At 51.7% G+C, this 43,462-nt stretch carries 41 protein-coding genes, 1 tRNA gene and 3 pseudogenes; 21 read left to right on the forward strand and 24 right to left on the reverse strand.

The annotated features are described in order from the left end of the window. Positions 1–185 precede the first annotated feature (185 nt). The 7 genes from rlmH to PPL9_RS04700 all read right to left on the reverse strand — a co-directional run bounded on the left by rlmH (position 186) and on the right by PPL9_RS04700 (position 6,389). On the reverse strand, positions 186–668 hold the full coding sequence (gene rlmH, locus PPL9_RS04670) for a 23S rRNA (pseudouridine(1915)-N(3))-methyltransferase RlmH (RefSeq protein WP_057461558.1): 483 nt from the start codon (positions 666–668) through the stop codon (positions 186–188). Positions 669–823: 155 nt separating this feature from the next. Then, positions 824–1,231 carry a ribosome silencing factor gene (gene rsfS / locus PPL9_RS04675; RefSeq protein ID WP_244271711.1) on the reverse strand — a complete coding sequence of 136 codons (408 nt, stop codon included), beginning with the start codon at positions 1,229–1,231 and terminating at the stop codon, positions 824–826. Between the two features lie 150 nt (positions 1,232–1,381). Next, positions 1,382–2,026, reverse strand: coding sequence for a nicotinate-nucleotide adenylyltransferase (locus PPL9_RS04680; protein ID WP_152986598.1), 645 nt, complete (start codon positions 2,024–2,026; stop codon positions 1,382–1,384). 17 nt (positions 2,027–2,043) lie between these two features. After that, positions 2,044–3,339 carry a glutamate-5-semialdehyde dehydrogenase gene (locus tag PPL9_RS04685; protein ID WP_057461559.1) on the reverse strand — a complete coding sequence of 432 codons (1,296 nt, stop codon included), beginning with the start codon at positions 3,337–3,339 and terminating at the stop codon, positions 2,044–2,046. A 52-nt stretch (positions 3,340–3,391) separates the two neighbouring features. Beyond that, the gene (gene proB / locus PPL9_RS04690; protein ID WP_057461560.1) at positions 3,392–4,522 is read right to left on the reverse strand and encodes a glutamate 5-kinase; all 1,131 of its coding nucleotides are present in this window, start codon (positions 4,520–4,522) and stop codon (positions 3,392–3,394) included. Continuing rightward, positions 4,522–5,568 (reverse strand): GTPase ObgE, encoded by a 1,047-nt coding sequence (gene obgE / locus PPL9_RS04695; RefSeq protein WP_057461561.1) that lies wholly within the window; start codon positions 5,566–5,568, stop codon positions 4,522–4,524. The genes proB and obgE overlap by 1 nt, the downstream gene beginning before the upstream one ends. Positions 5,569–5,843: 275 nt before the next feature. Beyond that, on the reverse strand, positions 5,844–6,389 hold the full coding sequence (locus PPL9_RS04700) for a GNAT family protein (RefSeq protein ID WP_057461562.1): 546 nt from the start codon (positions 6,387–6,389) through the stop codon (positions 5,844–5,846). An 867-nt stretch (positions 6,390–7,256) separates the two neighbouring features. Between PPL9_RS04700 and PPL9_RS04705 the strand changes: the two genes are divergently transcribed. The 4 genes from PPL9_RS04705 (at position 7,257) to PPL9_RS04720 (ending at position 9,912) form a co-directional block, all read left to right on the forward strand. Beyond that, positions 7,257–7,463 (forward strand): cold-shock protein, encoded by a 207-nt coding sequence (locus PPL9_RS04705; RefSeq protein WP_057461563.1) that lies wholly within the window; start codon positions 7,257–7,259, stop codon positions 7,461–7,463. Between the two features lie 293 nt (positions 7,464–7,756). After that, entirely contained in the window at positions 7,757–8,389 is a 633-nt protein-coding gene (locus PPL9_RS04710; protein ID WP_057461564.1) for a TetR/AcrR family transcriptional regulator, read from the forward strand. A gap of 100 nt (positions 8,390–8,489) precedes the next feature. Further along, on the forward strand, positions 8,490–9,077 hold the full coding sequence (locus PPL9_RS04715) for an OsmC family protein (RefSeq protein WP_057461565.1): 588 nt from the start codon (positions 8,490–8,492) through the stop codon (positions 9,075–9,077). Between the two features lie 109 nt (positions 9,078–9,186). Next, positions 9,187–9,912 carry a hypothetical protein gene (locus PPL9_RS04720; RefSeq protein WP_057461566.1) on the forward strand — a complete coding sequence of 242 codons (726 nt, stop codon included), beginning with the start codon at positions 9,187–9,189 and terminating at the stop codon, positions 9,910–9,912. A gap of 50 nt (positions 9,913–9,962) precedes the next feature. Here the strand turns inward: PPL9_RS04720 and PPL9_RS04725 are convergent, their stop codons facing one another. Both PPL9_RS04725 and PPL9_RS04730 read right to left on the reverse strand, forming a co-directional pair. After that, positions 9,963–10,514 carry a GNAT family protein gene (locus tag PPL9_RS04725; RefSeq protein ID WP_057461567.1) on the reverse strand — a complete coding sequence of 184 codons (552 nt, stop codon included), beginning with the start codon at positions 10,512–10,514 and terminating at the stop codon, positions 9,963–9,965. A 30-nt stretch (positions 10,515–10,544) separates the two neighbouring features. Beyond that, positions 10,545–11,093, reverse strand: coding sequence for a GNAT family N-acetyltransferase (locus tag PPL9_RS04730; protein ID WP_057461733.1), 549 nt, complete (start codon positions 11,091–11,093; stop codon positions 10,545–10,547). Positions 11,094–11,397: 304 nt separating this feature from the next. On the opposite strand from PPL9_RS04730, the gene PPL9_RS04735 reads away from it, so the two are divergent. After that, positions 11,398–11,934 carry a hypothetical protein gene (locus tag PPL9_RS04735; protein WP_057461568.1) on the forward strand — a complete coding sequence of 179 codons (537 nt, stop codon included), beginning with the start codon at positions 11,398–11,400 and terminating at the stop codon, positions 11,932–11,934. Between the two features lie 26 nt (positions 11,935–11,960). After that, positions 11,961–12,104, forward strand: a complete 144-nt coding sequence (locus PPL9_RS32295) for a hypothetical protein (RefSeq protein WP_161831206.1) — start codon at positions 11,961–11,963, stop codon at positions 12,102–12,104. 80 nt (positions 12,105–12,184) lie between these two features. Here the strand turns inward: PPL9_RS32295 and PPL9_RS04740 are convergent, their stop codons facing one another. The 10 genes from PPL9_RS04740 to rplU all read right to left on the reverse strand — a co-directional run bounded on the left by PPL9_RS04740 (position 12,185) and on the right by rplU (position 18,064). Then, positions 12,185–12,763 (reverse strand): GNAT family N-acetyltransferase, encoded by a 579-nt coding sequence (locus tag PPL9_RS04740; RefSeq protein WP_057461569.1) that lies wholly within the window; start codon positions 12,761–12,763, stop codon positions 12,185–12,187. Further along, the gene (locus PPL9_RS04745; RefSeq protein ID WP_057461570.1) at positions 12,763–13,347 is read right to left on the reverse strand and encodes a GNAT family N-acetyltransferase; all 585 of its coding nucleotides are present in this window, start codon (positions 13,345–13,347) and stop codon (positions 12,763–12,765) included. The genes PPL9_RS04740 and PPL9_RS04745 overlap by 1 nt, the downstream gene beginning before the upstream one ends. A 5-nt stretch (positions 13,348–13,352) precedes the next feature. Beyond that, positions 13,353–13,901 (reverse strand): GNAT family protein, encoded by a 549-nt coding sequence (locus PPL9_RS04750; RefSeq protein ID WP_057461571.1) that lies wholly within the window; start codon positions 13,899–13,901, stop codon positions 13,353–13,355. A gap of 1 nt (position 13,902) precedes the next feature. Next, positions 13,903–14,463 (reverse strand): GNAT family N-acetyltransferase, encoded by a 561-nt coding sequence (locus tag PPL9_RS04755; protein ID WP_057461572.1) that lies wholly within the window; start codon positions 14,461–14,463, stop codon positions 13,903–13,905. Further along, complete coding sequence (locus PPL9_RS04760; RefSeq protein WP_057461573.1) at positions 14,460–15,026, reverse strand: GNAT family N-acetyltransferase; 567 nt, start codon at positions 15,024–15,026, stop codon at positions 14,460–14,462. Before PPL9_RS04760 ends, PPL9_RS04755 begins: the two co-directional genes overlap by 4 nt. After that, on the reverse strand, positions 15,023–15,589 hold the full coding sequence (locus tag PPL9_RS04765; RefSeq protein ID WP_057461574.1) for a GNAT family N-acetyltransferase: 567 nt from the start codon (positions 15,587–15,589) through the stop codon (positions 15,023–15,025). The genes PPL9_RS04760 and PPL9_RS04765 overlap by 4 nt, the downstream gene beginning before the upstream one ends. After that, positions 15,586–16,176, reverse strand: coding sequence for a GNAT family N-acetyltransferase (locus PPL9_RS04770; RefSeq protein ID WP_082596552.1), 591 nt, complete (start codon positions 16,174–16,176; stop codon positions 15,586–15,588). The genes PPL9_RS04765 and PPL9_RS04770 overlap by 4 nt, the downstream gene beginning before the upstream one ends. Positions 16,177–16,410: 234 nt before the next feature. After that, positions 16,411–17,016, reverse strand: a complete 606-nt coding sequence (locus PPL9_RS04775) for a GNAT family N-acetyltransferase (RefSeq protein WP_057461575.1) — start codon at positions 17,014–17,016, stop codon at positions 16,411–16,413. A 156-nt stretch (positions 17,017–17,172) separates the two neighbouring features. Then, on the reverse strand, positions 17,173–17,442 hold the full coding sequence (gene rpmA / locus PPL9_RS04780; protein ID WP_057461576.1) for a 50S ribosomal protein L27: 270 nt from the start codon (positions 17,440–17,442) through the stop codon (positions 17,173–17,175). 46 nt (positions 17,443–17,488) lie between these two features. Beyond that, on the reverse strand, positions 17,489–18,064 hold the full coding sequence (gene rplU / locus PPL9_RS04785; protein ID WP_057461735.1) for a 50S ribosomal protein L21: 576 nt from the start codon (positions 18,062–18,064) through the stop codon (positions 17,489–17,491). A gap of 584 nt (positions 18,065–18,648) precedes the next feature. Here rplU and PPL9_RS04790 point away from each other — a divergent pair. Further along, positions 18,649–20,643 carry a HAMP domain-containing methyl-accepting chemotaxis protein gene (locus tag PPL9_RS04790; RefSeq protein ID WP_208981647.1) on the forward strand — a complete coding sequence of 665 codons (1,995 nt, stop codon included), beginning with the start codon at positions 18,649–18,651 and terminating at the stop codon, positions 20,641–20,643. A 167-nt stretch (positions 20,644–20,810) separates the two neighbouring features. Beyond that, positions 20,811–20,900 (forward strand) — tRNA-Ser (locus PPL9_RS04795). 8 nt (positions 20,901–20,908) lie between these two features. Here PPL9_RS04795 and PPL9_RS04800 read toward each other — a convergent pair. Further along, positions 20,909–21,514, reverse strand: coding sequence for a class I SAM-dependent methyltransferase (locus tag PPL9_RS04800; RefSeq protein WP_208989167.1), 606 nt, complete (start codon positions 21,512–21,514; stop codon positions 20,909–20,911). A gap of 188 nt (positions 21,515–21,702) precedes the next feature. Here PPL9_RS04800 and PPL9_RS04805 point away from each other — a divergent pair, with 188 nt between their 5' ends. After that, the gene (locus tag PPL9_RS04805; protein WP_057461577.1) at positions 21,703–22,899 is read left to right on the forward strand and encodes a Gfo/Idh/MocA family oxidoreductase; all 1,197 of its coding nucleotides are present in this window, start codon (positions 21,703–21,705) and stop codon (positions 22,897–22,899) included. Between the two features lie 43 nt (positions 22,900–22,942). Here PPL9_RS04805 and PPL9_RS04810 read toward each other — a convergent pair whose 3' ends face one another. The 4 genes from PPL9_RS04810 to PPL9_RS04825 all read right to left on the reverse strand — a co-directional run bounded on the left by PPL9_RS04810 (position 22,943) and on the right by PPL9_RS04825 (position 27,067). After that, entirely contained in the window at positions 22,943–24,388 is a 1,446-nt protein-coding gene (locus PPL9_RS04810) for a nucleobase:cation symporter-2 family protein (protein WP_057461578.1), read from the reverse strand. A gap of 30 nt (positions 24,389–24,418) precedes the next feature. Then, positions 24,419–24,922 carry an ureidoglycolate lyase gene (locus PPL9_RS04815; protein ID WP_057461579.1) on the reverse strand — a complete coding sequence of 168 codons (504 nt, stop codon included), beginning with the start codon at positions 24,920–24,922 and terminating at the stop codon, positions 24,419–24,421. 6 nt (positions 24,923–24,928) lie between these two features. Beyond that, entirely contained in the window at positions 24,929–25,762 is an 834-nt protein-coding gene (locus PPL9_RS04820; RefSeq protein WP_208989186.1) for a bifunctional allantoicase/(S)-ureidoglycine aminohydrolase, read from the reverse strand. 363 nt (positions 25,763–26,125) lie between these two features. After that, on the reverse strand, positions 26,126–27,067 hold the full coding sequence (locus tag PPL9_RS04825; RefSeq protein ID WP_057461581.1) for a LysR family transcriptional regulator: 942 nt from the start codon (positions 27,065–27,067) through the stop codon (positions 26,126–26,128). A 235-nt stretch (positions 27,068–27,302) separates the two neighbouring features. On the opposite strand from PPL9_RS04825, the pseudogene PPL9_RS04830 reads away from it, so the two are divergent. From PPL9_RS04830 to PPL9_RS31115, 12 genes and pseudogenes are all read left to right on the forward strand, one after another. After that, positions 27,303–28,544 (forward strand): annotated as a pseudogene (locus PPL9_RS04830) (nitrate/nitrite transporter); the annotation flags it as partial. Between the two features lie 200 nt (positions 28,545–28,744). Then, positions 28,745–30,097 (forward strand): annotated as a pseudogene (locus PPL9_RS04835) (NarK family nitrate/nitrite MFS transporter); the annotation flags it as partial. 25 nt (positions 30,098–30,122) lie between these two features. Beyond that, positions 30,123–33,872 carry a nitrate reductase subunit alpha gene (locus PPL9_RS04840; protein ID WP_057461584.1) on the forward strand — a complete coding sequence of 1,250 codons (3,750 nt, stop codon included), beginning with the start codon at positions 30,123–30,125 and terminating at the stop codon, positions 33,870–33,872. Then, positions 33,869–35,410 carry a nitrate reductase subunit beta gene (narH, locus tag PPL9_RS04845; RefSeq protein WP_057461585.1) on the forward strand — a complete coding sequence of 514 codons (1,542 nt, stop codon included), beginning with the start codon at positions 33,869–33,871 and terminating at the stop codon, positions 35,408–35,410. The genes PPL9_RS04840 and narH overlap by 4 nt, the downstream gene beginning before the upstream one ends. Then, a complete protein-coding gene (gene narJ / locus PPL9_RS04850) occupies positions 35,407–36,129 on the forward strand; it encodes a nitrate reductase molybdenum cofactor assembly chaperone (RefSeq protein WP_057461586.1) in 723 nt (240 codons plus the stop codon). Before narH ends, narJ begins: the two co-directional genes overlap by 4 nt. A 2-nt stretch (positions 36,130–36,131) precedes the next feature. Then, a complete protein-coding gene (gene narI / locus PPL9_RS04855; protein ID WP_057461587.1) occupies positions 36,132–36,845 on the forward strand; it encodes a respiratory nitrate reductase subunit gamma in 714 nt (237 codons plus the stop codon). Positions 36,846–36,851: 6 nt separating this feature from the next. Continuing rightward, positions 36,852–37,739, forward strand: coding sequence for a peptidylprolyl isomerase (locus PPL9_RS04860; protein WP_057461589.1), 888 nt, complete (start codon positions 36,852–36,854; stop codon positions 37,737–37,739). 163 nt (positions 37,740–37,902) lie between these two features. Continuing rightward, a complete protein-coding gene (locus tag PPL9_RS04865; RefSeq protein WP_082596554.1) occupies positions 37,903–38,895 on the forward strand; it encodes a Gfo/Idh/MocA family oxidoreductase in 993 nt (330 codons plus the stop codon). A gap of 610 nt (positions 38,896–39,505) precedes the next feature. Further along, the gene (locus PPL9_RS04870) at positions 39,506–40,516 is read left to right on the forward strand and encodes a BMP family protein (protein ID WP_057461591.1); all 1,011 of its coding nucleotides are present in this window, start codon (positions 39,506–39,508) and stop codon (positions 40,514–40,516) included. Positions 40,517–40,596: 80 nt separating this feature from the next. Then, a complete protein-coding gene (locus PPL9_RS04875; RefSeq protein ID WP_057461593.1) occupies positions 40,597–42,144 on the forward strand; it encodes an ABC transporter ATP-binding protein in 1,548 nt (515 codons plus the stop codon). Next, the gene (locus tag PPL9_RS04880) at positions 42,141–43,232 is read left to right on the forward strand and encodes an ABC transporter permease (RefSeq protein ID WP_057461594.1); all 1,092 of its coding nucleotides are present in this window, start codon (positions 42,141–42,143) and stop codon (positions 43,230–43,232) included. The genes PPL9_RS04875 and PPL9_RS04880 overlap by 4 nt, the downstream gene beginning before the upstream one ends. A gap of 3 nt (positions 43,233–43,235) precedes the next feature. Beyond that, positions 43,236–43,462: pseudogene (locus PPL9_RS31115) on the forward strand (ABC transporter permease); the annotation flags it as partial.

Raw genomic sequence — 43,462 nt, forward strand, 5'->3', positions numbered from 1 at the left:
GGTCAAAACCGCGCAAACAGGCCGGACACATGACTGCTTCTGACAAAGGTACCGATCATCTCAAAAATGTCTTGCAAAGCAGGAGCCATCCACACAAGTCATTCGGGCGGGTGAAACCGGAATGGGCAAATACAAAACAGCCTTAGTAGAAGGTCTTGGAAAAAGAGAGGCAACCTCCGCACCATTCACGCCCGGTGATACGGATGCCCTGTCAGTATCGTGATGGCGCGGTAGATTTGCTCGCCGCACAGGATCCGGACGAGTTGGTGAGGCCATGTCATGGAGCCCAGAGCGAGCTTCAGGTCTGCGCGTTGCAGCAGTGCCTGGCCGTGGCCGTCGGCTCCGCCAATGGCGAGCACCATATCCGAAATACCCTGATCGGCCCAACCGCCAACCTTTTTGGCAAAGGCTTCGCTGGAAAGTGCCTTGCCGTGCTCATCCAGTGCAATCAGGATCGCACCGGAAGGAAGCGCATTGAGCAACAGTTGCGCTTCTTCGTCTTTTCGATCACTCGTACGGGCAGCCCGACTTTCTGAAAATTCCACCACGGACACAGAAGTAATGCCAACGGAACGGCCAGCTTTGCGGGCTCGGTCCAGATAGCGTTCAAGCATGTCCTTTTCCGCGCCAGCTTTCATTTTGCCGACGCAGGCAATCGTGACTTTCATAAAGTCTCCGGGATTAGATCGTAGTGACCCGTAAAAAGATCTCATGCAGATGGAGCAGCACCTGCATCAGCGGCATTTGCCCAGACTCCCTCATTCCCCCAAAGGGGCAGAGAATTGACTGGTGTAATAGTCAGTGCTTCAAAGAAGCACTGATACTATCCGATGAACTGCGTCGGTGCAGAGCTATCCGCAGACCACATTTTTTCTACATTGTAGAAACTGCGGACTTCTGGGCGGAAAATGTGAATGATTGCATCACCGATATCGATGAGCACCCAGTCACAATGCGGCATGCCCTCAACGCGAGCGTTACCGTAGCCAGCATCTTTCAGATCACGGAGCAGGTAGTCGGCAACAGCACCCACATGGCGATGAGAGCGGCCAGAAGCCACAACCATGTGATCAGCCAAAGCAGATTTGCCTGTAAGATCTAGAGATACGATATCCTCAGCCTTGGAATTTTCCAGGCTGTTGAGGATCAGTGCAAGCACGTCCCCCTCATTGGTGGGATCATGCGGTTGAAGAGGAGCGATGGTGTCCGTCCCTTCATGTTGAGTTGTCATGGTCAGCTTAAGAGCCCTCGCCATGGTTAGAGAAAGCAGTACTCTGCCGGTCGAAAAGCCTGAAATGCACAAACTCAAGCCTTCCGTCAAGAAGAATACTCAGGTCCCTATGGCATTTTCAAGACACTACTTGCCGTAAAAAGCGTAAAGTTACCCTGGGGTGTGTCCTCTATTCCTCAGGAGGGTGGAAGAGGTTTCATCCAGCGGACCACGTAAAATGGTCCAGCACGGGGCTTTGCACTCAGGCAGGTGGTCTGCACTTTTTTCTTTTAATTGAGCAAAGGCATACCTTTGGCAAACTTGAGCGGAAAGAGACGAAAGGGTCGCTTTAGGCCGGTCAACAATTGCCACAGGCACCCCTTCTATAATGCTCTGCCAGTTTTGCCAATGGTGAAAATTGGAGAGATTGTCTGCACCCATAACCCAGACAAAATTCAGATGCGGTCTGCGCAGCTTTAATTGCTCCACCGTACTTGCCGTGTAAGAGGTGCCAAGCACCTTCTCATAGGCCGTCACCTTCATGCGCGGGTGCCGTGCCAAAGCCTGCGCGGCGGCAACACGTTCTTCCAGGGGTGCGAGGTTTCGGTGAGACTTCAGTGGGTTTCCGGGCGTGACCAGCCACCAGATCTGATGCAGGTTCAAGCGCCGCAACGCCGTCTCCGCCACCATAAGATGGCCGGGATGTGGGGGATTAAACGACCCGCCAAACAAACCAATGCGATTGCCCGGTGCAGCATAGGGAAGGCGCATCCAGTCTGGTTGCACAATCCCAAGCTTGCCGTGGCTATCGCCCATTGTGGGGTCGGGGTTCGTCATGGACGTGTTTGGCCGTTCCCGCGAACCACGTATTTGAAGCTGGTCAGCTGTTCCACACCAACTGGTCCGCGTGCATGCATGCGGCCAGTTGCGATGCCAATTTCGGCACCCATGCCAAACTCACCACCATCAGCAAACTGTGTGGATGCATTGTGAAGAACGATAGCCGAGTCCACTTCTGCAAGGAATTTGCGGGCCGCAATCTGGTCTTCTGTGATGATGCAGTCTGTGTGATTGGAACCGTAGATCCCAATATGCTCAATCGCATCTTCCAGACCGCCAACAATCTTCACAGAGATGATCGCATCTAGATATTCAGTCGACCAGTCGTCGTCAGTCGCCTCAGAAGCGGTTGGGCAAAGCATCATAACGTCTTCATCACCGCGTATCTGGCAGCCCTTCTGTTGAAGAGCAGCAAGAATTGGCGGCAAAATGGTTGCTGCCACAGCTTCATCAACCAGTAGCGTCTCGGCAGCACCACAAATGCCCGTTCGGCGCATCTTGGAGTTGACGGTGATTTCAATCGCCTTATCCAGATCGGCCTTTTTGTCGATGAAGATATGAACCAGACCCTCCAGATGCGCAAACACAGGCACACGGGCCTCATCCTGAACACGGGCAACAAGGCTCTTGCCACCACGCGGAATGATCACATCAAGATTACCATCCAAACCCTTCAGCATTTCGCCAACAGCAGCGCGGTCTTTCACCGGTACAATCTGAATGGCATCTACTGGCAGTCCGGCGTCTGCAAGGCCAGCCTGCAAAGCTTTATAGATAGCAAGGTTGGAATTGATGGTGTCTGATCCGCCGCGCAGCACAACAGCATTACCAGCCTTCAGGCACAATGCTCCGGCATCCGCAGTCACGTTCGGGCGGCTCTCGTAGATTACGCCAATTACACCAAGAGGCGTGCGGACGCGCGAGATGTCCAAACCGTTCGGACGTTTCCAATCTGCAATCGTAGAACCGACAGGGTCGTCCAGCTTGGCAATGTCTTCCAGTGCGCAGGCAATGGCTTCAATGCGCTCTTCGTTCAATGTGCCGCGATCAATAAAGGATGCCAGCTGACCATTGGCCTGCATGCTCTCCAGATCAATCGCATTCGCTTTGAGGATCTCAGGGGTTGCAGAGCGAACGGCAGCTGCCATCGCTTCTAGGCCTTTGTTCTTCTGGCTTGTGGGGGCAATGGCTAGAGTACGTGCAGCAGCGCGTGCTTGTCTGCCAAGAGTTGCCATCAGGTCGCGAACATCGGTGTTGTCCGCATTTGCCACTTCAGAAGTATTTAGCATCTGCAAAACCCTTAAGTCATCACTGGTTGAACTTGGTCAACCTAAACAGTTTCTATGAATTGTCCAAATCAGATGTAGAGAGCACAAGGTCGTCCGTATGGACCATCTCTGCCCGTCCCGGATAGCCAACAATGGCTTCAATTTCTTTGCTGTTGCGCCCGATGATGAGAGAGGCCTCACCGTAATCATAGGCCACAAGACCGCGACCCACATCGTGCCCGTCCGCATCTATAATACGCACAGCATCACCACGTGTGAATGTGCCATCCACTTTGGTCACCCCTGCTGGCAGCAGGCTCTTGCCCGCCTTCACAGCTTTTAGCGCACCTGCATCCAGCTGAATGGTGCCATGCGGCTTCAGGTGACCGCTGATCCACGTTTTGCGGGCGCGGGCGGGTGAGGATGGAGCAGGGAACCATGTTGCCCGTGCACCATTTTCAATTGCGTTAAGCGGGTTCATGGTCTTGCCACTGGCAATGATCATGGACGTACCAGCGCTCTGCGCAATCTTGGCCGCATCAATCTTGGTCTTCATGCCACCGGAGGAGAAGGCCGTTCCCGGCGCACCGGCCATGGCCTCAATCTCCTGTGTCACCTGAGGAACCTCAGGCAGGAAAATGGCATCAGGATCTGTCTGCGGAGCGGCGGTGTAAAGCCCGTCCACATCAGACAGCAGCACAAGAAGATCCGCACTCGCCATGGTCGCCACGCGGGCGCCCAGACGGTCGTTATCGCCATAGCGGATCTCGGAGGTCGCAACGCTGTCATTCTCGTTGATGATCGGCACAGCGCCCATCTTCAGCAGAGTGCCAATCGTCTCGCGCGCATTGAGGTAACGGCGGCGCTCTTCCGTGTCGCCGAGCGTCAGCAGAATCTGGCCAGCCGTTAAACCACGCGCACCGAGAATTTCAGAATACGCCCGAGCAAGTGCAATCTGGCCCACAGAAGCGGCGGCTTGCGCCTGCTCCAGTTTGAGCGGACCAGCTGGCAGACCAAGCACACCACGACCAAGAGCAATGGAACCGGAAGAGACCACCAGCACTTCTTTCCCAGCTTCGGAAAGAGCCTGAAGGTCATCTGCCAGCGATTCCAGCCACTCACGCTTCAACCGGCCTTTTTCTACCAGAAGGGCAGAGCCGATTTTGACGGTGATGCGCTTATAGTCGCTCAGACTTCGAGCCATTACGGGCGCCACTCCTCAATTCCATCAGAAGGAATGGCATTGGCCTCGTCTTGCTTATCCTTGTCAATTGCACGAATGATCATGCGCTGAGCAGTGTCGATGTTTTCACCACTGGCAGACGAGATGATCAAAGGCTTCTGACCGCAGGCTTCTTCAAGAGACTTAAAGCGCTCTTCGCGCAACTCTTCTGTCAGTGCATCTGCTTTGGAAAGACAAACAATCTCAGCCTTCTCATCCAAACCATGGCCATAAGCTTCCAGCTCACCGCGAATGGTGCGGTAAGAATCTGCCGGATCTTCTTCGCCAGAGCCATCCACCAGATGCAACAGAACGCGCGTCCGCTCCACGTGGCCAAGGAAACGGTCGCCAAGACCATGACCTTCGTGTGCACCACGAATGAGGCCCGGAATGTCAGCGAGCACAAAGCCGCGATTGTCTAGTTCACACACACCCAGGTTCGGGTGCAGCGTGGTGAACGGATAATCCGCAATCTTTGGGCGTGCTGCTGATACAGCGGAGAGGAAGGTGGATTTGCCAGCGTTTGGCAGACCCACAAGTCCAGCATCCGCAATCAGCTTTAGCCGCAGCCAGATCCACTTTTCTTCACCTTCAAGACCAGGGTTCGCATGGCGCGGTGCCTGGTTGGTAGAGGATTTGAAGTGCGCGTTACCGAAACCGCCATTACCACCTTTCAGAAGCAACAAGCGCTGACCAATCTCGGTCATGTCCGCCTGAACGGTCTCGTTGTCTTCTTCAAGAATCTGAGTGCCTACAGGAACACGAAGCACAACATCGTCGCCCTTGGCGCCGGTTCTGTTGCGGCCCATGCCATGCATGCCGATTTTTGCTTTGTAGTGCTGGGCGTAGCGATAGTCGATCAGTGTGTTGAGGCCATCAACGCACTCAACCCATACATCGCCACCACGGCCACCATCACCGCCGTCGGGTCCACCTTCGGCAACATATTTCTCACGGCGGAAGCTGACGCTGCCCGCGCCACCATCACCAGACTTTACAAAGATCTTTGCCTGATCGAGGAATTTCATTTTATTCTCTTTCGTCCACCTGTGACGTTCTTTGGAGGACGTCATAAAGCCCTATTGCGCTCCCGCCAAGGGCGGAACGGCAAATCTGGCTAATTTTATTGCTTAAGCGTGTTCCCGAAAAGTGTCTAGCGCTTTCCGGAAAAGAATAAGCAACCTGATTTATGGTTTACTGCCTGAACAGCCAAAAGGCTCACGAACATCAATTCGCAAGCCTTTCAAAATTCAGATGCGCAAGAACAAATCTCTAAAGACAAGTTGCTTTAGAGACTGGACCGTCAGGCTGCAATCGCCTGCATTGATGTCCATCTGTCCCGGGTCAGCGTAACTGTAGTGTAATCCATTTCGAGATCGCCACGTGCGCGGTTCTTCTCTTTAGTCTCGCCAGTTACCTCAAACCCGTTCTTCTGAAGCACATTCAGAGACTTAGGATTGATGGTGAACAGGCCAGTGTTCATCGCAGCCGCATTCAGCCGGTTGAACACATAATCGCATACCAGGTTGGTTGCTTCACTGGCATAACCTTTACCCCATTGAGATTTAGCCAGCCAGTAACCGAGGTGCGGTGTTGTCGAGACATTGCGGATGCCGATGACGCCGACAAGGCCTTCGCCATTGTCGATCACCCAGTTGATCTCTTCGCTGTGAGATGTCGTGCGGCAATGGTCAAACCACCAGTCACCATCATCCTTTGTATAAGGATGCGGTACGACAGTCAGCATCTTGCTCACATCGAAATCATTCAAAGACGCATTATGAATATCAAAATCACTCTCGCGAAAATCGCGTAGGATCAAGCGCTCGGATTGTAACTCCGGGAACATGACAATCTCTTCTTATTCTTCTTGGAACGCTTGGCTTGTTGTCGCTGGCGCTCATTTTCTTAAGTACACGAAGATAGCGTCAAACCCGTCGAGCCATGTGCTCGCAACGCGCCGGTGCTATCCAACCCTTGCTTTTGGTTCCTGAAATCTCAAGTGAATCCCTGCCACGAGTGCTGGGTACGATCACAAAGGGACGAGGGAGCAAAAGGCTGTTGCCGCAACCTTGCTCAAAGACCCTATCCTGCCATCTGCTGAAAGTCGCGGAACGCATAAACAGGCGCGCCAGCCAGATCAGAGGAGCAGGACCCATCTTCAATTGCCCGATAAACACACATAAACACACACAGATCGGAGAATCAAAGGTGATCAATGCCTGCATCTTTATTCACAGGGGAACAAAGTAAGCAGACAACAGCATCTTGGAGGTTTCAAAATCCGAGAGGAACTTAAAAGCTTGGGGGCGGTCACTATCTCGGACCACTTCCTATTGCAAGCGCTTAGAGCATGTTCATGGAATTTTTTTCACATAGTGAGGAATATTTGCGCGAATATCGGCAAAACCTGCAATGCAACCACAAGGTGACCTAACATCGGGTTTTCCCTCAACTTTTATGCGTTTTGTGAAAACATCAGGGAATAAGTTAGGATTTGACTCAGTAAAAACACAGAGAATTTAAAAAAATTGGTTCTACAGGCATCAAATGGAAAGCTGGATCTTTACTTATCAGTCAATATGTGGAATGCCGTCTCTACGTTAAGACTATCGACACCCTGTCTCCTTTTTAGGCGTCAGTGCACTCGATTTCGCCCTGACGCAACCAAAGCCATCTGCATGTCGCAGCGGCACACTAACTAGGAGATATCACGATGGCTAAAGGCACCGTGAAATGGTTCAACAGCACTAAAGGTTTCGGTTTTATTGCACCTGAAGATGGAAGCAAAGACGTATTTGTTCACATCTCTGCAGTAGAGCGCTCCGGTCTGTCTACTCTGGCTGATGGCCAGGACGTAACTTACGAACTGGAAGCTGGTCGTGATGGCCGTCAGAGCGCTGTAAACCTCGAAACCGTATAATTCGAGCTGTTCAGTGAAAAAGAGCGCAGCAATGCGCTCTTTTTTTTGTCTGGATTTTGGCCCAGACATCAGTAAACCTACAATGAGACAGCCATCAGGCTTCCATTCAGCCAAAACGCCCCTCTACAGAATACTATCCTCCCCAAATCCGGCTCCCAACATCATGCTTCGCCGTGATGTCAGCTGAACGCCCCCACATTCCATTCCCTTGCAATCTTGTTTCTCCTCACCAAACTCACTAGAGCTTAGTGTAAGATACGGTATCGTACCCACCTGAGAGACGGAAAACCTGCATGGAATCAGAGAAAAAGGTATCGCGCGGCGAAAAGCGGAAAAATGAGCTTTTAGAAATTGCAGCTGACGCGATCATCGAACTTGGCTATGCCAACACCTCGATGGATGAGATCGTCAGACGCGCCCGCGCCTCCAAAACCACAGTCTACAGACACTTCAAAAACAAAGAAGCAATGTTGGCAGAGATTGTCAGCAACCTGTCTGAAGGGCCTGTCCTCTCCATTAAACCTCTCGACTCAAACGAAGATGGTGGCTCCCGTCAGGAGCTTGAAGAGATTCTTTTTGTCTTTGGCAAGGCTGTCTTGACCCTCATCTATGATGACAGAACTCTGGGCCTTTGGCGCATGTTGATAGGTGAGGGCAGTCGCGCTCCACATATTACCAAATCATTTTTCCAGCTTGGTCCCAAACGGGCAACCTCCAGCATTGCACAGCAGCTCCAGCTGGCGAGCAGTCTGGGCATCGTCGCTATCGAACACCCTGAAAACGCAGCGGCCATCTTCATGGGTATGTTGCGCGAGGACACTCACCTCGCTCTTCTGCTGGGCGTTCAATCCGCGCCGACTCTACAGGAAATCTCAGATCATGTTCGCCAATGTGTGCATGATTTCATGAAAGCATATGGCGCCTGATCTCAACTAGCGCCGACCAGCTGAAAACAGTCATGCTTGACGAAAGTGATTTTTATCTGTTAAGTGTACGGTACAGTATCGTACACTTACGGAGGTAGAGATGCTTGATAATAACACTGTGACACATCCCATCGTGACCCGGGCAGCGGCCATGCCAACGCCCCAGCACATCAGCTTAAACAAAATCAAAAAGTCGAAAGACGGCATGGAGCTTGAGGTCGATTTCCTCGCAGAGCTCACAGGCGACGGCTTGGTCAAGACCGGCGTGGTCCAGCCCAACGTCCCCGGCTTTGGCGCTTTTGAAGTTCTCTGCGACGAAGGCTCATCCATTGGCGGCTCAGACACGGCTCCCGCACCATTGTCTTACCTGGCCGCGGGTATCGGCTTCTGCCTGCTCACGCATGTGCATGGGTTGGCTCAGTCCCGGAAGCTGAACATCTCCTCCATCAAGCTGGAGCAGAAAATGAAGTTCCAGTCCAGAATTCCGGGAATGACCGCTGAAGAAGGCTCGGACATGCTTGGTGTTTCAAAAGGCGTCGAGACAGTCATCATCATCGAATCGCAAGAAGACCCATCTCTGATTGCCTCTTTGGTGGAGGCGAGTGAGAAAGCCTGCATGGCGCTTCAAACCGTCGTAAATGCAGTCCCGGCATCGACCACCATTATCAACAACGGCCAGAAACTCTGAGTCAGAATTGATGTGTAGGGCAGCCTCTCAGGCAAAATCGTTTGAGATGTTGCCCTCCTCTCCATTTCTCCTTCTCAACAATGTCTCCGAGAAGGACGGAGGAAATACAATGACATCCTCTTCCCAACACAACTACTTCCCCACCACCTTTCGCAACCAGCTCATGGCAACAATCGTCTGGGCTCAGGTCTTTGTTCTCTATTGCATTGGCCTGTTGGTTTTCACCGAACAGGACACAAGTCAGATTTTCTGGGCAGATCCGTTCATCAAGATCGTGCCGATTTACGTCTCTACCTGGCTCATCATTTTCACCTCACTGCTTTTGGGCTGGTTTTGCTTTAACAAACTCGGCTGGGCAGGCTTGATAAAGCACACGCCCGGTTTGCAGATCGTGAGCGGTGTAAGCACAGCAATCATCATCACATGCATTATCTGGGCGTTTTTCGGGAGTGAACTGCCTGACTTTGTCCCGGCAGAAGAAAGCTCACGTCCAGGCTATCTCTTCGGCATGGTGGCTGGTTACGGCGAAGAGCTCGTCTTCCGCATGTTATTGAGTGCGCTGGTCTTCTTCGGAATGTTCAAACTGCTGGCAGGCGTTGAGTACAGGTATCGTGTGTTCTGGTCTGCTGGCACTGCAATCCTCATCGCAGCACTTGCTTTTGTCTTCCTTCATGAGCTTGGAGAACTGGATAGCATCTTATTGTGGAACCTGATCGCCACACGCATTCTCGTTCCCGGCATTATAATGGGGAGCCTGTTTTTTCTGGTCGGTCCGGGCTTTCTCATCTTCATGCACAGCACCATGCACATCATGATACCGCTGCTATTCGACTAATCCCAAAACTTGTCGCGCGCACCCATCGGCACGCGACAAGCAATTCACCTTCAAACCGTCACCGCCCGCATGGCTTCCCATAAATGCCGGGTGAGCTCCGTCTCAATTAAGGTCACTGCTTCATTTCCACGTGCACGACACTTATCTGGTCGCAAACCGGTGCGTTGAAAACCATTCTTTTCTTGTACGCGTAGAGAGCCATGATTTTCGTCGAAGGCCCCACAAGTGATCCGCTCTGAACCAAGGACTTCAAAGCAGTATTGAATAACCTCTGCCGTCGCTTCACTCATAAAGGCCTTGCCCCAGAATGGTTTGGCCAACCAATAACCAATCAAAGGTACACCTTCCTCTGAGATGTGGATGCTGATAACTCCTACAAAACGGTGCTCGAACTCGATGGCCCAGTTGACCTCCTGTGTCAGCGGAGTATTTGCGCAATTACTCAACCACCACTCACCATCGGCTTTAGTGTAGGGATAAGGCACCACAGACAGCATCCGCGTAACCTCAAAGTTATTGAGGTAGTCACAAATCGGCGTCAGGTCATTTTCTCGAAGTACCCGCAAAGCTAGACGCTTTGTTTTAAGCTCAGGAAATTCCATTTTAACAACACCTTTGCTAGCTAATCATCCTTAAACCGTCACCGCCCGCATGGCTTCCCATAAAGGACGGGTGAGCTCCACGTTGATGAGAGTGACTTCTTCTTCTCCGCGAGCGCGACTTTTTTCTGGCTCCGAGCCGATTGTCTGGAAGCCGTTCTTCGCCAGCACATTCAGGGACCCGTCATTTTCTTCAAAGGCGCCGGAAGTCACTTTGCTCACACCCAGTTCCTCAAAGCAGTAATTGACCACCGCCTCAGTTGCCTCGCTCATATAGCCTCTGCCCCAGAACGGTTGACCCAGCCAATAACCAATGCGCGGGAAGCCATCTTCTGGGATGCGTATTCCAATGACGCCTGAGAACCCATGTTCGGATTCAATAACCCAGTTCGTCTCTTCGCTTAGCGATGTCTCCTTGATGTGGTTCAACCACCATTCCCCATCCGCTTTTGTGTAAGGGTGAGGCACCACAGTCAGCATCTTGCTGACTTCAAAGTTGCTGATGTATTCGCAGATCGATTTCAGATCATCCTGCTGAAACTGGCGGAGTGTCAGGCGGTTTGTTTTGAGTTCAGGAAACATCATTAATCCAACTTGTTGCGTTTTGGAGTGCTTGGTCGCTGTGCCGCAAGCACTCTGTAATTCACTTTTAAAAATGTTGTATTCAGGCGCCTGTGAATTTTAAACCATAGCCTGACATAGTCTCAGTCGCTGCGCCAATTTACTCCAGAATTCACCAGCAAAATAGAAGACTTGATCCAGCAAGAATAAAGAAGATTAATAACTTCTCAACTCAGGTTCAAATCCAGTTAATTGCCTTTAGTGGCTTTTGATATTGTGTAACCTTCGGCTTGGTTGCGGTTTTTTATTCGTGGGGTGGGTGGATATGAAGAGATTGCAAAAAATAGCTCGAGATGACGGGACATGGAACGCATTAAGGAAAAAGTGGAAGTTGCAATATGAGGGCAATGACGAGCAGCAATCCGCCTACGAGAAATTACTTAGCGAAACTCTCCAACCTATAGTTCAAGATGAAAGTGGGAGAGCATATGTTTATGCTGTGGACGACGACAGGTACTCGTTTGTATGTTTCGTGAACCACACGGAGCTGCCCGGACATGTTGGGGAAGTGTTGAGAGTGAGGCATGTAACGATGTGCCCAAGACTCGATTCTGAAGATTATGAACTTAGAGAGTATATTGAAAAACTTTCAGAGCTTATTACTGGTTTGATTACCTTGTCTGAGAAAGAATTACTTACGGGCTGTATTAAACTACATCTGCGTAGCCCTGCTGATTATGTTTATCTTAAGACGTTTGGTAACAAACTAGACCAAGATAAGCGATTTAATGTTTCCTCTCACGGTGCTTGGCTTGTACTCGAAAAGACAGGTCAGGGCGAGAAGGTTGTTCAGACTGCCTAATGCGGATTCTAAAGGAGAGATGGTGGATGGGTGACGGATCAAAAGAGCTTAATGCTGTAATCTCCAAAGCGTTGTATGCTGCTTTGGAAGAAGTTGGTGAAGACGTTTTTTATTCCACTTCGTTTTTTGTATCCAAGCGTAGAATAGCAGAAAGCAAGAAAGCTGCTTAGTTCTAGCTTTGCTAGTAATGGCATAAAATGGCCATTAAAATTAGCCGCCTAAGGGCGGCTTTTTTTTGTAAATCGAATACTCACGAATTCACGTCTGAATTAGTCAGCCGAAGAAAGTCATTTCGGGTTATCTGAAGCTGGGTCTCATCAAGCTCCACATTGCCCCGCGCGCGGCAGGCGTGTTTAGCCTCACCAGTAATCTTGAAACTCATCTTGGTCAGCACCCGCATGGAGGCCGGGTTCTCCTTGAACACTCCGGTCCGCACCACATGCAGCGCACGCGCTTCAAACAGATAATCAAGAACAACACGCAAAGCCTCACTCATCAGCCCTTTGCCCCAATGCTCGCGCCCAAGCCAGTAGCCAACGCTCGCAGCTCCATGCAATTCTTTCGCTTTAAAACCACCACAAAACTGCCCATCAAGCTCAATTGCCCAGGTCACATTCTCAGCTGTGTTGTTGGCAAGCGCCTGCTCAATATAATCCCGCCCATCCACTTCCAAAAACGGATGCGGTTGACTGCTCAGCGACTTGGAGACCTCAAAGTCCCCCAGGTATGAACAGAGCCTCTCCAAATCCTCAGACCGCATCTCGCGCAATACCAGCCGCTCGCTGCGTAGAACGGGGAAGGTTGTGTAAGTGCTGTTTCGTTGTTTCATCACAGCAACTCTTCATCTTCAAAAGGCGAATGTTCGTCACTTGCCGTCCGGAACGGGTCAATGGAAACTTTCAGAAACTCCTCTTCCAGCTCCTCACCACCCCTCGCATTGCTGGTATTGGTGTGCAGCTCTTTGGTAACGAAACCAACTTTCTGCAACACCCGCAAAGAAGCTGGATTGCAACGAAACGCACCAGTTTGCAGTGTTTCGAGGCCTCGTTTTTGGAACAGATAAGTCAGGGTCAAATGCAGCGCCTCACTCATCAGCCCTTTGCCCCAATGGGGTTTACCAAGCCAATATCCGATGCCAGCATAACTGGTCAGGTAGTTCGCTTTGAAGTAACCGCAGAACTGCCCTTCATGCTCAATTGCCCAATGGATCTCTTCTGTCAGATCGCCGCCCATTGTTTGTGCCAAGTACTGCTGCCCGTCTTCAAGGGAGAATGGATGCGGTGGGCTACAGAGCATCTTCGCTACGTCATAATCACTTAGATACTCAGTAAGCCTCTCCAAATCCTCAGACCGCATCTCCCGCAATACTAGGCGCTCGCTGCGTAGAACGGGGAAGGTGCTTTGGGTTGTCATGGCGCTCAACCTTCCGCTTCTGCGAGGTCCACAAAATCGGCTTTGGGCAATGCAAGCCGGAGATGTGGAACCATGATATCACCGCGTCCTTTAGAGGGGATAGTTTCTTCGCCTACTTTGCTGAAGCCCATCTTATCCAACAAGTGAGAGGAGGCGGGATTGTCGGCAAACACACCGGCCCCAAAGTTCGTAATAAAGCGCTGCTCAAATCCGAAACGCAGAACTGTACGCAGAGCTTCGCTCATGTAGCCACGCCCCCAATAAGGCTCACCCATCCAATAACCGGTCCAGCCAGTACCATCCTCAAACTTTGCCCAGATGCAACCGACAAGGCCAGTCCCATCGTCAATGGCCCATAACACAACACTGTCAGGATCATTGGTTTTGCCGCGATGTATGTAGAACCTGCCAGTCTCTTCTGTAAACGGATGCAGCATGCCAGAGAGCATGCTCGCAATCGCGTAAGAGTTCGCCAGCTGGACAAGGCGATCCAGATCACCGTCTTCAAGCATGCGCAATCGAAGACGGTCTGTTTTCAGCTCTGGAAAAGCCATCCTATCTTATCCCCGCCATGGCAAACTGTGGTTGCTCAGCAGGCTGTGCCAGCTTGAGTTCGAAATTCTGGGTCTCAATTTCGTCGGACTCTCTGGAAGCGCAGGAATGCGTGCAGACGGAGGTTGGAACGAAGCCGTTCTTCATAAGAACGCGGAATGACGCAGGATTCTCCAAAAAAACGCACGCATCAACGTTCTCAACGCAACGCTCATTTTGTAGATAGTTTACAACGGCTTGCACGGCTTCACTCATATAACCCCGCCGCCAGTAGTATTTTCCAAGCGCATAGCCCAAAGAAGCAGATTTGCCGATCCGGTGTGCACCAATGGACCCGATGAAGCCCGTACCATTATCAATCGCCCAAACCACATCCGAATTCAGATCATTAGAATGACTACGAGTGATAAACTCATGCGCCCACTCATTAGTGATCGGATGCGGAAAGCTGGCAGTCATCCGCGCCACGTCAAAATCAGAAAATAGGAACCGCAGCCGAGGATAATCATCCGGCTGAAGTGCTCTTAAAATCAAACGGTTGGTTTGTAATTCCGGAAAAATCATTGCGCTGCCTCCTGCGCTCTGGACTGCTGTGCACTGATGAAATCAAGCGGGGATATGAGGAACTCTTCTGTCGGATAATTGCCCGCGAGGCGTGCACGACTTCGTCCCTCATGCTGTCCGGTATGAACAAACCCAAGTTTTCGGATCAGTGCCTGAGATCCCGCATTGTCGCTAAAGGCATCGGCAAAAATGGAAGGCAGCTCACGTTCCAGCAGCAGGTAACGGAGAACCTCACTAACTGCCTCATACATAATGCCTTTCTTCCAATGCTCTTCTGCAAGCCAAAAGGCGAGTTCAGGTTTTCTGGAAAGGTGGCCAGCACCAACGCCACCAACCACTTCCCCCTGCAGCTCAACGGCCCAGTTCACTCCATGGCCAAGGTCTCTGGGCATAAACCTTTGCAGAAAGACCTCAGCATCCGCTTTGGTATAAGGATACGGAGCACTCGCCAGCATTCGCGTAACATTCTGATTTTGCAGCAATTCCACAATGCGAGGCGCATCCGTCTCTCTCCACTCCCGAAGTGTCAGACTGGCCGTTTTCAAACGAGGAAAAGTAGTCATTGTGCTGCCTCCTGCACTCTGAGCTGTTGTGCTGCAATGAAATCAAGCGGGGATATGGCGAACTCTTCTGTAGGATAATTTCCGGCCAGACGCGCCGCGCTGCTGCCCGTCCCTTGCCCAGTATGAACGAAGCCAAGCTTACGCATAAGCGCTTGAGATCCCTTGTTATCGCTGAAAGCATCGGCGACGATTTTGGGGAGCTCGCGTTCAAGAAGAAGATAGCGTAAGGCTTCACTAGTAGCCTCAAACATAATGCCTTTTTGCCAATGCTCCTCGGCCAGCCACCATCCGATGTCGGGTGTTTCATGAAGCGGCGCAGCGCCAACGCCACCAACTACTTCCCCCTGAAGCTCAACAGCCCAGTTTACATACTCGTTCAAATCACCGGGCATTGCCTTTTGCAAAAAGGCCTCTGCATCCGCTTTGGTGAAAGGGTGCGGTTTTGAGGTGAGCATGCGCGTAATGCTATGATTTTGAAAGAGTTTCAGCACGCGCGGCGCATCCGTCTCTCTCCATTCCCGAAGTGTCAGGCTGGCTGTTCTCAAACGAGGAAAAGTGGTCATAGTGCTGCTCCCATCATCACATGCGCATCACCATGCAACGCCTCAAACCGATCCCGCGGCAGATGCATGATGATATTCTCAACGTCTTGTTGCAGAGATTTGGAGTAACGGATGCAAACTCCAACAGGCTCAAAACCCAGCTTTTTCAGTAGTTTCTGAGAAGGGTAGTTCGTCGCAAACACACGGGCTGCGAAGGTGTCACAGGCATCGCGCGCAAAGCCCCAATGCAGCGCAGCAACACATGCTTCAAGCATAAGTCCATGACCCTGAGCTTTCTGGGAAAGCCAGTACCCAATGGTTGGTAGCTCCGGGAACTCATTGAGATCACCGGGTTTTTGAACATCAACACCACCAATAAGTAGGCCGTTATGTTCAATGGCAAACGGAAAAGTGTCAGTGAGAGGATTAGCGTTCAGTGCGAAGTCTGCCACTGCATTCAGCTCACTCCTCTGTGCAGGCCAGCTTGCACCGGTCAGCCAGCGAATGATTTCATAGTCAGAGTGACCAATCTCCCAATAAGGTTCAAGATCCTCAGGTTGGTAACGGCGAAGCCTCAGTCTTTGGGTATCTATAGTTGTAGTCAACATTGTAAAAGGCCTTGTAAATCAAACTCATATTTCTCTAATCGTTCGTTGGAGTAGGTAAGTGAGGGTAAAACGCAGCATGGCCTTGATGACCCGGATTGCAGACAGAGCGACTGCATCAGGATCAGGTAAAAGCCTGCTGGTTTTGTGTGGTTGAGGGTAAGCCGTTACAGCCAAACAACAATCACGCTGCCGAAAGCAGGTTGCTGTCACTGCAACCTGCTGATCTGGCATCACTTAACCAGCAGAGCCCCATCGCGTATTCGCGATCCATTGGCTGCGGGTCAGTGTAAAGCGTGTGGCATCCACCACGGCCATAGCGCCGAGAGAATGCAGCTTTGTCGTTCCGTCCTGCTTAAAGCCGCACTTGGTCAGCACGCGGTGCGAGGCAGGATTGCTCACGCGGCAAGAAGCGGAGAGCTCCTTAACGCCGTTAGCAAACGCGAATTCGATAACAGACTGAACAGCTTCTGTCGCATATCCCTGGTTCCAGAATGGTTCGCCTACCCAATAACCAAGGTGCACAGCACCAAAGTCTTCGGCAAGCGGATTGAACCCGATAGCGCCAATAATACGGCCAGTGTTCTTCATGCGGATCGCGAACGTCGCTTGAGACGGCAACTGCACATCACACCGTTTCACGAGCGCTTTAGCGTCCTCATACGTGAATGGATGTGGCATGTTCGTCAGCTTCTCAGCGATCCGACGGTTGTTGGCTAAAAACAGGATGTCAGCCAAATCATCCTTGCGCGCTCGGTCGATGACGAGACGCGCGGTGTCCTGCGGCGACCCGGCCGCAACGCAACTGCTTTCTTCTGGGATTTCTTCGTATTCAACTACCATGGTTTTAACTCCGGTCTACTGCCCATCCCACTGGGCAAATAAAAAGGGAAGATGGCGTCCCATCTCCCCTTTTTCTGATCTTTCGATCTGAACCGGATTTTTCCAAATCCGTCGGGGTCTGATGAGACGCCGACGATTTGGATTATCACGTCAGCGTTACTCGGCGGCGAGTGCCACCGGCATCACATTAATAAATGTTCGGCCATTGCGTTTTTCTTCGAATGCAACTTTGCCTTCGACAGTCGCAAAGATGGTGTGATCTTTACCAATGCCAACACCTGCGCCTGGGTGCCACTTAGTGCCACGCTGACGTGCAATGATGTTGCCAGGAATCACGGCTTCGCCACCGAACTTCTTGATACCAAGGCGACGACCAGCTGAGTCGCGACCGTTGCGGGATGAACCGCCAGCTTTTTTATGAGCCATAACGAAGTACTCCTCGTTTAATCTCTAGGACAGAAACTTGCGCGAATTACTTCGCTGCGAGTTCCTTAGCCTGTGCAACCCAGTTATCACGTTCGAAGCGGCCTTTAGTGCCAGTTTCTTCTTCAACGCGGGCGATGTCTTCAGCAGAAAGAGCTGCGATCTGTGCGTAGGTAGAGATACCTGCAGCATTCAGCTTTTTCTCAATTGCTGGGCCAAGACCCTGCAATTTTTTCAGATCGTCGGAGCCTTCAGCAGCTGGTGCAGCAGCAGCTTTCTTAGGAGCAGCGGCTTTTTTAGCTGGCTTAGCGCCACTGGTCAGGATGTCGGTGATTTTCACAGTAGTGAAAGCCTGACGGTGACCATTACGACGACGGGAGTTCTGACGACGACGTTTTTTGAAGATGATGATCTTACGATCACGACCCTGCTCAACAACCTCAGCTACAACAGAAGCGCCTTCAACGGTTGGTGCACCAATGGTGGTTTCAGCATCTGAACCAACCATGAGAACTTCGTCAAAAGTTACTGTTTCACCAGCTTCGGCAGAAACTTTTTCGATCTTCAGAAGATCGTCAGCAGCAACAGTGTACTGTTTACCGCCTGTTTTGATGACTGCGAACATGCGCATGTCCTTCTTATCTAAGCGCACCCTTTGGCGTCGCAGCAAACTGCGAACTTTGTCGACCGTTTCCTTTATGCTCTAGGAACGTCCCGTTTCGGGGAGATCGACCGCAAACTCTGGAAAAAACCAGAAGGCGGTTTCGATGTCTTGCCTCGGACAGCGCGAAAACACGGGTTTCCCCGCAATTTATGAGCTGCTGGAATATACGCAGGCATTCTGGAATGTCAACGCAGAATCTCGCCAATTATATTAGAAATACGAGAGGTGAGGTTTATGTCACGAATACTCAACTGTCAAAGAACGCTCCTGTATTGGAGTGATTCGCGCTATGGTTGCGCTGTCAGATTTATACCTACGATCTAATTGTTACGTCCAAATACCTATTACGCTGCGTTTTAAGGTTCATTCTATGATTGTTTTAAGGATCGATAAACCTTCGCCAGCCAACAATAGCGCAAAGAGATTTGTGCATGTTCCATACAAGTGCTTAGGGGAGAAATGAGCGCCAAATATGGAATGTATGTGACAATCTCGCGATCATTATCATCCAATGAATTAAACCGCATACGTGCGGGGGGCATAAAATGCGCATTCCAAAGTTTGCCTGGATATACTCCGTCGTAACTAGAGTTACAGCTCTTGGGTTGTTGCCGATACTTGTGCTGGGTGGGGCGTTGATTTCCCTCTCCCAAATGAACAGCCAGAATGCTGAGTTTCAAAAAAATACGCAGACCTATAACCAGCTGATGCAAAACGCTCAGGCGATTAGTGCAGCAGTAGATCGTATGCGCGCAATTGGTGGGGAGTTTTTGCTTCATCCAAAAGCAGAGGCATCTGACATTGCAGCAGATGCTCGTGAGCGCGTTGTTGTATTGGTAGAAGAAACACGTGAACTGAATGTTTCAGGCATTGAAGACGAACTCTACGATAACCTGGAAGGCTATGCCTACGGGTTTTCAGAGACGTTTGGCGCAGTGGTTGAAGCGACGCTCGAGCGTGGAACCAGCTCAGATGGAGGTCTCATTTCAGTCCTTCAGGGGGCTAGTTCCACAATGCAGCTCGAAATTAATAAGGCACGCCGGAAACTGAACGTCAGCAAAGACACTCATCGTGTCGCTGGTTTGCTAAAAGATCTTCAAGCCATGGAATGGACCATTGGCGTTGACGGGTATGAAATTGAAAAGAGTACCTTCAAAAGCCGCATCGAGCAGTTTGGCATGGTCATTCAAACAGCGAAAATGCCAGAGGAAACATCTCAGGTAGTGAGCGAGCTCTGGGCAACCTACACAGAGACGCTGGAGCAGATTGAAACTCTGAATGCTGACATTCAGGAGGAGATGGTCTTCGCTCTGGAACAACTGGACGAGATGATCCCGGCTGCGCAACAACTCAATGATTTTGGTGCGGCTGGTGAAGCGGAAGCAACTGCGCTTCATAATGAGGCATCAGCTGCAAGCATGCAGCGCTTCTTGTTGCAAGCTGGCGCAATGGGCATTATCGGCCTGATGATTGCTGGCTACATAGCATGGCGCATCTCTCGCCCGCTGGCGAACCTGCATACGGCCATGGGCGTTCTGGCAAAAGGGGACGTCTCAATCAATATCGAAGGCACTAAAGGCCGGGATGAGTTCGCGAAAATGGCGAAGATTCTGGAAGTTTTCCGTGCCAACGCTATTGAGCGAAATCAGCTGAACGATGAGCGCGATGAAGACAATAAGCGTCGTCAGGAACGTGAGCAGAAAGTTGCTCTCCTGGTGCGAGAGTTTGAAAAAGCAGCAACGGCCGCAGGCGATGGCTTTAACTCCGCAATCCAGTCTTTGCATGAAGCCTCCTTTGCTTTGAATGTCACTGTCGAAAGTGTCTCTGATAAAGCTGGCAAAGCAGGTGATGCGGTCAGCCATGCATCAACATCAGTGGCAACTGTGGCATCTGCCAGTGAGGAAATGTCTCTTTCCATTAAGGAAGTAGCGTCTGAAGCGGTGAACTCCAAAGATGTTGCCGATGAAGTCGGTGGGCTTGTCATCAACACGTCCAAGACAATTCAGGAGCTGGCTGAAACTGCATCCCGTATTGGAAAAGTTGTTAGCTTGATCAAGGATATCGCGGACCAGACCAACCTTCTTGCTCTCAACGCCACCATTGAGGCAGCGCGTGCTGGCGAGATGGGCAAAGGCTTTGCAGTTGTGGCCTCTGAGGTGAAACATTTGGCAAACCAGACCACCACGGCAACGGAAGAAATCTCGCAGCAGATCCATGCGATCCAGCAGGTGTCTACTGATGCCGTTGGCTCCATCGAAAAAGTGACTAGTATGATGGAGAAGCTATCCACCAGCTCTTCAGCAGTGGCAGCAGCTGTAGAACAGCAGTCTGTAACTGTTGGCGAAATCGCGCGTTCTGTGACCGATGCTTCTGATCAGTCTCGTATTGGTGAGTCCGAAATGGGGGAAGTTGCCAGCACTATTGAAAACTCCACCAAAACGGCAGAAGACATCAACAACCAGGCCGACAGCATCTCTGAAGAAGCTGATCAGTTTAACCGCTCGATCAAAGCCTTCCTTGAAAACGTTCAAGCCGCATAACTCTCCAGAAATAAACAGTCATTTCAACGCAGTGGGTTCGCTCACTGCGTTTTTTATTGGCAGGTGACGCGTGAGCTGTGAGTTATCTGCGGCATAGCGGTCGCAGGGCTTGCCGAAAGGAAAGCTTCTTTATATGGTCCCGCAATCCTCACCACGAGGATCAATTAGGAGAGTTGCCGGAGTGGTCGAACGGGGCGGTCTCGAAAACCGTTGAGCACGCAAGTGTTCCGAGGGTTCGAATCCCTCACTCTCCGCCATTTGTTCTTTAGCCTACTTTTTCAATGATCATCGTAAGCCACTTCTCGTTAGGGCTGTAGGGCTTGTTGCTCAGCGTAATGCGGGCATCTCGAAGCTGTAGGTTCGGGACCTGATGCAGGATGTTGCTGAAGCGGGCTTCGGTCATCATGGAAAAGCGACGCCCGTCATCGCGGTTTACTTCTCCTTCTCCCAATTTGAAAGAAGCAAACAAGGTGCCGCCATTCTTGAGGGCATTGCAGAGATTGGTGAGTGCGAGAGGTAGTTCAGAATAAGGAACGTGAAGCAAAGAGGCGTAAGCCCAGATAGCATCGTAAACCTGCTCGCTGATAAATTCCTGAAATGTGTTTTGCTGGACAGCTATACCGATCAGTTTACTAGCCGATTTCACCATTTCAGCAGATGCATCGAAGGCGTCTACTTCAAAGCCAAGCTGCTTGAAAGCGTAGGCATCACGCCCGGACCCACATCCCGCATCGAGAACTCGCCCACCTGGCGGTACTCTCATGAGGAACCGTTGGTAGTGCTCCTCCATGTCCAGATGTAGTGTGCGCTCGATAAAGCTCTCTGCATTCTTCTCGTAATAGGCTCGGGTGGTCTCTGATGAGTTCGGCATAAGACCTTCAACTCTCCCTTAAGTCAGCAATAAATCAGCCTGGATTTTGAAACAGTTTCTCTGAAATGACCAACACTTTTGCAAAAGAGCATTTGCAATTACCGATCTCAGACTTAATGATCCTACAGGTTCAGGTGGTGCAGTTGCGCTAACCGATATTTGCGCCTGAGAAATATGGAGAATGCATAATGACCGTCGAAGCTGCTGAGCCACAACAAGTGTTGGATATTCCGAAAAAACTGGGGCGTAGACTGCGTCTGGGAATGATCGGCGGCGGTCAGGGTGCATTCATCGGCGCAGTTCACCGCATCGCATCGCGTTTGGACGATCGCTATGAACTTGTTGCTGGTGCCCTTTCTTCTGATCCAACGCGGGCAAAAGCGTCAGCTGAAGAACTCTATATCTCATCTGATCGTGCCTATACCTCCTTCGAAGAAATGGCAGAAAAAGAACCGCTTCGGGATGATCCGGTTGATGTAGTTGCCATTGTGACGCCTAACCATATGCACTATCCGGCAGCTCGCGCGATGCTCGAGGCCGGTATCCATGTCATCTGCGATAAGCCGATGACAACGACGAGTGAAGAAAGCGAAAAGCTTGTTCAACTGGTTGAGGAAACTGGCAAGCTGTTCCTGTTGACGCATAATTACACCGGCTACCCAATGGTCCGGCAGGCGAAAGCTATGATTGAGGCTGGTGAACTCGGGAAAGTTCGTCTGATTCAAGTGGAGTACCCGCAAGATTGGCTGACTGAGCCGATTGAGCAATCAGGTCAAAAGCAAGCCAGCTGGCGTACTGATCCAAAACGATCCGGAGCAGGCGGCTGTATTGGAGATATCGGCACGCACGCCTACAATCTCGCCTCCTTCGTATCCGGCATGAAAGCAACAGAAGTTTTGGCGGAGCTGACAAGTTTCGTAGAGGGCAGAGCGCTGGATGATGATGTGCAGATGCTGCTGCGCTACGAAAATGGTGCCAAGGGAATGCTGTGGGCGTCTCAGGTTGCTCCGGGTAACGAAAATGGGCTGAGACTGCGTGTTTATGGAGACAAAGGCGGTGTTGAGTGGGTGCAAGCTGACCCGAACCATCTGGTTTACTCACCCTATGGAAAGTCAAGCTATCGCATCACACGCGGTGGCCCTGATGCAATAGAGGCCGCAAATGCAGTCTCACGCATTCCAGGTGGTCATCCGGAAGGGTATCTGGAAGCCTTCGCAACAATCTATAACGAGTTTGCTGATGTTTTGGCTGCGCGCATTTTAGGTCAGTCAGAACCCGAGTGCAGCAAACTGCTTCCGACTGTATCTGATGGGCTGGATGGGCTGAACTTCATTGAAACAGCCGTGAAAAGCTCTCAGAACGGCGGTTCATGGCAGAAACTATAAGAGATGCTCCCCTCGCCATAGCAGAACGGCGAGGGGAGTTTCTTTAGGCTTGGGAGCCTGCTGGTTTGAATGGTGGATCCTCTTGTGAGGCCATGCCGCCTGAAACTTCTTCCGTTGCTTCGGCAGTAAGCTCTTCTGGCAATACAAGATTGAGTACAATCGCGATCAGAGCTGCAGGAAGTAAGCCACTCGTCATCAAAATGCGCAGTGTGTCAGGCAGATACTGAACAGCTTTTGGATCCAGCTGCAAACCAAGACCGATTGATAACGCAATCGCGAAGATCACCATGTTCCGGCGGTTCCAGTTGACGTCGGAAAGCATGGAGACGCCAGCAGCGACCACCATTCCAAACATAACGATCACACCTCCGCCGAGCACTTCGATGGGAATTGTGCGAATGATCGCTCCAACCTTGGGTATCAGTCCGCACACGATGAGGAATAAAGCACCAATGGTCACCACGTGGCGGCTCATCACGCCTATCATGGCAATCAACCCCACATTCTGGCTGAAGGATGTGTTCGGCAAACCACCAAAAACACCGGCTATGGCTGTGCCAAAACCATCAGCGTAGGTTGCCCCCTGGATCTCCTTGTCGGTCGCCTCACGTCCTGCACCGCCTTTGGTAATGCCAGAGACATCGCCAACAGTTTCAACAGCACTCACAAACGCCATGAGACAAAAGCCAACCACAGCAGCAAGGCTGAAATCAAAACCATAGGCGAATGGCATCGGCAGGGCGAAAGATGCAGAGCGGCCAACGCTTGTGGCAATACCGTCCACGGTCACCATGCCGACCATCATCGCGTAAAGGTATCCTGCAAGGATGCCAATCACCACAGCAGATACAGCTAGGATTCCGCGGGCATAGAATTTCAGACCAAGCGTGACGAGAATAACAATGAGCGCAGCAGACCAGTTGAGCATACTTCCATACTCAGGCTTGCTAATGGCAGGCACACCACCCGCAGCATACTGAATGCCCACTTTCACCAGCGCCAGACCGATCATGGTTACGACAAGGCCAGTCACCAGCGGTGGTAAAGCAAAGCGAATGCGACCAATGAACATCCCAAGGATGGCATGGAACAAACCACCAATGAGCACGCCTCCAAACAGAGCAGGCAAAGCTTCAACACCTTTACCTGCAACGAGTGGGATCATGATGGGTATGAAAGCAAAGCTGGTACCTTGCACAATCGGCAAGCGGGCTCCGACTGCTCCCATTCCAATTGTTTGAAAAAGCGTAGCTATTCCGGCAAACAGCATGGACATCTGGATCATGTATGTCATGTCTGGGAAGCCCTGCGCCCCTGCATCAGAGCCAAACCCAAATCCGGCAGCTCCGGCAATAATGATCGCCGGAGTAACGTTTGAGACGAACATGGCAAGCACATGCTGAATGCCAAGTGGTACCGCCTTATGTAAGGCAGGTGTGTAGTTCGGATCACGCAGTTGTTCTGGTGTCCCGATGGAATTGCTGGTCATTTAGTCCCCTCCTACTAATGACGCACAGTGTTATTCCGTTATTAAGTAGGCCTCCTCCAGCCAGTGTTCTTCTAGGTTATTTCCGTCCCCAATCCGGTCGACAACAGCGAACAGTCCTGACCCGTTGATGGGAGTCAGAACGCCGTGCCATGTGTTCCGTTTGATATTGATGGACTGGGTTGAACTCGCCATAAACGCACGAGGTGATGAAGGCCGTCCACCTTCATCTTCGGCGACTATGACAAGATATTCTGATTGGTTCATCGGAATGAAGCATTGCGAGCCCAATGGATGGCGCTCCAACATCGTCAGCGTGTGCGGCAGGCTGCGAAGCTCTGCCTGAAACAGGCTGACACCAGCGCGGCCACCAATAAACTCAACACCAGCCAGATCAGAAAAGCGCTCACATCGGCCTTCGTTGATTAGGATAGGTGATGTCCCGCCGGTCTCAATCAGTTCACCAAACGGCATAAATACCGCAGAGGTGAGCTTCTCAATCCGTATGGTGCGCTCTGTTGTGACCTGATTACCCATATTTGATCACCTTTGAAACGAGCCGAGCTGGGCATGTCGATTGACGTCTTTGTAAAGCAAGTACCGGAAACGGCCTGGACCGCCAGCGTAGCAAGCTTGCGGACAAAAAGCACGCAACCACATAAAGTCACCGGCTTCCACTTCAACCCAGTCATTATTCAGCCGGTAGACTGCTTTCCCTTCCAAAACATACAAGCCATGTTCCATCACGTGGGTCTCAGCAAACGGAATGCAGCCACCGGGCTCAAAGTTCACGATGTTGACGTGCATGTCGTGGCGCATATCGCTGGGGTCTACAAAGCGCGTCGTCGTCCAGGCTCCATTGGTGTCTGGCATGGGAGCAACCACAGCATTCTTTTCATGGGTAAACAGGGCGTCGGGCTTTGCAATGCCTTCGACAGCCTCATAGCGCTTTCGAACCCAATGGAAGGTGGCTGCTAGAGAGCTATTGTTACGTACTTCATATTGGGCTCCGGCAGGCAGATAGGCGTAGCCACCTTCAGTAAGTGTGAAAGCCTCATTGCCCATTGTGATAGTAATCTCACCTTGAACAACGAACATCACGCCCTGTGCTTCAGGGTCTGGCTCAGGTTTAAGGGAGCCTCCATCTGGCTGAACTTCCATGATGTACTGCGAAAACGTCTCAGCAAATCCAGAGAGTGGCCGGGCAATAATCCAGGCACGCGTCATTTCCCAGAAAGGCAGATTTGAGGTCACGATGTCCCGCATCACGCCTTTGGGAATAACGGCATACGCATTAGTAAACACTGCCCGGTCTGTCATGACTTGCGTTTGCGGAGGCAAGCCTCCCGAAGGTGCGTAGAAAGAAGAAGGTGATATGCCCTCAGAAGAGGCATCAAAGATGCGGGGTGGCAGTGTTTGAGTACTCATATGTAAGTTTACTTCCTTGTACGACACTCACGCAATGGCAGTCCGCGTAAGTGCAGCAACCCGAGTTAAGTTGAATTCCTTGCCGGGGAGGTGCACTCGTCGAATTAGGGATCGACGAGGCACTGTTTGAAGCACTGGGCAAATGTGCTGGTATCAACCGTGTCCATTAAGCTCGTCAGCTGGCAGGGCCACCAAACTCCTCCCATCTATCAGTTTAGCCTAATAAATGAGTTGGATTATCAAAATTATTTTGAAAGTATTTCGCGGATAGCCGGAAAAAAATAGATACATAAACGACTTTCCAATCAAAAATTACTTATTCAGAAGATGAGTAGAGTATTGAGAACTCTTGTCTTTTAGATACGTCTTCAATCGCTCACTGATGAAATTAAGAAAGAGCCGGATTTTAGGGTCTTGATAGCGTTTGTGCGGAAATAGACATGCCAAATGCACATCAGCAGGAGGGGTAGCAGTGCAGACGGCGATAAGGTCTCCGCTGAGCAAATGATCGACAACATCAAACAAGGGGGCATTGATGAGGCCGTGATGGCCGAGTGCCCAGTTCACCAACACATCGCCGTCATCAGAGGTGAATGGCCCACCAACTGTGAAGCTTTGTAAGCCCTCAGAAGTTTGAAGCGTCCACCGGCTTTCAGAGGAACCAGGAAACTGAAGCAGTAGGCAATCATGCTTTCCGTTTTGGAGATCTGCCCCTTGCTGTGGTTCACCTCGCTGATCAAGATAGGTAGGGGAGGCGCACAGTACCCGAGGACAGTCCAACAGGTTTTTCAGCCGCATTTCAGAGTTTGGTAACTGTCCCAGAATGAATGCCAGATCCAAACCTTCTCCAGTAATGTTAAGAGGACGGTCCGAGAGCCTGAGGCGAACATGAATTTCAGGATAAGTATCGTGGAATTCAGGAATAAGCGGTGCGATCAAACGCCGCCCTATGCCGAGTGGAGCAGAAACAAAAATTGAGCCGCGTGGAGTGTGTGTCACCTCCTGAACAGCCGCTTCAGCCTCTTCCATTGCTTCCAGCATTTTACGGGCGCCAGGATAAAAAATGCTACCTTGCTCAGTGGGTTGGATGGTGCGGGTGGTGCGGTTAAACAAGCGAATACCCAGGTGCTTCTCAAGCTCTCCGATACGGGAGGAAGCAACTGCAGGAGAAACATGCATGTCCCTTGCCGCAGCAGACATGCTGCCAAGCTCAAACACGCGCACAAACATCCTGACATTGTTGATGTAAGACATTGCTTTAACTTTGAAATCCCCGCCTCTACACGAAACATACCAGCATCAAAGTAGTCTGGATAGGTGTTTTTCATCGCGTCGTGAGTTGGAAATAAAACATAGTTTTACTCCAAGTTGTATTTCAATTTTACTCGTTTAATCCTGTTCTTTCTATGAGTTGCTCTACTTTTGGGTGCTAAAGCTCCTGAGATTCTATGTGGATTGTCTTACCTGCTAGAATTCAGGATCAAATACTATGCATTCACTTGAGGGTGTTACTCGCTCCGATCAATATAGGGCATTGGGTCTCAGTACCTTTGCTTTTACTATCTGTTTTGCAGTTTGGACCATTTTTTCCATCATTGGCGTGCGCATTAAAGGCGAACTGGGGTTGTCCGATACTCAGTTCGGCTTATTGGTTGCCACACCAGTGCTCACCGGTTCTGTGAGCCGCATTTTCCTGGGAGTATGGACAGAGCAGTTCGGTGGACGGATTATGTTCCCGCTGCAGATGCTCATTACAGCAGTCTGTGTCTGGTTGCTCACCTCAGTACAAACCTATGAAGTGTTTCTGTTAGCCGCCTTGGGCCTTGGATTGGCCGGTGGCTCTTTTATTATCGGCGTAGCCTATGTCTCCCAGTGGTTTGAAAAAGAGAAACAAGGCACTGCACTTGGCATTTTTGGTGCCGGTAATGTCGGTGCAGCAGTTACCAACTTCGTAGCACCATTTCTGGTCGTAGCAGTTGGGTGGGAAGGCACAGCCCGCGTTTATGCAATTGTTTTGGCAGTCACAGCCGTTCTGTTTTATCTGTTCAGTAAAGATGACCCGTCTCAGCAGGAGCGCAAGAAAGAAGGCAAGCAAGCTGTATCTACATCAGAGCAACTCGCTCCGTTGAAGAACCTGCAAGTCTGGCGTTTTGCCACCTATTACTTCTTCGTCTTTGGCGCCTTTGTCGCGCTCGCATCATTCCTACCGCGATACTACACCGGGGCTTACGGATTGGAGCTCACGACGGCTGGCGTTTTCGCTGGCCTTTATTCACTGCCCGGATCTGTTTTCAGAGCACTGGGCGGTTGGATGTCAGACAAATGGGGCGCGCGCTTTGTCATGTACCTCACATTTATCGTCTCCCTCTTTTGCCTCTTCCTGCTGAGCTATCCCGAAACCTCATATGTTGTCAGCGGTATTGACGGCCCAATCGAGTTTAACTTCGGTCTTGGTGTTGGTGCCTTCGTCTCTGTGACCGTCGTTCTTGGTTTTGTCATGAGCCTTGGTAAAGCGGCGGTCTACAAGCACATCCCGGTTTACTACCCCTATCATGTTGGTGCTGTCGGAGGCCTCGTAGGCATGATCGGCGGTCTTGGTGGCTTCTTCTTGCCAATCGCCTTTGGAGTTCTGCTCGATTGGACTGGCGTTTGGACGGCACCCTTCATGCTTCTCTTCATCATTGTTGCGGTTTCGACTGTGTGGATGCACGTCGCCATCCGCAGGATGGAGCGCAAGCGTTATCCAGAATTGCAAGATGAAACAGATCTGTCTGATCTCCCGGACGAGCCGGTTGAAGGTCCGGACGGACCTGCAGGCGTAGAAAAGTATCCGTAACCAGCGAAGCCCTTTCTGGACATTCGGTCTGGAGAGGGCATGTAGCCAAAAGGAATGAATGTATGTCTGATAACAACACTCAAAAAGGGCACACACTAATTGAATGGCGACCGGATGATCAGGAATTCTGGGAAACCAAAGGAAAGGCGATCGCCTCTCGGAACCTTTGGATCTCTATTCCGGCACTTTTGCTTGCCTTCTCAGTGTGGCTCGTTTGGAGTGTTGTTGTTGCAAGGCTACCCGCCATCGGTTTTGATTATACGACAGACCAGCTCTTCCTGCTGGCTGCTCTGCCAGGCCTTTCTGGCGCGACACTCAGGATCTTTTATTCCTTTATGGTCCCTATCTTTGGTGGTCGCCTTTGGACAACGCTGACCACAGCATCGCTGCTTCTTCCGGCTCTGGGTATCGGGTACGCAGTTCAGGACCCCACCACGCCTTATAACATCTTCCTTCTGTTAGCCCTGCTTTGCGGTTTCGGGGGCGGTAACTTCGCTTCTTCAATGGCAAATATCGCATTCTTCTATCCAAAGAAGGAAAAAGGGAACGCGCTTGCGCTCAATGCAGGCCTCGGAAACCTTGGCGTTTCCGTCATGCAGTTTGTGGTGCCGCTTGTCATCACAGCTGGTGTCTTCGGTGCGATCGGTGGCGCTCCTCAAATCCTTGAGGATGGCTCCCAACTCTGGATCCAGAATGCTGGCTTTATCTGGGTTCCATTCCTCATCATCGCGACGCTGGCCGCATGGTTTGGCATGAATGATATCGCCGATGCCAAAGCGAGCTTTAAAGAACAATCCATCATTTTCTCAAGAGCGCACAACTGGATCATGTGCATTCTTTATACAGGAACCTTCGGTAGTTTTATCGGTTATTCCGCAGGCTTCCCGCTGCTCATGAAGACACAGTTTCCGGAAGTAAATGCACTCACCTTCGCATTCCTTGGACCTCTCGTTGGTGCACTCTCCCGGGCTGGTACGGGTTGGGTTTCCGACAAGTACGGCGGTGGCCGTGTAACCTTCTGGACCTTCTTGTTTATGGCGGTTGCTGTTGGTGGCGTGCTGTTCTTCCTGTCCATCAAAACAGAGCCGGGAGCTTTCTGGGGCTTCTTTGCCTGCTTCATGGCTCTGTTCTTCCTGACAGGTGTAGGCAACGCCTCTACATTCCAGATGATCCCGACCATCATGCGCCAACAGGTCGGCCTCTTGATGCCTGAGCTGGATGCAACAGCTCACCTGCGCCAGTCAGAACGTGAAAGTGCGGCCATCATCGCCTTCACCTCTGCAATTGCAGCCTACGGTGCCTTCTTCATCCCCAAAGCCTACGGAACATCCATCGCCTACACAGGTGGCCCGGATGCCGCGCTTTGGGCCTTTGGCATCTTCTACGTGATCTGTCTGGTGATCACGTGGTTCTTCTACACCCGCAAGGGTGCCTCCGTTCCGTGCTAAGCAAATAACGTGAAGGGCATTTCAGATGTCTCTACTACTCGATAAACTGAACTTCTTCGCAAAACAGGACACTGGTACCTTTGCAAACGGGCACGGTGTTACAACCAATGAGAATAGAAACTGGGAAGACAGCTATCGAAAGCGATGGCAATACGACAAAATCGTACGCTCGACCCATGGTGTGAACTGCACTGGTTCCTGTTCCTGGAAGATCTACGTTAAAGGCGGGATTGTCACCTGGGAAACCCAGCAGACGGATTATCCGCGTACCCGCCCGGACCTGCCAAACCATGAGCCACGGGGTTGTTCTCGTGGTGCCAGCTACAGTTGGTATATGTACTCCGCAAACCGGGTGAAGCATCCACTCATACGCTCTCGCCTCCTCAAGCTATGGCGTAACGAGCGGACAGTGAAATCGCCGGTCGCTGCGTGGGCAGCCATTCAGGATGATCCCGCAAAGCGCGCAGATTACCTGAAAGTGCGCGGACACGGCGGTTTTGTGCGAGCCACTTGGGAAGAAGTCAACGAAATCATCGCAGCAGCAAATGCTTACACCGCGAAGAAATGGGGACCAGACCGTGTCGTTGGCTTCTCGCCAATTCCGGCTATGTCCATGATTTCTTACGCAGCTGGCACTCGCTACCTGTCCTTGCTCGGCGGCACATGCATGTCGTTCTACGACTGGTACTGCGACCTGCCTCCTGCCTCACCACAAACATGGGGTGAGCAAACCGATGTGCCTGAATCCGCTGATTGGTACAATGCGGGCTTCCTGATGTTGTGGGGCTCCAACGTTCCACAAACGCGTACACCGGATGCGCACTTTTACACCGAGGTCCGCTACAAAGGCACTAAGTCAGTTGTGGTCTGCCCAGATTACTCGGAAGCGGCCAAGTTCTCGGATCTCTGGCTTCATCCAAAGCAGGGCACTGATGCAGCTCTGGCGATGGCCATGGGTCATGTCATCCTTCGTGAATACCATTTGGACAGGCAGGCAAAATACTTCGAGGACTACTGCCGTAAGTACTCCGACATGCCGCTGCTGGTTCGCCTAGTTGAAAAAGACGGCAAGTTTATCCCGGAACGTCTCCTGCGCGCCTCTGAGTTTGCCAACAAGCTGGGTGAAGAAAATAACCCGGAATGGAAAACCGTCGCCTTGGACCGCAAGTCGAAGAAGATTGTGGTTCCGCATGGCTCCATCGGCTTCCGCTGGGGGGAAAAAGGCAAATGGAATCTTGAAGAAAGAGACGGCGCCGGCAAAGACACGGACCTCGCCATGTCTTTCATTGACAAAGCTGATCATGATGAAGTCGCTGACGTGGCTTTCCCATACTTCGGCAATCGTGAGCATGACCACTTTGCGGGAACCAACCATGAAAGCGTGATGGTGCGCAAAGTCCCCGCAAAGAAAGTGAAGCTGGCGGAGGGTGAAGCGCTTGTAGCGTCCGTTTTCGACCTCTTTATTGCCAACTACGGTCTGGATCGCGGATTAGATGATCCAAACTCTGCCAAGTCCTATGATGAGGAACTGCCTTACACGCCTGCATGGGCAGAGAAAATCACTGGCGTTCCCAAAGATCATATCATCACAACGGCCCGCGAGTTCGCGACAAACGCCGAGAAGACCAACGGACGTTCCATGGTCATCCTCGGTGCTGGTCTGAACCACTGGTACCACATGGATATGAACTACCGCGGTATTATCAATCTGCTGGTGATGTGCGGCTGTGTTGGTCAATCCGGTGGTGGTTGGAGCCACTATGTGGGGCAGGAAAAACTTCGCCCGCAAACCGGGTGGACAGCACTTGCATTCGCCTTGGATTGGACACGCCCACCACGGCATATGAACTCAACATCCTTCTTCTATGCGCATACAGATCAATGGCGCTACGAGACGCTCAAGGTGGATGAGATCCTGTCACCAACGGCCCCGGATGGAGATTGGGATGCGTCGCTGATCGATTACAACATCCGCGCAGAGCGCATGGGATGGTTGCCATCAGCACCGCAACTTGAGACCAACTCGCTTCAAGTTGCCAAAGCGATAGAAGAGAGCGGCAAAGAAGCTAAAGACTACATTGCTCAGGAGTTGAAGTCTGGCGGCCTCAAACTGTCTTGTGAGGACCCCGACAGCGAAGCCAATTGGCCGCGCAACCTGTTCGTCTGGCGCTCCAACCTGCTTGGGTCCTCCGGTAAAGGTCATGAATACTTCCTTCGCCATCTACTCGGTACTGAGCATGGTGTACTTGGCAAAGACCTCGGTGAAGAAGGCCGTCAGCGTGCAAAAGAAGCTGTCTGGCATGACAATGCGCCCGAAGGAAAACTCGATCTGCTCGTCACGCTCGACTTCCGTATGTCCACCACCTGCGTGTATTCGGATATCGTTCTGCCGACAGCCACATGGTACGAGAAAAACGACCTCAACACTTCGGATATGCACCCCTTCATTCATCCACTTTCCAGTGCAGCTGATCCCGCGTGGGAAGCCCGCAGTGACTGGGAGATTTTTAAGGGTATTGCCAAGTCCTTCTCTGAAGTCTCACAAGAAGTTCTCGGCAAGGAAAAGGACGTCGTCCTTGTCCCGATCCTGCACGATACAGCTGGTGAAATCGCCCAGCCATTCGACGTAGCGGATTGGAAGAAGGGTGATATTGATCCGCAACCCGGCAAGACTATGCCAAACGTTGTTGTTGTCGAACGAGACTATCCAAACATCTACAAGCGCTTCACGGCTCTTGGCCCACTGATGAGTAAACTCGGCAACGGTGGCAAAGGCATCAGCTGGAACACCGAGCACGAGGTAGACCTCCTCAAAGGCCTAAATGGAGAGGTGCTTGAAGACGGGCCAACCAAAGGCTTGGCCAGGATCGAAACGGATATCGATGCAAGTGAAGTCGTCCTGTCTCTGGCCCCGGAAACCAATGGTGAAGTGGCTGTCAAAGCTTGGGCTGCTCTCTCTGAGTTCACTGGCAGAGACCACACCCATCTGGCACTGCCGAAGGAAGAAGAGAAAATCCGCTTCCGCGATATCGTCGCTCAGCCACGAAAGATCATCTCTTCACCAACGTGGTCTGGCATCGAGTCTGAGCATGTTTGCTACAACGCAGGCTACACCAACGTGCATGAGCTGATCCCGTGGCGAACGATCTCCGGTCGTCAGCAACTCTATCAGGATCACCTCTGGATGCGTGCATTTGGCGAAGGCTTCTGCGTGTACAGGCCGCCGATAGACACCAAAGGCGTCAAACCGGTGATCGATGATAAGTCTCTCGGCAGAAAGCAGTTGGTGCTCAACTTTATCACCCCGCACCAGAAGTGGGGCATCCACTCCACATACACCGACAACCTGTTGATGCTCACGCTCAACCGTGGTGGTCCGGTGGTCTGGATCTCAGAGGTTGATGCGCAAAAAGCTGACATTGAAGACAATGACTGGGTCGAAGTCTTCAACATCAACGGTGCGCTTGTGGCGCGTGCGGTGGTCTCTCAGCGCATGAAGGAAGGCACGATCTACATGTATCACGCTCAGGAAAAGATCGTGAATACACCGGGATCTGAGCTCACCGGACAACGCGGTGGTATCCATAACTCGGTGACCAGAACCGTCACCAAACCAACACACATGATTGGTGGGTACGCGCAGCAATCCTACGGCTTCAACTACTATGGAACGGTTGGCTCCAACCGCGATGAGTTCGTTGTGGTTCACAAACTGGAAAAAGTGAACTGGATGGAAGAACCACTGGATGACAGTGGTCAGGAGGCAGCAGAATGAAAGTCCGCGCTCAAGTCGGAATGGTGCTGAATCTGGATAAATGCATTGGCTGCCACACCTGTTCAGTGACCTGTAAAAACGTTTGGACCAACCGAGAAGGCGTTGAATACGCCTGGTTCAACAACGTGGAAACCAAACCCGGTATTGGTTATCCCAAAGACTGGGAAAACCAGAAGAAATGGAACGGTGGCTGGGTTCGCAAACGCAATGGCAAGATCATTCCCAAGATGGGTGCCAAATGGCGCATTCTGGCGAAGATCTTTGCTAACCCTGATCTGCCAGAAATTGACGACTACTACGAGCCGTTTGATTATGATTACGAGCACCTACAGGGCGCTCCTGAAAGCGCTCAGTTCCCAACTGCCCGCCCAAAATCAGCGATCACGGGCGAGCGGATCGAAAAAATTGAATGGGGACCAAACTGGGAAGAAATTCTCGGTGGTGAGTTCTCCAAGCGCTCAAAGGATTACAACTTTGAGGGTATTGAGAAGGAAATCTACGGCGAGTTTGAAAACACCTTCATGATGTATCTGCCACGTCTGTGTGAGCACTGCCTCAACCCAACATGTGTTGCTGCATGTCCATCAGGTGCCATCTATAAGCGTGAAGATGATGGTATCGTCCTGATTGATCAGGAAAAATGCCGTGGCTGGCGCATGTGCGTTTCTGGCTGTCCTTACAAGAAGATCTACTTCAACTGGTCCTCCGGCAAATCAGAAAAATGCATCTTCTGCTATCCACGCATCGAGTCAGGGCAGCCTACAGTCTGTTCAGAAACCTGTGTGGGCCGCATCCGATATCTGGGTGTGATCCTGTACGATGCGGATAAGATCGAAGAAGCAGCCTCAACCAAGGATGAGAAGGACCTCTACGAAGAGCAACTGAAGGTCTTCCTTGATCCGCATGATCCAAAGGTGATCGAACAAGCCCGTAAAGATGGTGTTCCAGAGGATTGGCTCAAGGCTGCCAAGGCATCGCCGATCTATAAGATGGCAATCGACTGGAAAGTGGCTTTCCCACTTCACCCGGAATACCGCACACTGCCAATGGTTTGGTACATTCCACCTCTCTCCCCAATCCAGTCAGCCGCAGAGGCTGGTAAGATCGGTTGGGATGGTGACCTACCGGATGTCCGGAGCATGCGCATTCCGGTCCGCTACCTCTCCAACCTCCTCACAGCAGGCAAAGACGAGCCTGTTGTCACGGCGTTGGAACGGATGCTCGCCATGCGCTCCTACATGCGCTCCAAGTCAGTTGATGGCGTAGTCAATGAAGCTATCGCTGAACGAGTGGGTCTGACTTCTGAGTTGATTGAAGACATGTACAAGATCATGGCGATAGCCAACTATGAGGATCGCTTCGTCATTCCAACCACTCACCGTGAAGTGTCCGAGGATGCCTACGATGTTCGTGGCTCCTGTGGTTTCTCCTTCGGCAATGGTTGCTCTGGCGGCAGTGATGGAACTGACCTGTTCGGTGGTTCCCGCAAGAAAACTGTCGAAACCCCAACGGATATATTTAAGGAGATGCGCGGATGATCGTCTCCTTAAAAATCCTCTCGCTCTTGCTCAACTACCCGACGCAAGAACTGCTGGATGACCTGCCAGCACTGAAAAAAGCGGTAAACTCAGATCGCTTGCTCTCTGCAAAAGGCCAGAAAATGATCTGCACTCTTTGCGATGATCTGGCTACTAAAGATCTCTATGAGGTGCAGGAAAGATACGTGTTCCTGTTTGATCGGACCCGCTCACATTCACTACACCTGTTTGAGCATGTGCATGGTGAGAGCAGAGACCGCGGTCAAGCTCTCGTCGATCTGCGTGAGATGTACCTGACAAACGGTTTCGCGGTAGAGACCACGGAACTACCTGACTACATCCCATTGTTCCTCGAATATCTGGCGCATCAACCATTTACAGAGGGGCAGGAACTGCTTGGCCAGACTGCGCATATCTTTGAGGCCCTTCGTTTGCGTCTCAAAAAGAAGGGCTCAATCTATGCCAATGCGTTTGGGGCTGTTGCTGAAATCAGCAAAGCGGCACCTTCCAAGGAGCTCCTCTCCAATATTCTTGCAGAGCCCGAAGATGACCCAAATGATCTCGAAGCCATGGATCGCATTTGGCAGGAAGAGGTCGTCAAGTTTGGTGGCAATGCAGGAGAGGGCAGTTGCGGCCCTGATCGCTTAAGAATGCAAATGAGAGCTGCGGACAGACGCCCGCCTGATACCACGACCCAGAACATTCAAGGGGAGAACTAGAAATGTCTGGCTTCTTCAACACGTTGTTCTTTGGAATATATCCATACATCGCCCTCTCGGTTTTGATTGTTGGTACAATCATCCGTTATGATCGTGAGCCTTACAGCTGGCGTGCTGGTTCAAGCCAGCTCCTGCGCCGCAGGCAGTTGGTCTGGGGTTCAGTGCTCTTTCATGTGGGGGTGTTGATCATCTTCTTTGGCCACTTGGTTGGATTGCTGACCCCAATAGTCCTGTTCGATCTGGTGGGTATCAGTCACGGTGCCAAACAGGTTCTTGCTGTCGTCGTCGGCGGTATTGCTGGCCTGATGGCGATTGTGGGTGCAGGGATGCTCATTTATCGTCGCTTGTATGATGCGCGTGTACGAGCAGTCTCCAGCACAATGGACACCTTCATTATATGTCTGTTGGGCTTCCAGTTGCTTCTGGGGCTTGGAACTATACCTGTTTCCCTCATGCATCTGGACGGTGAGGAAATGGTCAAATTCATGAGCTGGGCACAAGGCATCTTCACATTCCGTGGTGATGCAGCAAGCTATGTCGTTGATGCTTCATGGGTCTTCAAGTTGCACTTGTTCGTGGGGCTGACGATCTTGCTCATCTTCCCGTTCACACGCTTGGTGCATATGCTCAGCGTTCCGGCAAGATACTTGTGGCGTCCCGGCTACCAGATCGTGCGTGAGCGCAACTCCACCAATTCACGCCATCCTGCTGAGTGAGGTGAAATGGCCAATCTCTACACCAACCCAAATCTGAATGAAGGTGCTCAGGCCGATGCGGATCTGCCGAGCACTAAGGTGCCTCCAAAAAGCAAACCGATCATTACCGATGTGTCGGTCAACGGGGTCCAAATCTCAGAACAAGACATTCTGGCAGAGGCCCAAAACCATCCGGCTGAGAACCCAGGTCAGGCAGTGCAAGCTGCTGCGAGAGCGTTAGTCGTCCGCGAACTGTTGTTGCAGCAAGCCAAGGCCTTGAACATTGAGGCTGCACCAGAACAGATGGATGACGGAAGTGAGACCCCTGAAGATGCAGCGATCAGAGAACTGATTGAGCAGGAGGTCGAGATCCCGACAGCTTCCAAGGATGAGTGCCAGCGTTACTACGAAAACAACAGGACTCGCTTCAGTTCAGAGCCAATCTATGAAGCCAGCCATATCTTGTTTGCGGCTGGGTCAGAGCAACACACTGCTCGCAGCATAGCCAAGGCCCGTGCCCACGATGTCATCAAACTACTTCTGGACAAGCCAGAAACCTTTGCTGATCTGGCGCTGGAGTACTCCGCTTGCCCTTCAAAAGAAACGGGCGGAAATCTGGGCCAATTGACCAAGGGAAGCACAGTTTCGGAGTTTGAAAAAGCGCTCCAATCGATGCATGCAGGACAGATGACAGGCGAACCTGTTGAGACCAAGTTCGGCTACCACATCATTTTCCTGAACAGGAAGATTGAGGGAAATACCCTGCCATTCGAGCATGTTGAGGAAACCATCAGAGCATGGTTGGAAGCCGCAAGCTGGTCCAAAGCAGTGTCTCAATACATCACTATCCTGGCAGGGTCTGCTGAGATAAAAGGTATTGATTTACTTGGTTCTGATAGCCCGTTGGTTCAGTAAAATTGTAAGTACTCAGCGATGAGTACCTGCTCTTTTATCGATAAACTTGGATAAGCAGTAAGCTATTGATCTCTGGTATTTTCTCCTTCCTTAAATGTGATTAGGGTTATTTCCGGAGTTCTTCCCGTGATGTTCTCGGGATCCTGTGTTCTGGAGAAAAACAATGTCGAAACTGAACTGGGGCTTTCTCGGAACAAGCTTCATCTCGCTGACAATGGCAGACGCTATACAAGCGGAAGGATCGACGCGGATACATTCCGTGGCAGGTCGGTCAGAAGTGCCTCTGAAAGTCTTCGCAGAAAAGTACGATGTTGAGCATACCTTTGATGACTTCAACGAGCTGATTGAAGACGAAGCCGTTGATATCATTTACATCGCTCTCCCAAACCACATTCACCATGAGTACGTGGTCAAGGCAGCAAATGCGGGGAAAGCAATCCTCTGCGAAAAGTCGCTGTCTATCGACATGGAAAAAACCGATCAGGCGCTGAAAGCGGTTGCCGAGAACGGTGTATTCTTCGTGGAAGGGCTGATGTACCTGAACCACCCGTTTGCAGCTGCTATTCGCGATGTAGTTGCTTCTGGTGAGTTGGGTGAGATCCAGTCGATTACAGCTCAGTACTGCGCGTCAATTGCCAGGTTCGTGAACCCACACAGCAAGGGGGCACTTTATAACCTTGGTTGCTATCCAACGTCGCTGATGCATCTTCTGTTACAGACTGCATTCCCGACCCATATCTTTGATAATTATAACATATCGGCAATGGGCCGACGTGGTGCAGATGGGAACATCTGCGAGTCAGCAGCGACGTTGCGGTTGAATAACGGTGTTGTTTGCCAGCTTCACACGGCGGAAGACTACGGTCTGCATGCCGGTTTCACAGTGCTTGGCTCCAAGGCAAGTCTGGTGTTGAATTCCAACCCATGGCTACCGGAAACTGAGGGGAATATCTTCACAGTTACCCCATACGAAAAACCGGGCGACACGCGCACAGTTACGGCAGATGGCAACGCCTTTATTTATCAGGTCAGAGCGATCCGCGAAGCGATCGAAGCTGGCAACAAGGCGCTGGAAAGTCCGGCTCCGAGTGTTGAGGACAGCCGTCAGATCATGCAGATCCTGACTGACTGGGAAGCTGCAACCGTGACTGCCTGAGCGACATGATACTGCGATGTGAGGGGTGCGGTTGCACTCCTCTGAGCAGCCTGCGAAGGGTGCCAGAGTGCTCGTAAACACAACAATTCCCAAATTTTTCTCAGCGATCCGTTGAGGCTCGTATTGCCTGCTCCATGAGCAGCAAGCGTCAATTCCTGCATAAAATCAACTTGCTACGTGAATGCAATTTAGGCAATCAGAGCAATCATTAGGCGCTGTGTGCTATTTTTCAATCCATGGAAAATATTGCAAAATAATATTGATTGAAATTATTTGACCGAAAAGTAAAATTTCATAATGTTGCTTCGATTCGAGTGTTTTATCGTCACTTAGCTCAATCCACAGCTATATAGTGGTCCAATAATATTTATACAGTCGATAAATAGCTGAATACCATAAGAAAAGTACTGTGTGATCTGCATTAATTTACGTGCCGTCATGCAAAAAATACTTCTGAGGCATCTAGTCATTAGCCGCTTTGTCTCGTATACAGCCATTTTTAATGCCTTCGTCCTGCTCAGGACCTTTTCACTTAAAATGCGAGATAGGGCAGATTGCGGCTGCAGTCTGATCTGCAGCCCTGCACAATTATTGATTTCAGGGGGTGTGCATGTTTGCGACACGTTTGAACGGTTTGGTGAGAGGTCATGTTCTCGCAGCCGTAGCTGTTTTTGCGGCCATAATCTCGGTTTATTTACCAGCAAAAGTTTTAGCTGCCGAACCTCTCAAGGTCGCAGCGATTTACACCGTTCCTGTTGAGCAGCAATGGGTTGGACGTATCCATCAAGCGCTCAACACAGCGGCAGAACGCGGTGACATCACCTACGTCTATTCCGAGAACACAGCCAACACCGACTATGAGCGCGTCATGCGTGAGTACGCCGAAGCTGGTCATCAGCTCATTGTTGGCGAGGCGTTTGCAGTAGAACGCGCAGCGCGCAACGTGGCTGCAGAATACCCGGAAACAGCTTTCCTCATGGGCTCGTCCTTCCCGGCAGCTGAGCCAAACTTCGCGGTGTTCGACAACTTCATTCACGAACCATCCTACCTCTCCGGTATGATCGCAGGTGCGAAATCCAAGTCCGGCAAAATCGGCATGATCGGCGGCTTTGCTATTCCGGAAGTGAACCGTCTCATGCACGCATTCATGAATGGTGCTAAGGCAACCAATCCAGAGGTGACTTTCACAGTCAACTTCATCAACTCCTGGTACGATCCGCCAAAAGCGAAAGAAACCGCTTACGCCATGATCGATGCCGGTGCGGATGTTTTGTATGCAGAACGCTTCGGTGTGTCTGATGCGGCGATGGAAAAAGGCATCTTCGTGATTGGCAATGTGATCGATACCGCTGCTGACTATCCAAACACCATCCTCGCCTCTGCCATCTGGCATATGGAGCCAACAATCGACACTGCGATTGCGGCTGTAAAGGCGAATAACTTCAAGGCTGAAGACTACGGCAAGTACTCCTTCATGGGTCATGCTGGTGGTTCGCTGGTGGTTGATGAAACGCTGGTGGATGCTGATCTGCTCGGCAAGGTCAAAGCTGTCGAAGCGAGCATTCTGGATGGGTCTTTTACTGTTGACATCAACGACGAAGAGCCAAAGTCCTCCAATTAACGCTGATCGGGCCGGGGGGATATCCCGGCCCGTCTTCTCCGCCTGCTACGCGCATAACCTCTTCAGTCCAAGGGTATCCCATGCCAGAAAGTGAGAGCGGGCATCCGCTTTTATCTCTTCAAAACATAACCAAGATCTTCGGTGATCTGGTTGCCAACGGAAACGTCAATCTGGACCTGCATGCCGGGGAAATCGTTGCGTTGCTGGGTGAGAACGGAGCGGGGAAAACCACGCTCATGAATATCCTGTTTGGTCATTATGTGGCTGATCAAGGACGTGTCATGGTACGCCACTCCTCTGGTATTCTGGTAGATTTGGAGCCCGGTGCTCCTCAGGCGGCCCTTGAAGCGGGGATAGGTATGGTTCATCAGCACTTCACGCTGGCTGAGAACCTGACGGGGCTTGAGAACATCGTTTTGGGCACTGAGAGCCTGTTTTCACGCCGCTTCAGCCGCTCCAAAGCGCGGGCAAAACTGCAGGAGCTGATGCAGAGCTCCGGCCTAGAAGTTGATCTGGATCTGCGCGTTTCCAAGCTGGCAGTTGGCGAAAGACAACGCGTCGAAATCCTCAAAGCACTCTACCGCGACGCCCGCATTCTGGTGCTTGATGAACCCACTGCGGTTCTCACGCCTCAGGAATCCGACAGCCTTTTCAAAACTTTGAAGCTGCTTGCTGCCAAAGGCATGGCGATCATCTTCATCTCCCACAAGATGGCCGAGGTGCTGGGCGCGTCTGATCGTGTTGCGGTTCTCAGAGGGGGCCGGATTGTTGCTGACTTGCCGACATCGCAGTGTGATCGCCACCAATTGGCTGAGGTGATGGTCGGGCATTCCGTCCAAACTGCAGAACGCAAACCTGGGTATCCGGAAGACGAAACGCTGGTTTTTGCCGGTGTCAGCGCTGGGGATGGCCGCGAGCAGATCGAGAACGTCAATCTTGCCCTCCGTAAGGGGGAAATCATCGGCCTCGCAGGCGTCTCCGGCAACGGCCAAAGCACCCTGGCTAAGGTCATCTCCGGCTTGGAGACACCAACCGCTGGCAATGTCCAACTCAACGGCAAAGCGCTCAAGGCCAGTGCTGCGGCTGCCATCAAATCCGGCGTCGCCCGCATCCCGGAAGACCGTCACCACGACGGCATCGTTGGCACCATGTCGGTAGAGGAAAACCTCGTTCTGGAGGAAATTCGTGGGGCCGCCTACCAACGCTTCGGCCTTCTCCGCTTCAACGAAATTCGCAAGCGCGCTCAGGAGGCTATCAAGGCCTACGACATTCGCTGCTCCGGCCCGCTTGCCGTCTCCCGTTTGCTCTCCGGCGGGAACATCCAGAAAATCGTCCTCGCCAGAACGCTGGACCAACAACCCGATATCGTCCTTGCCGCCCAGCCCTCTCGTGGGTTGGATGTTGGCGCAACGGCTGATGTGCACCGCCGCCTGCAAGAGGCGCGAGACAGAGGCGCAGGCGTCCTTCTCATCTCGGAGGACCTGGACGAACTCTTCCAATTATCCGACAGGATTGCCGTGATCCATCGCGGGCATATCTGCGAGCCAGTGGAGACGGAAAAGCTGGATAAGAAACAGGTTGGTCTGATGATGGCAGGACAATCCATAAAAGGGGAACAAGCAGCATGATCCGGTTTGAACCTCGTACCAATGTTTCTTCGCTCTTCGCGTTTGCCCTGCCAGTTATCGCAGGAATCACCGCGCTCGTGCTTGCCGCGATCCCCATTGCAGCAGCAGGGGGAGAAGTTTTCGCCGCCTACGGGCATATCTTCAAAGGCGCATTCGGCTCCAAGTTCGCATTCTCTGAGCTTTTAGCCCGCGCAACGCCGCTCATTTTCACGGGTCTGGCCGTAAGTGTCGCCTTTCGTGCCAAACTCTGGAACATTGGCGCAGAAGGCCAGCTCTATGTGGGCGCGCTTGCCGCAGTCGCTGTCGGCACCGGTGCAATCTCCGCGCCCGCCTACATTATGATCCCGCTGATTATACTGGCGGGCATGATTGCTGGCGGCACCTTGATGCTGGTGCCAACCCTGCTGAAAACGAAGCTAGGCACAGATGAAGTGGTCACCACACTGCTGCTCAACTTCGTCGTGCTGCTGTTTGTGCAGATGATGCTGGAAGGCCCGATGAAAGACCCCATGGGCATGGGCTGGCCGCAGTCAGAACCCATGACCAGCGCCGCCACACTGCCCAAGATGTTCGCCCGCATGCGCATCCACTGGGGCCTCGTGATCGCACTGGCATCAGCCCTGATCATCTACATCATGATGAAGCGCAGCGTCTGGGGTTTTGAAATCCGCGCAACGGGAGAAAATGTCTCCGCCGCAAAACATGCTGGCATTCCGGTCACCTCCACGTTCATCAAAGTCGGCCTGGTCTCCGGTGCATTGGCAGGCCTTGCTGGTGTCAGCGAAGTGGCTGGCCTCAAAGGGTATTTGACTGCCGATATCTCCCCGGGCTTCGGCTACACCGGCGTCGTGGTCGCCATGCTTGCAGGCCTCTCACCCGTTGGTGTGGTTGTGGCTGCTGTCTTCATCGCGGCAGTCTTTGTGGGGGCAGATAGCATGAGCCGTGCCATGGGCGTGTCCAGTTATATTGCTGATCTTGTGGTCGCCATGTCTTTGATCTGCGTATTGATTTCCAGCCTATTCGTGCGCTTCAAAATCCGCTTTGTCAGGCCTAAGAAGACTCCACTTGTCGCCAAAGGGGAGGCATAAGCCATGGAATACATTGATATTCTTCTCTCCGCCAATTTCTGGGCCGCTGCCATCCGCATCGCAACCCCGCTCATCTTTGGTGTATTAGGTGCCTTGGTCTGCGAGCGGGCAGGGGTGCTCAACCTCGGTATTGAGGGCATCTTTGTCGTTGGTGCCATGTGTGGCTGGATGGCCGTTTGGCTCGGAGCTGGCCTCTGGGGCGGCATCCTTGTCGCAGCATTGGCGGGGGG

The sequence above is a fragment of the Pseudovibrio sp. POLY-S9 genome (assembly GCF_001431305.1).
GTDB lineage: Bacteria > Pseudomonadota > Alphaproteobacteria > Rhizobiales > Stappiaceae > Pseudovibrio.

Excerpts from the sequence above, each read along its gene's own strand:
- rlmH (WP_057461558.1), bottom strand. The coding sequence starts at position 668 with ATGAAAGTCACGATTGCCTGCGTCGGCAAAATGAAAGCTGGCGCGGAA.
- rsfS (WP_244271711.1), bottom strand. The coding sequence starts at position 1,231 with ATGACAACTCAACATGAAGGGACGGACACCATCGCTCCTCTTCAACCG.
- PPL9_RS04680 (WP_152986598.1), bottom strand. The coding sequence starts at position 2,026 with ATGGGCGATAGCCACGGCAAGCTTGGGATTGTGCAACCAGACTGGATG.
- PPL9_RS04685 (WP_057461559.1), bottom strand. The coding sequence starts at position 3,339 with ATGCTAAATACTTCTGAAGTGGCAAATGCGGACAACACCGATGTTCGC.
- proB (WP_057461560.1), bottom strand. The coding sequence starts at position 4,522 with ATGGCTCGAAGTCTGAGCGACTATAAGCGCATCACCGTCAAAATCGGC.
- obgE (WP_057461561.1), bottom strand. The coding sequence starts at position 5,568 with ATGAAATTCCTCGATCAGGCAAAGATCTTTGTAAAGTCTGGTGATGGT.
- PPL9_RS04700 (WP_057461562.1), bottom strand. The coding sequence starts at position 6,389 with ATGTTCCCGGAGTTACAATCCGAGCGCTTGATCCTACGCGATTTTCGC.
- PPL9_RS04705 (WP_057461563.1), top strand. The coding sequence starts at position 7,257 with ATGGCTAAAGGCACCGTGAAATGGTTCAACAGCACTAAAGGTTTCGGT.
- PPL9_RS04710 (WP_057461564.1), top strand. The coding sequence starts at position 7,757 with ATGGAATCAGAGAAAAAGGTATCGCGCGGCGAAAAGCGGAAAAATGAG.
- PPL9_RS04715 (WP_057461565.1), top strand. The coding sequence starts at position 8,490 with ATGCTTGATAATAACACTGTGACACATCCCATCGTGACCCGGGCAGCG.
- PPL9_RS04720 (WP_057461566.1), top strand. The coding sequence starts at position 9,187 with ATGACATCCTCTTCCCAACACAACTACTTCCCCACCACCTTTCGCAAC.
- PPL9_RS04725 (WP_057461567.1), bottom strand. The coding sequence starts at position 10,514 with ATGGAATTTCCTGAGCTTAAAACAAAGCGTCTAGCTTTGCGGGTACTT.
- PPL9_RS04730 (WP_057461733.1), bottom strand. The coding sequence starts at position 11,093 with ATGTTTCCTGAACTCAAAACAAACCGCCTGACACTCCGCCAGTTTCAG.
- PPL9_RS04735 (WP_057461568.1), top strand. The coding sequence starts at position 11,398 with ATGAAGAGATTGCAAAAAATAGCTCGAGATGACGGGACATGGAACGCA.
- PPL9_RS32295 (WP_161831206.1), top strand. The coding sequence starts at position 11,961 with ATGGGTGACGGATCAAAAGAGCTTAATGCTGTAATCTCCAAAGCGTTG.
- PPL9_RS04740 (WP_057461569.1), bottom strand. The coding sequence starts at position 12,763 with ATGAAACAACGAAACAGCACTTACACAACCTTCCCCGTTCTACGCAGC.
- PPL9_RS04745 (WP_057461570.1), bottom strand. The coding sequence starts at position 13,347 with ATGACAACCCAAAGCACCTTCCCCGTTCTACGCAGCGAGCGCCTAGTA.
- PPL9_RS04750 (WP_057461571.1), bottom strand. The coding sequence starts at position 13,901 with ATGGCTTTTCCAGAGCTGAAAACAGACCGTCTTCGATTGCGCATGCTT.
- PPL9_RS04755 (WP_057461572.1), bottom strand. The coding sequence starts at position 14,463 with ATGATTTTTCCGGAATTACAAACCAACCGTTTGATTTTAAGAGCACTT.
- PPL9_RS04760 (WP_057461573.1), bottom strand. The coding sequence starts at position 15,026 with ATGACTACTTTTCCTCGTTTGAAAACGGCCAGTCTGACACTTCGGGAG.
- PPL9_RS04765 (WP_057461574.1), bottom strand. The coding sequence starts at position 15,589 with ATGACCACTTTTCCTCGTTTGAGAACAGCCAGCCTGACACTTCGGGAA.
- PPL9_RS04770 (WP_082596552.1), bottom strand. The coding sequence starts at position 16,176 with ATGTTGACTACAACTATAGATACCCAAAGACTGAGGCTTCGCCGTTAC.
- PPL9_RS04775 (WP_057461575.1), bottom strand. The coding sequence starts at position 17,016 with ATGGTAGTTGAATACGAAGAAATCCCAGAAGAAAGCAGTTGCGTTGCG.
- rpmA (WP_057461576.1), bottom strand. The coding sequence starts at position 17,442 with ATGGCTCATAAAAAAGCTGGCGGTTCATCCCGCAACGGTCGCGACTCA.
- rplU (WP_057461735.1), bottom strand. The coding sequence starts at position 18,064 with ATGTTCGCAGTCATCAAAACAGGCGGTAAACAGTACACTGTTGCTGCT.
- PPL9_RS04790 (WP_208981647.1), top strand. The coding sequence starts at position 18,649 with ATGCGCATTCCAAAGTTTGCCTGGATATACTCCGTCGTAACTAGAGTT.
- PPL9_RS04800 (WP_208989167.1), bottom strand. The coding sequence starts at position 21,514 with ATGCCGAACTCATCAGAGACCACCCGAGCCTATTACGAGAAGAATGCA.
- PPL9_RS04805 (WP_057461577.1), top strand. The coding sequence starts at position 21,703 with ATGACCGTCGAAGCTGCTGAGCCACAACAAGTGTTGGATATTCCGAAA.
- PPL9_RS04810 (WP_057461578.1), bottom strand. The coding sequence starts at position 24,388 with ATGACCAGCAATTCCATCGGGACACCAGAACAACTGCGTGATCCGAAC.
- PPL9_RS04815 (WP_057461579.1), bottom strand. The coding sequence starts at position 24,922 with ATGGGTAATCAGGTCACAACAGAGCGCACCATACGGATTGAGAAGCTC.
- PPL9_RS04825 (WP_057461581.1), bottom strand. The coding sequence starts at position 27,067 with ATGTCTTACATCAACAATGTCAGGATGTTTGTGCGCGTGTTTGAGCTT.
- PPL9_RS04840 (WP_057461584.1), top strand. The coding sequence starts at position 30,123 with ATGTCTCTACTACTCGATAAACTGAACTTCTTCGCAAAACAGGACACT.
- narH (WP_057461585.1), top strand. The coding sequence starts at position 33,869 with ATGAAAGTCCGCGCTCAAGTCGGAATGGTGCTGAATCTGGATAAATGC.
- narJ (WP_057461586.1), top strand. The coding sequence starts at position 35,407 with ATGATCGTCTCCTTAAAAATCCTCTCGCTCTTGCTCAACTACCCGACG.
- narI (WP_057461587.1), top strand. The coding sequence starts at position 36,132 with ATGTCTGGCTTCTTCAACACGTTGTTCTTTGGAATATATCCATACATC.
- PPL9_RS04860 (WP_057461589.1), top strand. The coding sequence starts at position 36,852 with ATGGCCAATCTCTACACCAACCCAAATCTGAATGAAGGTGCTCAGGCC.
- PPL9_RS04865 (WP_082596554.1), top strand. The coding sequence starts at position 37,903 with ATGTCGAAACTGAACTGGGGCTTTCTCGGAACAAGCTTCATCTCGCTG.
- PPL9_RS04870 (WP_057461591.1), top strand. The coding sequence starts at position 39,506 with ATGTTTGCGACACGTTTGAACGGTTTGGTGAGAGGTCATGTTCTCGCA.
- PPL9_RS04875 (WP_057461593.1), top strand. The coding sequence starts at position 40,597 with ATGCCAGAAAGTGAGAGCGGGCATCCGCTTTTATCTCTTCAAAACATA.
- PPL9_RS04880 (WP_057461594.1), top strand. The coding sequence starts at position 42,141 with ATGATCCGGTTTGAACCTCGTACCAATGTTTCTTCGCTCTTCGCGTTT.